Source organism: Draconibacterium halophilum (assembly GCF_010448835.1).
Classification (GTDB): domain Bacteria; phylum Bacteroidota; class Bacteroidia; order Bacteroidales; family Prolixibacteraceae; genus Draconibacterium; species Draconibacterium halophilum.
Window position 1 is genome coordinate 1310001 of the sequence record NZ_CP048409.1, and the last position, 57671, is coordinate 1367671.

General features: G+C 40.8%; 49 protein-coding genes and 1 pseudogene. 24 read left to right on the top strand and 26 right to left on the bottom strand.

Annotation, left to right across the window (positions count from 1 at the left end):
• The first annotated feature begins 26 nt into the window (after positions 1-26).
• Positions 27-1970, top strand: coding sequence for a putative porin (locus G0Q07_RS05315; protein ID WP_163345104.1), 1944 nt, complete (start codon positions 27-29; stop codon positions 1968-1970).
• Positions 1971-2141: 171 nt separating this feature from the next.
• On the opposite strand, the gene G0Q07_RS05320 is transcribed toward G0Q07_RS05315, so the two are convergent.
• Entirely contained in the window at positions 2142-2753 is a 612-nt protein-coding gene (locus G0Q07_RS05320) for an NUDIX hydrolase (protein WP_163345105.1), read from the bottom strand.
• A 135-nt stretch (positions 2754-2888) separates the two neighbouring features.
• Between G0Q07_RS05320 and G0Q07_RS05325 the strand changes: the two genes are divergently transcribed.
• Together G0Q07_RS05325 and G0Q07_RS05330 are read left to right on the top strand one after the other, a co-directional pair.
• Entirely contained in the window at positions 2889-4175 is a 1287-nt protein-coding gene (locus tag G0Q07_RS05325) for a Gfo/Idh/MocA family protein (protein ID WP_163345106.1), read from the top strand.
• Between the two features lie 111 nt (positions 4176-4286).
• Positions 4287-4739, top strand: coding sequence for a YybH family protein (locus tag G0Q07_RS05330; protein WP_163345107.1), 453 nt, complete (start codon positions 4287-4289; stop codon positions 4737-4739).
• Positions 4740-4793: 54 nt separating this feature from the next.
• Here the strand turns inward: G0Q07_RS05330 and G0Q07_RS05335 are convergent, their stop codons facing one another.
• Positions 4794-6047, bottom strand: a complete 1254-nt coding sequence (locus tag G0Q07_RS05335; protein ID WP_163345108.1) for an ABC transporter permease — start codon at positions 6045-6047, stop codon at positions 4794-4796.
• Between the two features lie 74 nt (positions 6048-6121).
• Positions 6122-7144: a lysylphosphatidylglycerol synthase transmembrane domain-containing protein gene (locus G0Q07_RS05340; protein ID WP_163345109.1), complete on the bottom strand. Its 1023-nt coding sequence runs from the start codon at positions 7142-7144 to the stop codon at positions 6122-6124.
• A 188-nt stretch (positions 7145-7332) separates the two neighbouring features.
• Here G0Q07_RS05340 and rsmA point away from each other — a divergent pair, with 188 nt between their 5' ends.
• Positions 7333-8100: a 16S rRNA (adenine(1518)-N(6)/adenine(1519)-N(6))-dimethyltransferase RsmA gene (gene rsmA / locus G0Q07_RS05345; RefSeq protein WP_163345110.1), complete on the top strand. Its 768-nt coding sequence runs from the start codon at positions 7333-7335 to the stop codon at positions 8098-8100.
• A gap of 3 nt (positions 8101-8103) precedes the next feature.
• Positions 8104-9462, top strand: coding sequence for a magnesium transporter (mgtE, locus tag G0Q07_RS05350; protein WP_163345111.1), 1359 nt, complete (start codon positions 8104-8106; stop codon positions 9460-9462).
• Here the strand turns inward: mgtE and G0Q07_RS05355 are convergent.
• Positions 9459-10715: an ABC transporter permease gene (locus tag G0Q07_RS05355; RefSeq protein ID WP_163345112.1), complete on the bottom strand. Its 1257-nt coding sequence runs from the start codon at positions 10713-10715 to the stop codon at positions 9459-9461. The genes mgtE and G0Q07_RS05355 overlap by 4 nt on opposite strands.
• 288 nt (positions 10716-11003) lie before the next feature.
• On the opposite strand from G0Q07_RS05355, the gene purH reads away from it, so the two are divergent.
• From purH to G0Q07_RS05390, 7 genes are all read left to right on the top strand, one after another.
• Positions 11004-12596 (top strand): bifunctional phosphoribosylaminoimidazolecarboxamide formyltransferase/IMP cyclohydrolase, encoded by a 1593-nt coding sequence (gene purH, locus G0Q07_RS05360; protein ID WP_163345113.1) that lies wholly within the window; start codon positions 11004-11006, stop codon positions 12594-12596.
• A 46-nt stretch (positions 12597-12642) separates the two neighbouring features.
• Positions 12643-13665 (top strand): rod shape-determining protein, encoded by a 1023-nt coding sequence (locus G0Q07_RS05365; RefSeq protein WP_163345114.1) that lies wholly within the window; start codon positions 12643-12645, stop codon positions 13663-13665.
• A 19-nt stretch (positions 13666-13684) separates the two neighbouring features.
• Positions 13685-14533, top strand: coding sequence for a rod shape-determining protein MreC (mreC, locus tag G0Q07_RS05370; protein WP_163345115.1), 849 nt, complete (start codon positions 13685-13687; stop codon positions 14531-14533).
• A gap of 10 nt (positions 14534-14543) precedes the next feature.
• A complete protein-coding gene (gene mreD, locus G0Q07_RS05375) occupies positions 14544-15017 on the top strand; it encodes a rod shape-determining protein MreD (RefSeq protein ID WP_163345116.1) in 474 nt (157 codons plus the stop codon).
• Positions 15018-15113: 96 nt separating this feature from the next.
• Positions 15114-16931 carry a penicillin-binding protein 2 gene (gene mrdA, locus G0Q07_RS05380; RefSeq protein ID WP_163345117.1) on the top strand — a complete coding sequence of 606 codons (1818 nt, stop codon included), beginning with the start codon at positions 15114-15116 and terminating at the stop codon, positions 16929-16931.
• Positions 16931-18340, top strand: a complete 1410-nt coding sequence (gene rodA / locus G0Q07_RS05385) for a rod shape-determining protein RodA (protein ID WP_246222991.1) — start codon at positions 16931-16933, stop codon at positions 18338-18340. Before mrdA ends, rodA begins: the two co-directional genes overlap by 1 nt.
• Before the next feature lie 276 nt (positions 18341-18616).
• Positions 18617-19912: a KamA family radical SAM protein gene (locus G0Q07_RS05390; protein ID WP_163345118.1), complete on the top strand. Its 1296-nt coding sequence runs from the start codon at positions 18617-18619 to the stop codon at positions 19910-19912.
• Between the two features lie 182 nt (positions 19913-20094).
• Here the strand turns inward: G0Q07_RS05390 and G0Q07_RS05395 are convergent, their stop codons facing one another.
• On the bottom strand, positions 20095-20706 hold the full coding sequence (locus G0Q07_RS05395) for an acyl carrier protein phosphodiesterase (RefSeq protein WP_163345119.1): 612 nt from the start codon (positions 20704-20706) through the stop codon (positions 20095-20097).
• 177 nt (positions 20707-20883) lie between these two features.
• Between G0Q07_RS05395 and G0Q07_RS05400 the strand changes: the two genes are divergently transcribed.
• Together G0Q07_RS05400 and G0Q07_RS20630 are read left to right on the top strand one after the other, a co-directional pair.
• Entirely contained in the window at positions 20884-21801 is a 918-nt protein-coding gene (locus G0Q07_RS05400; RefSeq protein ID WP_163345120.1) for a carbohydrate kinase family protein, read from the top strand.
• A gap of 143 nt (positions 21802-21944) precedes the next feature.
• Positions 21945-22813: pseudogene (locus tag G0Q07_RS20630) on the top strand (2-oxoadipate dioxygenase/decarboxylase family protein).
• A gap of 70 nt (positions 22814-22883) precedes the next feature.
• Here the strand turns inward: G0Q07_RS20630 and ppk2 are convergent.
• The 8 genes from ppk2 to G0Q07_RS05450 form a co-directional block, all read right to left on the bottom strand.
• Positions 22884-23693, bottom strand: a complete 810-nt coding sequence (gene ppk2 / locus G0Q07_RS05415; RefSeq protein WP_163345123.1) for a polyphosphate kinase 2 — start codon at positions 23691-23693, stop codon at positions 22884-22886.
• A gap of 64 nt (positions 23694-23757) precedes the next feature.
• Entirely contained in the window at positions 23758-24981 is a 1224-nt protein-coding gene (locus tag G0Q07_RS05420) for a hypothetical protein (protein WP_163345124.1), read from the bottom strand.
• A 68-nt stretch (positions 24982-25049) separates the two neighbouring features.
• Positions 25050-26285 (bottom strand): efflux RND transporter periplasmic adaptor subunit, encoded by a 1236-nt coding sequence (locus G0Q07_RS05425; protein ID WP_163345125.1) that lies wholly within the window; start codon positions 26283-26285, stop codon positions 25050-25052.
• A gap of 3 nt (positions 26286-26288) precedes the next feature.
• A complete protein-coding gene (locus tag G0Q07_RS05430) occupies positions 26289-27770 on the bottom strand; it encodes a TolC family protein (RefSeq protein ID WP_163345126.1) in 1482 nt (493 codons plus the stop codon).
• Between the two features lie 24 nt (positions 27771-27794).
• Positions 27795-29174 carry an ABC transporter permease gene (locus tag G0Q07_RS05435; RefSeq protein WP_163345127.1) on the bottom strand — a complete coding sequence of 460 codons (1380 nt, stop codon included), beginning with the start codon at positions 29172-29174 and terminating at the stop codon, positions 27795-27797.
• An 18-nt stretch (positions 29175-29192) separates the two neighbouring features.
• Positions 29193-30578: an efflux RND transporter periplasmic adaptor subunit gene (locus G0Q07_RS05440; RefSeq protein WP_163345128.1), complete on the bottom strand. Its 1386-nt coding sequence runs from the start codon at positions 30576-30578 to the stop codon at positions 29193-29195.
• A 244-nt stretch (positions 30579-30822) separates the two neighbouring features.
• Complete coding sequence (locus G0Q07_RS21005) at positions 30823-31467, bottom strand: DMT family transporter (RefSeq protein WP_317165141.1); 645 nt, start codon at positions 31465-31467, stop codon at positions 30823-30825.
• A complete protein-coding gene (locus tag G0Q07_RS05450; RefSeq protein WP_163345129.1) occupies positions 31458-31733 on the bottom strand; it encodes an EamA family transporter in 276 nt (91 codons plus the stop codon). Before G0Q07_RS05450 ends, G0Q07_RS21005 begins: the two co-directional genes overlap by 10 nt.
• 238 nt (positions 31734-31971) lie before the next feature.
• On the opposite strand from G0Q07_RS05450, the gene G0Q07_RS05455 reads away from it, so the two are divergent.
• The 3 genes from G0Q07_RS05455 (at position 31972) to pgi (ending at position 34175) form a co-directional block, all read left to right on the top strand.
• Positions 31972-32157 (top strand): hypothetical protein, encoded by a 186-nt coding sequence (locus G0Q07_RS05455; RefSeq protein ID WP_163345130.1) that lies wholly within the window; start codon positions 31972-31974, stop codon positions 32155-32157.
• A 1-nt stretch (position 32158) separates the two neighbouring features.
• A complete protein-coding gene (locus G0Q07_RS05460) occupies positions 32159-32353 on the top strand; it encodes a hypothetical protein (protein ID WP_163345131.1) in 195 nt (64 codons plus the stop codon).
• Between the two features lie 175 nt (positions 32354-32528).
• Entirely contained in the window at positions 32529-34175 is a 1647-nt protein-coding gene (pgi, locus tag G0Q07_RS05465) for a glucose-6-phosphate isomerase (RefSeq protein ID WP_163345132.1), read from the top strand.
• A gap of 164 nt (positions 34176-34339) precedes the next feature.
• Here the strand turns inward: pgi and G0Q07_RS05470 are convergent, their stop codons facing one another.
• Positions 34340-35335 (bottom strand): NAD(P)H-dependent glycerol-3-phosphate dehydrogenase, encoded by a 996-nt coding sequence (locus G0Q07_RS05470; protein WP_163345133.1) that lies wholly within the window; start codon positions 35333-35335, stop codon positions 34340-34342.
• A gap of 237 nt (positions 35336-35572) precedes the next feature.
• Here G0Q07_RS05470 and G0Q07_RS05475 point away from each other — a divergent pair, with 237 nt between their 5' ends.
• Both G0Q07_RS05475 and G0Q07_RS05480 read left to right on the top strand, forming a co-directional pair.
• Positions 35573-35776, top strand: coding sequence for a hypothetical protein (locus G0Q07_RS05475; RefSeq protein WP_163345134.1), 204 nt, complete (start codon positions 35573-35575; stop codon positions 35774-35776).
• 10 nt (positions 35777-35786) lie between these two features.
• A complete protein-coding gene (locus tag G0Q07_RS05480; protein WP_163345135.1) occupies positions 35787-37034 on the top strand; it encodes a M14 family metallopeptidase in 1248 nt (415 codons plus the stop codon).
• Positions 37035-37044: 10 nt separating this feature from the next.
• Here the strand turns inward: G0Q07_RS05480 and G0Q07_RS05485 are convergent, their stop codons facing one another.
• Both G0Q07_RS05485 and G0Q07_RS05490 read right to left on the bottom strand, forming a co-directional pair.
• On the bottom strand, positions 37045-38199 hold the full coding sequence (locus G0Q07_RS05485; protein ID WP_163345136.1) for a DUF819 family protein: 1155 nt from the start codon (positions 38197-38199) through the stop codon (positions 37045-37047).
• Positions 38200-38263: 64 nt separating this feature from the next.
• Positions 38264-38971 carry a hypothetical protein gene (locus tag G0Q07_RS05490; protein ID WP_163345137.1) on the bottom strand — a complete coding sequence of 236 codons (708 nt, stop codon included), beginning with the start codon at positions 38969-38971 and terminating at the stop codon, positions 38264-38266.
• Between the two features lie 261 nt (positions 38972-39232).
• Between G0Q07_RS05490 and G0Q07_RS05495 the strand changes: the two genes are divergently transcribed.
• On the top strand, positions 39233-40591 hold the full coding sequence (locus G0Q07_RS05495) for an ADP-ribosylglycohydrolase family protein (RefSeq protein ID WP_163345138.1): 1359 nt from the start codon (positions 39233-39235) through the stop codon (positions 40589-40591).
• Between the two features lie 70 nt (positions 40592-40661).
• Here G0Q07_RS05495 and G0Q07_RS05500 read toward each other — a convergent pair whose 3' ends face one another.
• From G0Q07_RS05500 to G0Q07_RS20635, 4 genes are read right to left on the bottom strand one after another with little or no spacing between them, the layout of a single operon-like run.
• Positions 40662-41147: a GNAT family N-acetyltransferase gene (locus tag G0Q07_RS05500; RefSeq protein WP_203532678.1), complete on the bottom strand. Its 486-nt coding sequence runs from the start codon at positions 41145-41147 to the stop codon at positions 40662-40664.
• 1 nt (position 41148) lies between these two features.
• Positions 41149-42552 carry an alpha/beta hydrolase family protein gene (locus G0Q07_RS05505; RefSeq protein ID WP_163345139.1) on the bottom strand — a complete coding sequence of 468 codons (1404 nt, stop codon included), beginning with the start codon at positions 42550-42552 and terminating at the stop codon, positions 41149-41151.
• Positions 42553-42562: 10 nt separating this feature from the next.
• Positions 42563-43183: an alpha/beta hydrolase gene (locus G0Q07_RS05510; RefSeq protein WP_317165142.1), complete on the bottom strand. Its 621-nt coding sequence runs from the start codon at positions 43181-43183 to the stop codon at positions 42563-42565.
• Entirely contained in the window at positions 43129-43371 is a 243-nt protein-coding gene (locus G0Q07_RS20635) for a hypothetical protein (RefSeq protein WP_246222993.1), read from the bottom strand. Before G0Q07_RS20635 ends, G0Q07_RS05510 begins: the two co-directional genes overlap by 55 nt.
• A 184-nt stretch (positions 43372-43555) precedes the next feature.
• Between G0Q07_RS20635 and G0Q07_RS05515 the strand changes: the two genes are divergently transcribed.
• Positions 43556-44059, top strand: a complete 504-nt coding sequence (locus G0Q07_RS05515; RefSeq protein WP_163345140.1) for a response regulator — start codon at positions 43556-43558, stop codon at positions 44057-44059.
• Positions 44060-44477: 418 nt separating this feature from the next.
• Here the strand turns inward: G0Q07_RS05515 and G0Q07_RS05520 are convergent, their stop codons facing one another.
• The gene (locus G0Q07_RS05520) at positions 44478-45740 is read right to left on the bottom strand and encodes a DUF819 family protein (RefSeq protein WP_163345141.1); all 1263 of its coding nucleotides are present in this window, start codon (positions 45738-45740) and stop codon (positions 44478-44480) included.
• Positions 45741-46073: 333 nt separating this feature from the next.
• On the opposite strand from G0Q07_RS05520, the gene G0Q07_RS05525 reads away from it, so the two are divergent.
• Positions 46074-47591: an NAD(P)H-hydrate dehydratase gene (locus tag G0Q07_RS05525; RefSeq protein ID WP_163345142.1), complete on the top strand. Its 1518-nt coding sequence runs from the start codon at positions 46074-46076 to the stop codon at positions 47589-47591.
• Between the two features lie 201 nt (positions 47592-47792).
• On the opposite strand, the gene aat is transcribed toward G0Q07_RS05525, so the two are convergent.
• The gene (gene aat, locus G0Q07_RS05530; protein WP_163345143.1) at positions 47793-48461 is read right to left on the bottom strand and encodes a leucyl/phenylalanyl-tRNA--protein transferase; all 669 of its coding nucleotides are present in this window, start codon (positions 48459-48461) and stop codon (positions 47793-47795) included.
• A 365-nt stretch (positions 48462-48826) separates the two neighbouring features.
• On the opposite strand from aat, the gene G0Q07_RS05535 reads away from it, so the two are divergent.
• The gene (locus G0Q07_RS05535) at positions 48827-49930 is read left to right on the top strand and encodes a DUF4831 family protein (protein ID WP_163345144.1); all 1104 of its coding nucleotides are present in this window, start codon (positions 48827-48829) and stop codon (positions 49928-49930) included.
• Positions 49931-50143: 213 nt separating this feature from the next.
• Here the strand turns inward: G0Q07_RS05535 and G0Q07_RS05540 are convergent, their stop codons facing one another.
• Positions 50144-51673 (bottom strand): peptide MFS transporter, encoded by a 1530-nt coding sequence (locus G0Q07_RS05540; protein ID WP_163345145.1) that lies wholly within the window; start codon positions 51671-51673, stop codon positions 50144-50146.
• A gap of 218 nt (positions 51674-51891) precedes the next feature.
• Between G0Q07_RS05540 and G0Q07_RS05545 the strand changes: the two genes are divergently transcribed.
• The gene (locus G0Q07_RS05545) at positions 51892-53355 is read left to right on the top strand and encodes an aminoacyl-histidine dipeptidase (RefSeq protein WP_163345146.1); all 1464 of its coding nucleotides are present in this window, start codon (positions 51892-51894) and stop codon (positions 53353-53355) included.
• 163 nt (positions 53356-53518) lie between these two features.
• Here G0Q07_RS05545 and G0Q07_RS05550 read toward each other — a convergent pair whose 3' ends face one another.
• The 3 genes from G0Q07_RS05550 to G0Q07_RS05560 form a co-directional block, all read right to left on the bottom strand.
• Positions 53519-54619 carry an alanine racemase gene (locus G0Q07_RS05550; RefSeq protein ID WP_163345147.1) on the bottom strand — a complete coding sequence of 367 codons (1101 nt, stop codon included), beginning with the start codon at positions 54617-54619 and terminating at the stop codon, positions 53519-53521.
• A gap of 9 nt (positions 54620-54628) precedes the next feature.
• Complete coding sequence (locus G0Q07_RS05555; RefSeq protein ID WP_163345148.1) at positions 54629-56056, bottom strand: nicotinate phosphoribosyltransferase; 1428 nt, start codon at positions 56054-56056, stop codon at positions 54629-54631.
• A gap of 255 nt (positions 56057-56311) precedes the next feature.
• Positions 56312-57589 (bottom strand): adenylosuccinate synthase, encoded by a 1278-nt coding sequence (locus tag G0Q07_RS05560; protein WP_163345149.1) that lies wholly within the window; start codon positions 57587-57589, stop codon positions 56312-56314.
• Positions 57590-57671: the final 82 nt, after the last annotated feature.

Sequence of the window (57671 nt, forward strand, 5' to 3'; positions counted from 1 at the left end):
TTTAGTTTTGTGCTAAAATTTTCTGTATGCTAAAGGCACGGTGTTTTTTATTCACGGTTCTCATTTTTATGGTGCTGCCAATATTTGTTATGGCACAACCACGTGGTATCGACATGGAGGGGGAGAATGAAGAACAGACAGCTGTTAAAGAGGTCGATTCAAAAGTAAAGCTGTGGTCTCTGACAGGCAATGGAGCCTTTAAAGATTCTACGGTATTAGATACTTTACACGATTACAATCATATTTATCATCCCGTTTTTAAAAATACCATATCAGCAACTTATACCGGTAACTACGGTAATCCCGGAATGACCAACAATTTTTTCCAGCGTGGCAATCAAACCAATTACTTTTTCCTTCAATCGAGACAGGATTATCTGCTCACACCTGGGAAAATAAAATACATAAACACAACTACTCCTTACACACGTTTTGATTATAGCCAAAGTGAAAATAAATCGAGGAATAACGAGACGCGTTTTAATGTCGTTCACTCACAAAATGTAACACCTTTTTGGAATTGGACATTTCGAACCAATCAGGAAAAATCGGATGGCCAATACACTGCACAGGATGCAAAAAATAACTTTGTGGCACTAAATACCAGTTATAATCGCGACCTGTGGAATATTTACGGAGGTTTCATCTCCAATTCTGTTAAGAACAGTGAGAATGGCGGATTAACCAGCGATACAGTACTTTTTTCGGGACTAAAAGCAGAATACTGGCCAGTACACTTGAGCGAAACAAGGAGTAAGTTTAACAGTATTAATTATTATACCACGGCCGAATATCGGATTGGAACATACGATTTTGACCCCGTGGACAGTGTCGACGTTTTCAGGCCAATACTGGGTATTATTTACAGTTTCGAGCACGATAGGTACATGCAACAATTTAGGGATGAAGAAGACTCTACAAACACTTTTTTTGAGAACACATATTACGGAGATGATTACACTACCGACGAAATTAAGTACCGTCGGATAAGTAATGTATTCCAATTAAAGCAATATGAAAATCCAACGCGAAAATACACTTTTGGCAAAAGAGCTTATCTTGGTTACGATCTTTACCGCGGTTCAACACCGGGAGTACAGGTAGATTCAGTTCACCGACGTTTTGATATTAAATACTCAAACCTGTATGTAGGCGGTGGAATATTTCGGGAACAAGGACGTTTTTGGCTGTGGAATTTCGATGGGAAAGTAAACCTTGCCGGACGAAATGCCGGAGAAATAGTGTTAAATGGAATGATAGCTAAACCGTTTAAATTTTGGGGTGATTCAACGGCGTCGATGACGTTTACCGGATCATTCGAAAACCGCGTGCCTGATTATTTTCAAGAGACATTCCGATCGAATCATTTTCAATGGGACAATAATTTTGATGCAGAACAACGCATAACACTCGGAGCAAAATTCAGGGTGCCGCAACGCAAGCTCGAGCTGGCCGCCAATTATGCGGCAATTAATAATTTCCTTTATACTAATACCGAGGCTATACCCGATCAAACATCCAATGAAATGCTGGTAATGTCGGTGTATGCCGATAAGGATTTTAACTACCGCCGCTTTCATTTCCGTACGCGAATTCTATGGCAAAAAGCTTCGGAAGAACGTTACCTGCATTTGCCCGAATGGTCGGCCTTTGTAAATACCTTCTATCAGTTCACAATTTCGAAAGTATTGTTTACGCAAATTGGCGCCGATGTGCGCTACAACACCAAATACTACGCCGATGCCTATTCTCCATCAACAGGATTATTCTATTTGCAAAACGAAGAGAAATATGGCGATTATCCATACATCGATATTTATGCGAATTTGCGCCTTAAACGAACGCGTGTTTTCTTTAAATGGATGAATATTGGAACGAATTTCCTCAATGGTACCTACATGACGACTCACAATTACCCGATGCCGCAGGCTACTTTCCGGTTAGGGGTTTCGTGGGCCTGGTATGATTAAACAGTTTTCTGAATGCTATTCTCTCATGTGCCTCATGGAATTAGTTCCAATGGTTCGTCGGGATGGGACACTGAACACTTTCAGCTCGTTTCACTGCTGAGAACTGAATTTTACTGAACCGATAGCTCCACTAATACCAGGTAGAGAATAAGGTCTAAGAATTTAATGCTTTCAATTTTTATGAATTAAGTCGTAAAACTCCGAAAGAATCATAGCTGTAGCACCCCAAATTATTTCGCCATCGAATTTTATGCAGGGCACTTCCAGTATTCCGGTTAAGGTTTTAAGCCGGGTTGTGGAGTAAGGAGGTTTAAATGCTTCAATGGGGAAAAGAATAGCTTTCTCAACTTCTGCAGCACAAAGTGTAAACTCAGGTTCTTGATCCATCCATCCCACAAATGGTGTGATCTGAAAACGACTCACCTCCACATAAAACGACGAAAGCGTTCCAAGCATCCTAATCTTATCTTGCGTAATCCCAATTTCTTCGTGCGTTTCGCGCAGGGCTGTTTCTTGTGCACTTTCGTTGGGTTCTATCCGTCCGCCCGGCAATGCAATCTGGCCGGCGTGGTGTTTCATATAGGTCGGGCGTTTTATCAGACAAACCTTTATTCCATCGACATCGGGGAAAAGCAACACCAGCACGCTACTTAATTTTACCCTGCTTTTATCTTCTGGCGCCGGTTTTAATACACGCCCGGGGGGCAGCATCTTGTAATGCGACTGCGAACCGGGAAGTTCCCCTTTTAATGCGGCGGCTATTTTATCAGGATGGGAAATCATGGCATAAAAATAAAAAATACATCTTGAATTGAACAAGCAAAACGCAGAAACAATCATCCTTTATGTTCACAACTTTACCGGACAATATTGATTTTTTTAGTAGCTTCAGCCATCAATACTTAAACCAATAACTAAATGGAAAGAAGAAAATTTATTAAACAAAGTGCTGCCAGTGCTGCAGCTTTTACAATTATTCCCGGCGCAGTTTTAGGCAGAAATAGTGCTACACCGGCTAACAGTAAAATAAATGTGGCTTTTATTGGCACCGGAAAACAAGGGTGCATCCTTCAAAACTTTTTCAAAACCCGAACCAGCGAAACGATAACGGTAGCGGCTTGCGATGTTGATTCGCAAAAGCTGAATAAGTTTATTGGAATTGCCAACGAAGCCAATAAGGAACATGGCAATAGTGTTAAAATTTTCGCTACAAAACATTACCGCGAAATTTTAGAACGCAGCGACGTAGATGCCGTTGTAATTGCCACACCCGACCACTGGCATGCACAAGTAGCCATTGATGCCTGCAAGGCCGGAAAAGATGTGTACTGCGAAAAACCAATGGCTTCTACCGTTGCCGAAGGACGTGCCATGGTAAATGCCACGCGCAAATACGACCGTGTATTCCAAACCGGAAACATGCAACGTTCAAGTTTTAATTTCCGCCAGGCCTGCGAGTTGGTTGCCGGTGGTTACATTGGCGAAATAAAAGAGGTAAATGCCGGATTGGGAGGACCTGTTGTGGCCTGCGACCTACCATCGATGGAAGCTCCGGCAAATCTCGACTGGAACCTTTGGGTAGGACCATCGCCCTATCGTGCTTTCCATCCCGAGCTTTCGCCTCCGGTTGAAAGAGACATTTACCCCAACTGGAGAAATTACAGGAATTTCGGAGGTGGCATGATTACCGACTGGGGAGCACACATGTTCGACATTGGCCAATGGGGTCTGCAAATGGACAACAGTGGACCAAGCGTTTACATTCCGCCTAAAGACCGGGCAACACACGGTTTAAAAATGATTTACGAAAATGGCGTGGTATTGAACCATGTGAAGTTGCCCTTTGGTAACGGGGTGGAGTTTATTGGCACCGAAGGAAAAATTGAAGTTAGCCGGGGACACTTAAAAACCATGCCCAACGAAAAGTTAGCAAAAATGGAAATTAAGCCCGAAGACCGTAAACTTTATTTTTGCGAAAACCATTACCAAAACTGGTTAGATGCCATTAAAGACCGCAGCAAGCCCATTTCGGATGTTGAGGTTGGCCACCGCACAAGTTCGTTATGTAATTTGGCCAATATTGCTTACGAGTTGGAACGATCGTTACAATGGGACCCCGAAAAAGAGGAGTTTATTGGCGACGCTTCGGCTAGCATGATGCTTTCGCGCCCCTACCGTGGCGAGTGGGATTTTATGGACTACTAGAAATTGACATTTGTGGCATAATAGAATGTTAGTTGCATTGTTATTAACATATACGTTAGGGCAAAATGCTGAAAACCAAAATTCTTTGGACATTTTAAATACAAATACCAGATGAAACAAACCAAATATATCCTTTTTGCAGTTTTATGTACTCTGATTTTTACATCGGAACTATTTTCTCAAACTAATGAAGAGCAAATATCAGCGATTAGAAATGCGTCAAATTCAGCGCTAAAATCTTACGACACCCAAGAAGTTCTTTCATATCTGACAGATGATGTATTAACTACTACAGGAAATGGAACTTTATTATGTGGAAAAGATGAATTGCAAAAATACATTATAGATGGCGGAAAAAGCAGGATGTATTGGATACGAGATACAAAGGAAATTATAGTTAATATTGAAAGAGGTTTGGCTTGGGAAAGTGGAGTATGGAATGGGTATGACCCAGAAAAAAGCAACAATTCTATAATCAACGGCAATTATTCAGCAATGTGGACCAAAGAGTCCGGAATATGGAAAATAAAATCACAACTTTTTGTAACGATAAATGAGAAATAAAGCATTGCCCTAACAATGTATAAGCGGCATTAAAACGACCGCTTATACTAACCGTTAATCAAACCGAATCACCTTATCGGGCGAAATTTTCGAAATAAAATAGCTTGGAATTATTAGTATCAGCGAGGTAATTACAATCGTTCCGAGGTTAAGCAGCAGCAGGTGGCTAAGCGAAAAGTTCATCGGCACATAATCAACGTAATACGATTCGGGATTTAGTTGAATGATGTGAAAAAACTTTTGCAGCAAAACAATAGCCACACCAATTACATTTCCCCATAACAGGCCGCGCCCGGTTAAAAACACCGAGAGGTACACAAAAACTTTGCGGATGCTCCAGTTGGGGCTTCCCATGGCTTTTAGTACGCCAATCATGGTGGCGCGTTCGAGTATCAGCACCAACAACCCCGAAACCATGTTAAAGGCCGCCACAATAACCATCAGCGCCAGAATAATCCACACGTTCATATCGAGAATCGACAACCAGTCGAAAATTTGCGGGTAAACGCGCGTTATACTTTGTGTGCGCAGTATTTCCGCATTCTCGTCGCGGTAACTGACAATAAGGTTGCGTATGTTTTGCTCAATGTTGTCGATATCGAAAAAGTCGGTAACAATTACCTCGAAACCGGTAATTTGGTCGGGGCGCCAGTCGTTAAGTCGCTGAATTTGTTTCAGATCGCCCACAATAAACAGCTGGTCGAACTCTTCGAAACCGGTGCGATAAATTCCGCTAATCTGCATTTGGAGCATACGTGGAATAATTTCATCGCCGGTAATAAAATAGAGAACTATGCGGTCGTTTAGTTTCAGGCGCAACAGTTTAGCCACCTGCGCCGATAGTAAAACCTGGTTTACGCGAGCCGTATCGTTAACCGCCGGCAATTCGCCCTCAACAAGGTGTTTATTGAAAAACTGCCAGTTGTACGCATCATCTACCCCTTTAAATACAATTCCCTGAATGTATTCGTCGGTTTTTATCATGCCCGGTTTGGTGGCATAAGGCTGCAAACGTTTTACGCCGGGAAGGGCTTTTACATCGGGCAGAAAAGGCTGATCGGCTGAAATAGGACTGGTTTCGTAGGAGCTGTTCGAGTCGTAATTTATAATCTGAATGTGCGAGCCAAAGCCGATTACTTTGTTGCGAATCTCTTTTTTAAATCCGGTAACCACTGCCATGGCAATAATCATTACCGTTAATCCCAGCGCAATGCCCGCCAATGCAATACGTATAATACGTTGCGACAATAGCTTTTTGTTTGCCTTATCGAAAAAAAGCCTGCGCGATATAAAGAGTTCGGTATTCAAATTTTCAAACAGTTTTATAAATCATTTCCTGGCATCCAAATGTACAAATTTCCCTGGCAAAGGATTGGTACAATTTATTTTGCTGTTTCTATTTGTAGTTCTGTCTCGGTAACATCTTTCCGGCGATTAATAAACGGAAGAACAAGTATAGATATTATGCCGATTATGATAATCATTCCGGTCATTGACGAATGGGCTACAAAAGCGAAGATAATTCCGTTTTCGTTGGCCACGCCATACAACGACAGGGCTTCTTTTGCCATAAAGTGCCAAGCCCCTATTCCGCCCTGCACCGGCGCCACCATACCAAAACTAGCCAAAACAAAAGTGGTCAATCCGGCAATAGGATTCAGGTCGCTGGTAAATTCAAAAGCAAAGAACACCGCATAAAGCATTACGTAATACATTCCCCAGATAAAAGCCGAATGGAAAAAGAACCAGCCTTTTTTCTTGATGTTGCGAATGGAAATAAATCCCTCTTTAAAATTGTAGATTACTTCCAGTATTTTTTTGAAAAAAGCGGTATGCTTAAAGGCGTTTCTAAATACGAATATCAAAATAGCCAATATTGCAATGCCCACTAATAGATAAGGAGATGTAGCGGCAGCATACAGTTTTGCCGAAATCTCCGGATTTTCTTTCATAAAATGAATCATCTCGCCGAACTGCGAGAATATAACGATAACCAACAGAATAAGCAACGATATGAGGTCGATCAGTCGCTCGGCAACAACGGTGCCCACCAGCTTGGTGAACGATATTTTTTCGTAACGTGCCAATACACCACATCGCGACACTTCGCCCATTCGCGGAAAAGCCATGTTCATCAAGTAGCCCACCATTACGGCTAAAAAGGTGTTAATAAAGCGTGGTTTGTGCCCAATTGGTTCAATCATTAACCCCCAGCGTAGCGTGCGGCTTACATGGCTCAGCAAGCCCATAAACAGCGATAGCCCTACCCACCAGTAGTTCACGTCGTTTTTAAGAACGGTTTTTATTCGTTCAATATCCTGATCTTTATAAATAAGCCAAAAAATAAAGATGCCAAGGGCAAAGAAACCAAGAAACTGTAAGATCTTAACGATTGTTTTTTTCAAAATCAAGGTTTTTTTAAAGCTTTCTTTTTCGCGGCGGACGTTATTTCCCTTAAATTTTACTACTTTCACGACACGAAAAATACCGTCAGGTATCGAGCAATTCTTTAATGGCAAAAATATAAATTTGTTTTGTTAATCGAACGAAAAAGAGAATTAAGTAAAATTGACAATGGACGAGGTTGAGTGTAATGAGCTATGTACGACCCAAAAAAAATCTTGGTCAGCATTTTTTAACCGATCAAAATATTGCGCGGAAAATTGTTGACAACCTGGGTGCCGATGTACCGGATGTACTGGAAATCGGCCCTGGAATGGGAGTACTTACTCAATACCTTTTGCAACGCCCCGAACTGAATGTCCATGTGGTTGAAATCGATACCGAATCAGTAGAATACCTCAGGCAAAATTTTCCAGCATTAAAACATATTTGGGGAGAAGATTTTCTGAAAGCAGATATACCTGCACGTTTTTCCGGCAATTTTAGTCTTATCGGTAATTTTCCATACAATATTTCATCGCAGATATTTTTTCGCGTGTTGCAATACCGTAACCGCATTCCTGAAACGGTTGGAATGATACAAAAAGAGGTTGCCGAACGTATAGCTGCACCGCACGGATCGAAAACCTATGGAATCCTTAGCGTTTTACTGCAGGCCTTTTTTGATATTGAATACCTGTTTACCGTGTCGGAAGGGGTGTTTAATCCACCGCCAAAAGTAAAATCGGCAGTGGTGCGGCTAAAACGAAACCAGCTAAAAGAACTTCCATGCAGCGAAGAGCTGTTTGTAAAAGTGGTGAAGGCAGCTTTTAACCTTCGTCGGAAAATGCTACGTAACTCATTAAAAGACATTTGTACAACTTTGCCCGAAGAGTATGCTATGAAACGTCCGGAACAAATCTCGGTGGATGCGTTTATTGATCTAACTTGTAAAATCGAAGAAATCGAAAAACAGTAAATCATGAGTTTTGAATTAACCAGAGAATATATAGAGCAGTTAAGAGAACTGATTGAGGAGGAGAGAAAAAAGGAAGTTACTGCTTTAGTGACGGATCTTCACCCGGCTGATATTGCCGAGATTATGGATGATTTGAATCTGGAGGAAGCAAAGTTTATTTATTTATTGCTGGATGGCGAAAAAGCGTCAGATGTTTTAATTGAAATTGATGAAGACGACCGCCGCCGGTTTCTGAAAATACTGCCACCCGAAATGATTGCCACCCGATTCATCGAATACATGGATTCGGATGATGCTGCCGACGTGGTTGCCAACCTGGATGAAGATGTTCAGAAAGAAGTGCTGAACGAGATTGAAGATCTTGAACAGGCCGGAGATATTATCGATTTGCTGGATTATGAAGAAGATTCGGCCGGTGGTATTATGGCAAAAGAGCTGGTCTCAGTAAACGAAAACTGGAATGTAGCAACCTGTTTGAAAGAAATAAGCCGCCAGGCAGAAGAGGTTGACGAGATATTCTATATTTATGTTACCGACAACAACGACAAACTAAAGGGAGTGCTATCGTTAAAAAAGCTGATTCTAAACCATACAAACACTAAAGTATCGAAAATTTACGACCCGGAAATACAAAAAGTTTATACCAATACCCGACAAGAAGAGGTGGCCGAACTGATGGATAAATACGACCTTGTAGCCATGCCTGTGGTTGATGAAATTGGTCGTTTGCAAGGGAGGATCACCTTTGATGATGTAATTGATTTTGTTCGTGATGAAGCTGAAAAAGACTACCAAATGGTTTCGGGTATTGCAGGCGATGTGGAGCCAGGCGATAACGTTTGGGAAGTTATGCGCGCCCGTTTCCCGTGGTTGCTTATTGGTTTGCTGGGAGGTATTCTTGGTGCTGTAGTTTTAGGTACCCACGAAGAGTCCTTGCAGAAAGTAACGGAGCTGGCATTTTTTATTCCGCTAATTGCGGCGATGGCCGGGAACGTTGGCGTACAATCGTCGTCAATTGTTGTACAAAGCATTGCCAGTGGTGTAAAAGATATTGAAACGCCGGCCCGAAAAATTATAAAAGAAATATCGATAGCGGTGTTAACGGCAAGTATTTTTGCCGTGCTTATATTTTGCTACAATTACTTTGTGTCGGGTAATATGAACCTAACCTACTCGGTGTCCATTTCGTTGTTTATTGTAATTCTTTTTGCTTCGTTATTTGGCACGGTAATTCCATTAATTCTTAACCGTTTTAAAATTGACCCTGCTTTGGCAACGGGGCCGTTCATTACTACTACAAACGATGTTTTGGGTATGATGATTTACCTGACAATCTCAGGGATGTTTTTTAACCTGGTTTAAACCGAATTTATAGCAATCACCGGATCGAGTTTTGCTGCTGCACGGGCAGGCATGAAACCGGCCATAAATCCGATAATTGAAGAAATCATCAGACCATTAATGATATTGCCGGAAGTAAGTACAATGGTAAAGTCGGTAGATTGATTAACTACTATTGTTCCTATGTAGATTAATATTAACCCAATCACACCACCAATTACCGAAAGTACAATCGACTCGAAAATAAACTGCAACAGGATGAAATAACGTTTTGCTCCAAGCGATTTCTGGACACCAATAATTTTAGTCCGTTCTTTCACCGAAACAAACATGATATTGGCAATTCCAAAGCCACCCACCAAAATAGAAAATCCACCAATAATGGCTCCGGCCAAATTAAAAACGGCAAAAAACTGATCGAATTGATTAGCAACAATGCTTACTTCGTTAAGGGCAAAGTCGTTTTCTTCCATTGGTTTTAGCTGGCGAATAGTACGCATTATTCCTTCCAGTTCGGCCATAAATTTTTCGCTGTCGATATTTTCTTTTGCTTTTATACAAATGGTTTGCCCACGGTCGCGGTTGCGCACATCAATCATGTAATAGGATTTGATTACGCTGACATGAATGTAGCGATCCATGCTATTTCCTCCAATAACATTCTGCCCCATTTTTGTATAAACGCCAATAATATTGAATTTCTGCCCTTGAATTTTTATGGTGCGGCCAACGGGGTCTAGTCCGTCGAATAGCTGGTTGGCAATTTCGTGCCCGATAACTGCAGCCGGCGTTCCACGGCGCATTTCCGATTGAGTAAAATAACGGCCTTTTGCAATTTCCAGGTTCCACACATCCAATAGTCCTTCAGAGCTTGCCATTATTATTGCATTGTCGAGCGAGGTGCTGCCGTACTGAACTTTGCGGCCAAAACCGTATAAAAAAGCAGCGTTGTCAACGGTTTGTGCACGCCTAACAATCTCTTCTGTTTCTTCAAGAGTTGGTACAGGACGACTCTGATACTTCCAAAACGGATATTCGGTTTCGCCTTCGGGAGGAGTCCATGGCATCTTTTGTACGTAAACCATGTTGTTGCCCATCGAGTTCAGGCTGTCGCGGATATAGCCTTCCAAAGAATCGATAACCGTAAAAACCGAAATTATAGCAAAAATACCAATTGTGATGCCCAGCAACGAGAGAATGGTACGTAGCTTATTAGCCGCAAGCGAAGTTGCAGCAAACGAAAAAGACTCGTATATCAATCGAAGCAGTAACATTTTATAGTTTTTAATTTAAAGTAAAAGTAGTACTTGTTTTCTATTTCGCTTATTGATTGGGCGCCTATTTCTTGAAAAAGGTTCATTCAATCATTCCTTAGTTTCTCGAAAAGTGGGCGTTCGTTTTCTGCAAAACCAATCTGTTGTATTAGTGCTCAATTGTGGAAAATATTACAATGAATTCATAAATAGTTTAGTATGCAAATAATATTTTAATTAGCGCTTGGTTTATAATATTAAATTATCTGTTTTTTTTATCTTTGCATTCGAATTTGAAAAATCCAATAAATGGCTGATAATAAAAAAATTAAGACTGCCTTGGTTTCGGTCTTTCACAAAGAAAACTTAGATAAGATTGTTGCGAAACTAAACGACTTGGGTGTTACTATTTTAAGTACAGGTGGTACAAAAAGTTTTATCGAGTCGTTGGGCGTTGAAGTTACCGCTGTTGAAAGTTTAACCGGATACCCATCAATTTTGGGTGGGCGTGTAAAAACTTTACATCCAAAAGTGTTTGGCGGAATTTTATCTCGCCGCGACAATCAAGGTGATGTGAGCCAGTTAACCGAATACGAAATCCCGGAAATTGACCTTGTTATTGTTGATTTGTATCCGTTTGAAGATACCGTGGCTTCGGGAGCCGATGAACAAGATATTATTGAAAAAATTGATATAGGTGGAATTTCACTAATTCGTGCCGCAGCCAAGAACTTTAAGGATGTTGTGATCGTTCCTTCGCAAAACGAATATCAACCACTTTTGGAAAAGCTGGAAGAAAACGATGGCGAATTTAGTTTGGAAGATCGTAAATGGTTTGCCGGAAAAGCATTTGGCGTTTCGTCGCATTACGATGCCGCAATATTTAGCTATTTCAACGAAGGTGGCGATGCCGGAACACAACGTATTAGCCTAAACGAAGGCGACGTTTTACGTTACGGCGAGAATCCACACCAGGCAGCAACATTCTTTAAATTCGATAACGTTGCTGAAGGTGCTGGTCTAGCCAATGCTCAGGTGCTTCAGGGCAAAGCCTTGTCATACAACAATATGTTGGATGCCGATGCGGCCTGGAAATCAGCCAGCGATGCATATCATTCGGTAACTCACATCGAAAACAAAGTTGCTGTTTCGGTTATTAAACACTTAAACCCATGTGGGTTGGCGGTAACCGATAACATCATGGAATCGTTGGAACTGGCTTGGGCCGGTGACCCGATCAGTGCATTTGGAGGCATTATTTGCTTTACTGAAACGGTTACCAAAGAAGCTGCTGAGTGGTTCAGTAAAAAATTCATTGAGATTATTATTGCACCGGAATTTACCGCTGAAGCACTTGAAGTACTCGCTAAAAAGAAAAACCTTCGAGTGCTGGTAACACCGGTTCGCCCAATGGTGGCAAAAGAAAAGTTATACCGTTCGATAAGTGGTGGAATGTTGGTGCAGGATGAAGATGAAGGTTTGGATACTGAATTAAAAACAGTTACCAAAAAAGAATTTGAGGCTTCAAAAATGAATCTTGCCAAATTCGGATCAATCGCTTGTAAACATTTGAAAAGTAATGCCATTGCCGTTGTAACCGAAACTGAAAAAGGAGCATTCTGGTTAACAGGAGCAGGAATGGGACAGCCAAACCGTTTGGATAGTTTACGTTACCTTACAATGCCGCGTTTCGAACTGAAAGGTGGTTTGGATATTGAAAATTCGGTATTGATTTCCGACGCTTTCTTCCCGTTCCGCGACAGTATTGAGGCAGCCAACGAATACGGGGTAAAATACATTATCGAGCCGGGTGGTAGTATTCGCGACGAGGAAGTGATTGACGCTTGTAACGAATTTGGCATTGCCATGGCATTTACCGGCCGCAGACATTTCAGACATTAAGAAATAAAATTATCTTTATAGCACTAGATACATAGCAAATTAATTTATGGGTTTATTTTCATTTTTAACGCAGGAGATAGCAATTGACCTTGGAACGGCCAATACCATTATCATCCACAATGATAAAATTGTAGTGGACGAGCCTTCGATAGTCGCCATTGATATGAAAACAGAAAAGATGGTTGCCATTGGAGAAAAAGCGAGGCAAATGCAAGGGAAGACGCACGCAAACTTAAAGACGATCAGGCCATTGAGAGATGGTGTAATTGCCGACTTTAATGCCGCGGAGCAAATGATTAGAGGGATGATTAAAATGATTAACCCGAAGTCGAGGATGTTTTCTCCGGCTTTAAAAATGGTAATTTGTATCCCCTCAGGAAGTACCGAAGTTGAAATTCGAGCGGTTCGCGACTCGTCGGAACATGCAGGTGGACGTGAGGTTTACATGGTTTACGAACCACTGGCCGCTGCAATTGGTATCGGTTTGGATGTAGAAGCTCCTGAAGGAAACATGGTTGTAGATATAGGTGGTGGTACTACCGAGATTGCTGTAATCTCTTTGGGTGGTATTGTTACCAACAAATCAATCCGTATTGCCGGCGACGATCTTACTGCCGACATTATGGAATATATGCGTCATCAGCACAATATTAAAATTGGTGAGCGTACTGCTGAGGAAATAAAAATTCATGTAGGTTCGGCCCTGTCGCAATTAAAAGAACCACCACCAGATTATGTGGTGCAGGGGCCAAACCAAATGACAGCACTGCCAATTGAGGTGCCGGTTTCGTATCAGGAAATTGCACATTGCCTGGAGAAATCGATCTCGAAAATTGAAACGGCAGTATTGAGTGCGCTGGAGCAGACTCCTCCCGAGTTGTATGCTGATATTGTAGTGAAAGGAATATGGCTGGCAGGTGGTGGAGCCTTGTTAAAAGGTTTGGACAAACGATTGACCGACAAAATTGGTATTCCGTTTCATATTGCAGAAGATCCGTTACGCGCGGTTGTAAGAGGTACGGGAATTGCCCTGAAAAATGTAGAAGGCTTCTCATTCCTTATCCGATAATAGAAAGTTAAAAACATAAATGCGCAGTCTCCTTCGATTCCTTGTAAGAAATTATGCGTTTCTACTGTTTCTTTTATTAGAAGCGGTTTCGTTGGTGATGGTATTTAACTACAATAGTTTTCAGCGGTCGCGTTTTCTGAATTCAGCAAATTTAATTTCGGCTGGTTTGTACAACACCACAAGTTCGGTGTTACAATACTTCGAACTGGCAAGGGTTAATGAGGAGTTGGCAAAGGAGAATGCCAATCTCCGATCGATACTTGACGGAGGAACTTTGAACGATATAACAATTTCTGATTCCACATACCTGGCATACGAAATGCCTGATACAAACTTTGTTTTCAGGGCTGCACGTATTATTAACAATTCGGCTAATAAACAACAGAATTATATTACCCTCGACAAGGGGATTGAAGACGGAATAAAAGCTGATCAGGGAATTCTGGCTCCCGAAGGAGTGGTTGGTGTAGTTACAAGTGTTTCCGATTCGTATGCTTCCGGTTTGTCGTTGCTTAATCCGCGATGGAGCATTTCTGCCAAATTAAAGAAATCGGGATACTATGGTTCGTTGCGCTGGAATGGTAAAAACTACCGTCAGGCCGATTTGCTTGAAATACCAATTCATGTAAATCTGGCAACAGGAGATACGGTGGTTACAAGTGGTTATTCATCAATTTTCCCTGAAGGATTGCTGATTGGTACCATTTTGACGTTTGATCGTCCGCAGGGCGAAAACTACTACAATATTAAGGTACAGCTGGCTGTCGATTTTAAATCGATCCGTTATGTGCACGTCATCGAGAATGTAAAAAAAGAGGAGTTAACAGATTTGGAGAATAAAGTAATAAATGGCGCGGGAACTAATTAAATATGCAATAATGTTTATTGTGCTTGTGCTTACACAAGTGCTGTTTTTAAACCAGGTGCAGATGAGCGGATTTGTTAATCCATACATTTACATTTTGTTTATTATGCTGCTTCCCGTAAATGCACCGCGATATGTACTTCTTTTGGGTGGATTTTTTATTGGTTTGAGTATCGATATTTTTTCCAACACTTTGGGCGTTCATGCATTTGCGTCGGTTTTTATTGCTTTTCTACGTCCACTCATAATCCGGGCTATCACTAACAGAGAAGAAGATATGGAATACTACCCCGGATTAGTACAAAACGGTATGGGCTGGTTTCTTTATTACACGGCAATAATGGTGTTCCTGCATCATTCGGTACTTTTCTTTATTGAGGTGTTTACTTTTACAGATATTTTGGGAACTTTATATCGTATAGTTTTAAGTTCGTTGTTTTCTATTTTTGTTATAGTTTTAAGCCAGTTTATTGTATTTCGCGATTAACAGAAGTTAAAAAAAGGGAACTTAAGCTTGAGTATTAGAAACGAAATGCAGCTTTTAGTTGTTGGTAATCAGAACAAATAAGAAGCAAGGTATTACATGAACAATTTGTCGAAACGAAGTTATATTGTTGCAGCTGTTTTTGCTGTGGTAGGATTGATTTATTCGGTCGATCTGTTTCAGCTTCAAGTGCTTGATTCAGACTACAAACAGTATGCTACCAATAACGTTTTGCGTGAAGTTGTGCAGTACCCGGCCCGCGGGCTGATTTACGACCGGAACGGGGAGTTGCTGGTCTACAACAGAACGGCCTATGATCTGATGATCACACCACGCGAAGTGGAAGCGTTTGATACACTATTGCTTTGTAACCTTTTAAATATAAGCCGCACTGATGTGGATGAAGGAATTGCCAAAGCAAAAAAATATTCGAGGTATAAACCTTCTGTCCTGGTCAAACAGATATCACCTGAAAATTTTGCTTTATTACAGGAGCAGTTGTACAAATTCAAAGGATTCCATTCGCAAACCAGAACTTTACGCGAATATACACATCCGGTTGCAGCCCATGTTTTAGGATATGTTGGCGAGGTTTCGGCAAACGATATCAAACGCGACGAATATTACAAATCGGGTGACTACATTGGGCAAAGTGGGATAGAAAGAACTTACGAAAAGCAGCTTCGAGGCGTTAAAGGTGTAAAAAAATATATGGTTGATGTACATAACCGTATTCAGGGGGTGTACCTGGGCGGCGCAGAAAACAAGCCCGCCGAAATCGGAAAAAACCTGATGTCGACACTCGATATCGACTTGCAACTTTACGCCGAAAAACTTTTTCAGAATAAAAAAGGAGCTGTAGTTGCTATTGAACCAAAAACAGGCGAAATCCTTGCTATGCTTAGTGCTCCAACTTACGACCCCGGATTGCTGGTGGGAAGAGTTCGTGGCAAGAATTTTAATCATTTGCAAAACGATTCGTTAATGCCACTGTTTAATCGATCGTTACAGGCGCGTTATCCACCGGGTTCAACATTTAAACCATTTAATATTTTAATTGGCTTGCAGGAAGGAGCTATTACTACCTCAACACGCATTGTTTGTAACGGCAGGTCATCCAGGCCTATCAGATGTACACACAACCACATATCGCCGGCCGGTGTTATCGATGCTGTGCGGGAGTCGTGTAATCCCTTTCTGTGGAATACCTTCCGAAATACGATTAATAAATATCCCACTACTGCTGAAGGGTTTCATGTGTGGAGTGAGTATGTAAAACGCTTCGGACTTGGACATAAAGTAAGTACCGAATTTTACAATGAAAATCCAGGATTACGGCCAACAGTAGAATATTACAACAGAGTGCACAATGGTGATTGGTGGCGTGCATTAACTGTGCGTTCGTTGGCAATTGGCCAGGGAGAGTTGGGAACAACACCCTTGCAGATGGCTAATTCTGTAGCTATTCTGGCCAATAAAGGGTATTATTATCAACCGCATACTATTAAAAAAGTTGAGAATGATACAATACGTGGCAATATAAATATTAAACACGAAACAGGAATTGATGAAAGACATTTTGAACCTGTTTTTGAAGGAATGCGACAAGTTACCATTGGACGTTTAAATCGTTTTGTTCCCGGAATAAGTTACTGTGGAAAAACCGGAACTATTGAAAATAACCAGGGAATTGATCATGGAGCGTATATGGCTTTTGCACCCCTGGAAGACCCAAAGATTGCGATTTGTGTTTATGTGGAGCACAGTAAATGGGGGGCAAGTTATGCAGCACCAATTGCAAGTTTGCTGATTGAAAAATACCTGAATGATACCATTGCTGATAACAGAATTAGATATGAAAAACAAATGATGGAGGCTGTTTTAACAGATCCGCACAATCCGGAATTAGCAAATTAATGCCAAGAAGAAATAACATATTAGCAAACATTGATTGGTTAACCGTTGGCCTGTATGCCTTAATGTTGTTTTTGGGCTGGTTTAATATTTATGCCGCCTTATACAGCGACGAGCACCAAAGTATTTTCGATATCTCGCAACAATACGGCAAACAGCTGATGTGGATCGGTGCGGCAGCGGTTATTGCATTGGTTATCATGTTGCTGGAGGTTAATTTCTATGTTTTCTTCTCCTATATTATTTATGGTGTATTAATCTTTTTGCTTATGCTGGTGCCAATTATCGGGAAGGAAATAAATGGTGCCCGATCATGGTTCGAAATTGGACCGATATTGTTTCAACCTGCAGAATTTACAAAGTCGGCAACCGCTTTGGCTCTGGCACGTTATATGAGTACGCATGGGTTTAAACTTCAGAATACAAGGTCTTTACTAACCATTGCAGCAATAATTTTGGGGCCGGTTGTTCTTATTCTCTTGCAAAATGATACCGGTTCAGCATTGGTTTACTTTTCATTTGTTTTGGTTTTGTATCGCGAAGGATTATCAGGAGTAGTCCTTTTCTTCGGAACGCTGGTTGCTATTCTTTTTATTTTGGCATTGGTACTAGCCAATTTCACTTTGGCATTAATACTGGTTGGAGCAGCGTTATTAATGTTTCTGGTTTTTAATCCAAAGCTTAAGCAGTTTTTTAATGTTACAATTATTTATGCATTGTCGATAGGCTTTTTTATTCTTTTAAGCTATGTGATCAGTACAAAATTCGAGTTGGCACATTTTATTCTTGCCGGAGCAGTGGCAGGCTCATTCGTTGTATTGTATAACAGCATTAGAAATAAGATACCGAATTATACAAAAATTGCAATCGTATTCATCGGCTCAATATTATTTACTATTTCGGTTGATTATGGTTTTGAGAACTTTCTGGAGCCTCACCACCAAGTGCGAATAAACGAATTACTTGGTATCGAATCGAATCCGCACGGAGCTGGTTACCACGTAAATCAAAGCAAAATTGCCATTGGTTCGGGTGGTTTCTGGGGTAAAGGATATCTTGAAGGTACACAAACTAAATTTGACTTTGTACCTGAACAAAGTACCGATTTTATATTCTGTACCGTTGGCGAAGAGTGGGGATTTGTAGGAACACTGACCATAATTCTACTGTTTATGTTTTTGTTTATGCGCCTCATTTGGCTTGCCGAACGACAACGATCTACTTTTTCGCGAATTTATGGTTATTCGGTAGCGGTCATCCTCTTTTTTCACTTCATGGTAAACATTGGAATGACCATTGGCATGATGCCGGTAATTGGAATACCACTTCCGTTTTTTAGTTACGGGGGTCATCCTTGTGGTCGTTTACGATATTGTTGTTTATATTTATTCGTCTCGATGCCAGTCGTTTAGAGAAACTTTCGGGTTGATTTCAGCCAAGCTTCCTAAGGTTTTTTAAAACATTTTTTTACTATCCCCATTTTTATACCTTTGTGGGGCTTTAAAAAATCGGAGGAATTCTTGATTGGAATTCATCAGATAAGGGAAAAACAGATAAAAAATATACATAGTTCTTTAATATCCTATGGGAGGAAGAACCACTGATTTATTCGAGTAGCGAATACTTAGGATTGAGCCTTCAATTTCGTAGATTGATTTGCATACGATCCCATTAAAAATTTTAATGAGATGAATTATAAACCTTATTCTCTTCATAACTTTAGGCAGATTCCGCAGATGGAGTTTCTTTCGGAAGAACAGAAACTGGAAATTGAGGTGGTTGGAACGATTTTGCCATTTAAAACTGATAATTATGTAGTTGATGAGTTGATCGACTGGAATAATTTTGAACGCGATCCATTTTTTATTCTCAATTTTCCACAACGAGAAATGATTGACAAAGCCAGTTTTAACAAAATGGCTTCGTTAATTACAAGCAATGCTCCTCGAAAAATCATTCAGGGGGAAGTTAATAAAATCAGGTTAAAGCTTAATCCGAATCCTGCCGGACAGGAAAGTAATGTGCCGGTATTCAACGGAAAAAAGCTAAGCGGTATTCAGCACAAATACCGCGAAACCATGTTGTTTTTCCCTACCCAGGGACAAACCTGCCATGCTTATTGTACATTTTGTTTTCGTTGGTCGCAGTTTGCGCTAAACGATTTTAAATTTGCTATGAAAGAGGCAGATACATTGGTGGAATACCTTAAAGCCAACCCGCACGTAAGCGATGTATTGTTTACCGGAGGAGATCCGGCAGTGATGAAAACAAAGTTCTTCGAGACGTATTTTAACGCTCTGCTAGAAGCCGATATTCCAAACCTGCGAAACATTCGTATCGGAACAAAATCGTTGGCTTACTGGCCATACCGTTTTACTACCGACGACGATGCAGATGATTTGATGCGTTTATTTGAGAAAGTAAAAAAGAGCGGAATCAATATTGCACTGATGGCGCACTTTAACCATCCCGGAGAATTAAAAACAAAGGCTGTACAAAAAGCCGTACAGAGATTGATTAGTGCCGGTGTGCAGATTCGTTCGCAATCGCCATTGTTACATCATATTAACGACCATAGCGACATTTGGGCAGAAAACTGGAGAGAGCAAGTAAAACTTGGAATTATTCCATATTACATGTTTATTGCCCGCGATACGGGTGCACAGGATTATTTTGCCGTAACACTTGACAGGGCGTGGAAAATTTTCCGAAATGCCTATAGCCAGGTTAGCGGCGTATGTCGCACTGTAAAAGGGCCAAGTATGTCGTGTAACCCAGGGAAAGTACAAATTGTTGGCGTGAGCGAAATAGCGGGCGAAAAAGTGTTCGTCTTGAACTTTTTGCAAGGTCGCGATCCGAATTGGGTTGGTCGGCCATTTTTTGCAAAATTCGATCCTAATGCGATTTGGCTCGACGATCTGAAACCTGCTCTCGGCGAATCGAATTTCTTTTACGAACAGGCATTTCTTGAAATGCTTGCATAAAAAAATAGATCAATATTCAGAGCCCGGTCACTAGTAACTGTTAGCAATTTGTTTTTTAGAATTATTATGAAGTAATTTTTACTTAGACAAGGTAGAATTGACGCGAATAGCCAACGCTATTTAAGGAAATTTTACAGCAGAATAAGTAAAAAAGACGAGTAATAAAATGAAAGGATAAATTGCTAACAGTTACTTAGATCGGGCTTTTTTATTTCTACCCCTTGCTTACCTGATATAAAATCAATAAGCTCGGTAAAAAATGCAGCAAAATTTGTTTCCAATTCGGTGTAATTCTCCAGAAGGATCGTTTCAACTTCTTCCGATTTTGATGGAAGACTGGAATGCTTTCCCATTATTTTTAACGACTGAATAATACCATCAACTGAAGCATAAGAAAGCAAGCGTTTATGCTGAATAAGAAACGGCAAGAATCCCTGAACTCTTAAAGGCAAGGTATTAAAGTGGCTGAGCAAAATAGCATGAACACGTTTAGCAAATACTGGTAAGCGAATGGTGGAATATTGGTCCCAGTTTTTCGCCAAAAAATGATCGTAAATAAAATCAACCACAATACCCGAATAAAGGCCAAATTCGTGTCGGAACATTAGTCTGGCCTCCCTTTGCAGCGGGTGAAAATCGGTAAACGAATCAATCTGCCGATGAAGCAAAATGCCCTTGGCAATTTCCTCGTCGTACTGCAGGTATTTATTGCCTTTTATGTAATCGCCAATAAAATTACCAACCAGCATTTTTTCCGATTCACCCGAAAGATGGAGATGTGCTAAATAGTTCATAGTAATAAAACAAACGCCTTAAGGCAAAATTTGTTTCTTCGACTTATTTTTTTTGCAATAAAAATTCACTAATAATCAGGTTGTTACTTGATAATCCTTTTTTTATTATGAAACAGATGCTTATGGTCTATTGTTAGCTTTTTATTAATTTTTACATTTGCATGCGAAAGTAAAATTATGGCTAAAAAAATAGTTGCATTTGGCGAGGTTGTTTGGGATATTTTACCAACAGGTAAAGTATTGGGAGGAACTCCTTCTAATTTCGTTTTTCGGTGTAATTCACTGGGCGAAAAAGGCCATTTACTTTCGCGCGTTGGCGATGATGAATTAGGGGCAGAAGCAATTGAAACACTTATAGAACTTGGAATTTCTGATAAAAATGTTCAGCTTGATCCGGTATTTAAAACCGGAACGGTTGAAGTAAGTTTTGACGAAAACGAAGAGGCTGTTTACAAAGTGGCACACGATGTTGCTTTCGATCATATTGAATTTTCGGCAGAAGCATTAAAACTGGTTCGTAAAGCCGATTGTTTGGTATTTGGATTATTGCCGCAACGTTTTGGACTCTCGAAAAATACATTACGTGAGTTGATTAAAGAATCGCCCGACTCGCTTCACTTTTTCGATCTTAAATTATTCGAACACTTTTTCAGCAAAAAGGTAGTAAAACGTTTATTGAAAGCTGCCAATGTTGTTCGCATTAAAGAGAAAGAGATTGAATTTCTGGCCGAAAAACTGGAGATTGAATACACTAAAATTGAAGATTTTGCGCAGACCCTATCCGAAAAGTATAAAATTGATATTGTAATTATTACACGCGGAAGCATCGGTGTTCTGGCACTTCATGCCACCGAAGGTTTGTTTTTTGAACCGGGTTACGACTTGAAGCCGGTTGATAATGTAGGATCGGGAATGGCATTTGCTGCCGGGTTTTTACATTATTATTTGAATGGGAAACCGGTTGATGAATCCCTGAAATTCGGCAATGCTGTAGGTGCATTAAATACCACAAAAATGGGTGCCACCAGTTCCTTTACCAAAGACGACGTGCTGGTATTCATGCAAAATAACAAACAGTACAAGCCTGTGTTATAGTTTTTTATTCAATTATCCTATATTCTTAAACATCTGTTTTTTAGTAACCAAAGCCCTGCTTTTTATGTTTAAAAGAGAAAAGCTACAGGATGAAAGTTACAGCAAAAGAAATTACCAAAGCGTTGCTCGCTCAACTTTGGGCAATGTATCTTGAGCGGGTTTTATATGCTCGGGAATACCAGCGATTGGTTATCAGCAAGGGAGGTAGCGTAGTAAATGATCACATTGCCTTCCGAACATTTAACACACACACCGGAGAACAACCAGAGGGAATAAGGGCACTGAGGCATATTATTTCCTGTTTAGACTATTTTCCGGTAGAAAAATATGATTTTAAGAAGAAAAAGCTGAAAGCTGTTCATTTTGAACATCCCGACCCCATGTTGCCTAAAATATTTGTTAGTCAGTTAGAGGTCGATCAATTGCCTGACTGGGCGCAGCAAGTGATAAAAAATGCAGTAAAAGATACGCCTTACTTACTCTCGGATGGGAGTATTGAACTATTGGCCACCTTAAAAGAAAAGGGGAGTTGCCTCGTGTTGCAGGCGAAGCTCTTGTAAAAGATCTGGCACAATATTTCAGAAGACCATGGAGTATTCCGCAAAAAAGCGATGTGTTGAAAATAAACGATATCTCGCAATATGCAGCATGGGTGCTTTTGCATGGCAACGCGGTAAATCACTTTACAGCATTTGTTAATTATCAGAATGTAAGTGAGTGGCCCGACCTGGCTTCTACCTGTCAGGGAATGGCCGATGCAGGGATACCAATGAAAGAAAATCTTGAAGGAGAAAAAGGAAGTAAATTACGGCAATCGGCAACCTTGGCGGTAAAAGAAGAATTAGAGGTAAAGGGTGATGATGGAATAGAAAAAATGCCCTGGACCTACGCATATTACGAATTGGCAGAAAGAGGATTAGTGATTGAAAATGGAGAGGAGAAGTTATTCTCGGGATTCCTTGGAGAGCAGGCAAGGCACCTGTTTGATATGACCACGACAAGGGAAAACTAAAATGATGGAAGAGAAAATGGAACGGGAAGCGAGTAGCTTCCCGTTTTTATTTTACGCTGAGAAAAGTATTTTAATAAACTTCCGGAACATATGTCATTTCATCGAGTGGCGGGCGTATATATCCTTTTCGTTCCTGTCGATCAGGAAGCACAATTTCTTTTTGTTCCAGTTCCTGGTAGGGGATTGATGATAATAAGTGATGGATGCAATTTAATCGTGCGCGTTTTTTGTCATCGGCATCAACCATTAACCAGGGGCTTATTTTTGTGTCGGTGTAAGCAAACATTTCATCTTTGGCTTTTGAATAATCCTCAAATTTTTCCATTGATTTGATATCCATTGGGCTCAGTTTCCAGCGTTTTGTAGGTTCATTTAATCGAGCTCTGAAACGTTTTTCCTGCTCATCCTGACTCACCGAAAACCAATACTTTATTAGAATAATGCCAGAGCGGATTAACATGCGCTCAAAGTTCGGACAAGCACGTAGGAACTCCCAATATTCTTCGTTGGTGCAAAAGCCCATAACTTTTTCAACACCAGCTCTGTTGTACCAACTGCGGTCGAATAATACCATCTCGCCGGCAGCCGGAAGATGTGGAGCGTAACGTTGAAAATACCATTGTGTTTTTTCGCGTTCGGTGGGAGTACCCAGAGCAACAACCTTACAAATTCGCGGATTTAGTGTTTGTATTATGCGTTTTATTGTACCTCCCTTTCCTGCAGCATCGCGCCCTTCAAAGATCACAACAACTTTTAATCCTTTAAATTTTATCCATTCCTGCAGGCGAACCAGTTCAACCTGAAGCCTGTTAAGCTCATTTTCGTAAAATTTCTTCGAGAGCTTTCCTTTTTTGTTATATTTTTTTTCTTGATTTTCCATATCCTTACAGATGATTAGTTCATTTAAAGGTAAAAAAAATGAGACTAAAATCAAGGCGGTTCAATTAAACCAGAAGATAGGCGCCAAACTCAGTGTTGGCGGAATAAGCTGTTAACGGGAAAAATCCGGAAACAATTTTTTGGTTTTCTAAAACAAGAGGGTAGTCGTGGCTCATTTGTCGACAGAAATCTGCAAAACATGTTTTGGGATTGTAAAACATACGGAAACGGCCTTTTTTTGTTGGCAAAACAAATTTTTCGAGATAGAGCGAAAGCAACCCCATATTGTGACGAACGTTTATTTCGAGACAAGGATTTATCTTAAGTGCCCCGGTTTTGTCTTTGAAAATTAGTGTATCGACACCAAAATAGCCTTCGTAATTTTTTGCTAGTTCGCTTTTGCCAATTTCTTCTTTCAGTGCGGGAATTACTAGTTCCGACATTTCCTTTGCAAAGTCTTTAACATCCTCGTCCAATTCATCGGGTAATCCGTTGAGGCTGTTTCCCAGGTACTGACCCTTTTTGTCGGCTGAAAAATTACTGGTGCCCCGAAAGTGAATTTCACCAGCCTTCAATTCAAACTGAAAAGCCAAATCAAGCTCTTTGTTCTGAAAAGCTTCTACTATGGCGTATCCCTGATCTTTTACAATCCCGAGTAATTTCTCCCAAACTTTATCGTGGACAGGCTGTTTGGTGATTGGCTGCAATCCTCGTCCTGAGCTGCTCCACGGGGCTTTAACCATAAGTTTCTCCCATTTTGAAAGAAGTATTTCAATTTGATCCCGGGTCTCACAAACTTCGGTAATTTCGTTTCTGTCAATAAAATGAGCCGACGGATGTTTGTCAATTAATTGATTTAAAATCTGCAGGGCAAATTTCTTTGAATACAACTCCCTGTATTGGGACTTCCAAATAAATACAGGCGCCATTTTAAATTCGGGTGAGCAGTGCGGTTTAACGTTCTCCAGTCGTTTATGTATCGCCGGGCTCCATCCCCAGGGGTGTAGTTTGCCAATCTGTTCCGGCGGATTTTTTTGCAGCTCTTTTTCGGTGACAAAATGAGGAGGGGTAATTCCGATGCTTTTCAGATGGTCGTAAAATGTAGATTTGGGAAGTTTGGGAACGATTATTATATCGTCTTTTGCTGCAAAATAGAGCGGGAGTGTGGCCAGATCGGCTTCCATTTTTTGTAAAATCTTATTCGGGTGCCACGAAGCATTGCCATTAGCCACTGCATATTCGCAGGTGGGATTAAACAGGAAAATAGAAGGATTTGCAGATTTATGCATGGCGCGAATTTAAATAAAAACGGACTGATTTTTCAGTCCGTTTTTATAATTTAATATGTTGGGTTATTCTAATTTTCTTCCAGTAAAGGATTTAAAATTACTTTATCACCTTCCTGAAGTCCGCTTTTTATAAGCACAAATGCTTCATTCTCAACACCGGTAGTTACAGGCGTTTTTTGTTTGTTGCTATGGTTGGAAAGGTAAACAAAATCTTCGCCATTTTCGCTTACCACAGCATTTATGGGAACAAACAAAGCTTGCTCTTCGCTGGCTAAAATTATGTCATTGTTGCTCGACATTGCCGGCTTTAGTCCATCGTTCGACTCATCAAGATGAATGATAACTTTAAACACTTTCATATCAAAATCTTTATGGTCTTCACCAACCCGGGCAATCGACTTTATGTCGCCGTTAATCACAACACCTTCCAGTGCATCAAACGAAACATTAACTTTATCTCCCACATTTATCTTCGAAATATCAATTTCTTTAACATAGGTTTCCGAAAGCACTTCCGACATATCGGGTAAAGTGGCAATTGGAGGTCCGTTCGACCAGGTTGAAATGTTGCCATCTTTACTGTATTTGGTACCATCCCAGCTTTCCCCAAAAATTACAATTCCATCTTCAGGAGCTGTTATGCGCGCCGCTTGCATGGCCTGTTGAAATTTGTCAATCTTTTCTTTGCTTCGCTTAACGCGCTCTTCCGATCGGCCAACACGCATTTTAAGTTTGTTTTGCTCAAGCTGGTAGTCGCGCTGCTTTTTCGCAATTAAATTTTCTGCTTTTTGGTATGTCATCTGAGCTTTGCGCTGATAGGCTGCCGATTCGTAAACAGACTGTTCTAAATCGATTTTATTGTATTCCAGATCAAGTTTGGCATTTTTTATATCTTCCCGAAGTTCGGTTAGCCTCACTGTACTGTCGATCTTTGCGTTCTTCAAGTCTGCTTCTTCCGTTTCCAGTTTTTGCCGTTCTTCGCGCATACCTGAAATAATCTGGCTGGCATCGAGCTGAATTATAAAATCACCTTTTTTAACGTATTTTCCATCCTGAGTAAGGTCGAGTATTTTTAGTTGCCAAATCCTCAATTCTCTGTCGCCAAGTATTTTTGGCATTGGAATGGGCGTGGCCACCAAACCGTTAATTTCTCCTTTGCAGTTTAACGAAGCCTCAAAAGGACCTTTTTCAACTACAAAAAATTTCTCCGACTTTTTTGTCGAAAAAGAACCGGCAAAAGCTGCAATGGCAATAATGCAAAGTACAACTGCGGTTATTATTATATATTTTCTTTTTATGGCCATAAACTAGTTTCCTAAAAGTTTGTCGTAATCAGCTTTAAGCGGTTGCTTTTTCTCAAAATCAAAAAGCGTTAAACTACGTAGCCTGTAATAAGCTGACCAATAATCACGTAGTCGCGAAAGGTAAGACATACGTGCTGTTTCCTGGTCGTTACTGGCAATGTTAAGGCGTGTTACATCAATCTTGCCGATGAGGAAGCGCTGAAATGTAACCTTGTATCCCATTTGAGCAACAGTATCGGCCTTGGCAGCGGTATTAACCTGCCCGGCCTGAAGATTGAACTCGAGTACACTTTGGTAAATATCCTGTTCAAAATCAATGCGCTCCTGTCTGATTGTTGCCAGGGCAACTTCCCGGTTCGATTGGGCCATTGAGTAGCGGCCTTTTCCACGTCCCCAATCAATAATGGGAATGTTTAAGCCCAAACTAAAAACCTGGCTTTTGTCGGGTTCGGAATAAACGTCATCAAAATTCTCGGCACTTTTGTTTAAACCATACATGGCATAAAGTGTGGTGTTTAGCCCTCGTTCCGATTTGGCGATCGCTACATTTTCGTCTTGCTGCAGTCGTTGTTGTTGATGACCAATGATTTCCGGATTGTTTTCGATTGCCTCGTTTATGGCTTTATCCGGATCAATTTGTAATTCTGGTATATCGCTGGGAACAATACATTTAATAATTGTTTCTTTCGGAAGACCCAGGAATGAGTTAAGCATCGCCTGAGCTCTTTTTTCACCAAGCTGGGCAATGTTCAAAGCTTGTTCGCTGTTCAATAGCCTGAGTTCCAGCTCCAATAATTCATCCTGTGTAACTGTTCCCACCTGAAAACGTCCTTTCCCGATTTTATAAAGGGTATCGGCGTTGGCGTAATTCATTTCAGCAATGTTTTTCTGAATCTGGGCATTAATTAACCCAAAAAAGCGTGAAGTGGATCTTACACGCAAATCTTCCATATCTTGAATAAATTCTTTTTTTGCTTTTTCGAATTTTAAAGGTTCGATTTTTGATTGCCATTTTAGACGATTGTAGCCGTTCAATTCCTGCGAAAAACCAATACTAATAGGCGTGGCATTGAACGATGTGTTTTTGTCGCCACCAAGGTTTTTAATCATGCCCAATTCCGAGCGTAAAAATACTTGGCCGCCAGTTAACGAAACATTTTGAACCGCCGAAACCGTAACCTCAGAGTTAAAATATTCGCGCAGGCGAAATTCATCTTCATTGGTTTCAAAGTTGTACTCTTTGTTATTGAAGCGGTTAAAATCCGCGGGGTTGGCACTTAACGAAATACTTGGCAAACGCTCGGCTTTATAAAAGCGGTGTTCCCAGTAACTTGCCAAATACATGTTTTTGTTTCGGAAAGCATCGATTGATTGTTCAGAAGCGATGTCGATCACTTCGGGCAATGTTAATACCAGTTCTTCCTGGGCAAAGGCAAATCCATTAAGGCCCAGAATTAAAATAAATGACAGAACTATTTTTTTCATTTTTGTTTGTTTTCAGGTTAATTTTTATGAACGAAGACTTACTACCGGATCGTTGGAAGCTGCACGTTTGGCGGGCAGATAACCAAAAATAATTCCTACACCAACCGATACGCCAAAAGCAATAACAATGCTAAAGGCGGAAACAATAGTTTTAATATCGAACACGGCTGTAATTATTTTCGAGAGCACAACCCCCAGAATAATTCCAATAATTCCTCCTGTTAAACTGATTAATGTAGACTCGGAAAGAAACTGTGCGATAATGTCTTTTTGTTTGGCTCCAAGAGCCTGGCGAACACCAATTTCGCGAATACGTTCCAATACCGATGCCAGCATGATGTTCATAATACCTATACCTCCAACTACAAGCGAAATACCTGCAATTACACCTAAAACGATGTTGAATATTTTCTTTGTTTTTTGCTGCTGTTTGAGCAGAAGTTCGGGGATGGTAACTTCAAAATCATAAAGTTCAGAATGTCTGCGCAGCATCATGCGTTTTATTAATGTTGCCGAGTTGTTCAGCTGTTCCGTTTCTTTTATCTGAACAATGATTTTATCGAGTTGATTCAGATTGTTGTCGGTATCAACCGGTTCTTCTGTTTGTTCCTGTCCGCCGTAAATAACAACCATTCCGTCGCCGCCACCACCTTTATTGGCACTTAAAACTTCGTCGGCCCGAATTAGCGAACGGTTTTTAAACCGAAGCAACATGGTTTGTACGGGTATAAAAATTTTATTGTCGGAGCTGCTAATTCCCAGTTCGTCGGATGCCGAGGCCGTATAATCGCGTCGTTCTACAACACCAATAATTTTCAGCCAGATTTGTCCGCATTTAATGTATTTCCCAATGGGATCTTGCTGGCGAAAAAACTGTTCTTTAATATTATTGCCAACAACACAAACGGGTAATCCTTTTTCAATCTGTGCAGAATTAAAACGCTTTCCTTCGGCCAGTTGCATATTAAACAGATCGAAGTAGTGATTTTCAATCCCTTCGAGCACAACCGGTTTGCTGATGCCATTCAAAAGCGCCGAGTAGTTAAACGAAATAACAGGCGTGATTCTCTCAACAGTAGGGACAATCTTTTTAATTGCCTCTACATCTAAAAGCGTAAGTCCTTTTGAAAAATTTTTGGCTGTGGGCTGACCACTGCCATTGCTTTCTCCGCCGTTTCCATCTGATAACGAATAACTGCTTGGTGTTATAACAATATTGTTTACTCCAACAAGTTTAATCTGTTCCAGAATTTCCTGTTCGGCACCATTCCCAATGGCCATCATACTTATTACTGCAGCAACACCAAAGATGATACCGAGTGCAGTAAGAATCGATTTCAAGCGGTTGGCAATAATGGCTTCAACCGCTATCAGAATATCGTGTAAATATCTTTTAATAAACATTTTGTTTGCTTTGAGTGGTTAACTGGCTGACGTAATTGTAACGCCCGGAGGCAATGTCATTCCCTCTGGAAGTTCAGGTGCTTTTTCCTGTTGCTTTTCTTTCTTTTTCGCTGCTTCTTCAGCCTTTTTTTCTGCGGCTTTACGTTTCATATCCGCATAAATTTCAAAACCCGAAAGTTTATATTCGGCTGCATCCTCAGGTTTCATCAACTGTACTTCTTGCCCTTCTTCAAGGCCTTGGTTAACAACCACATAGTTTTCGTTTGCTTCTCCGGGTTCAATAATTTGCCTGGTTTCCGAATCGCTGAGGTAAACAAACGACAAGCTATCGTTTGCAAACACTGCCTCAATGGGAATATAGGTAGCATCTTCAATATAACTGGCCTGGATGGTGTTACTGGTGGTCATTGCCGGCTTCAGATCGGGATCGGAGCCGTCGACCTTAATTTTTACCTCAAAAACCTTTGCATCACTTTTAGGCATTAGCTGGCCCATGTTGGCTACAGTGGCCACTTCGCCGGTTAAAGTTTTGTCGGGAAAAGCATCTATTCCAATCCTTACTTTCTGCCCGGGTTTTATAAGAGCAATGTCAATTTCGTTAATAAATGTTTTGGTAACCAGGTTATTCATATTCGGGAAAGTAGCGATTATGGGGCTCCACTGCGAAACGCGCGAACCTGTTTCAACTGTGCCTCCCCATTCGTACTGATGGTAGGAAATCATACCCGCTTTTGGCGAATAAATAATCAGCTGATCCATTAATTCTTCCAGCGCATCAACACGCTCTTTTACTTGTTTGTAGGTGATGAATTTACGGTTAACCTTATTGATTTCCTGTTGCGTTTTTAAGGTATAAGCTTGTTTCGATTGCTCCAGTTTCCGTAAAGCTTTGTCGTAATCCATTCTTACCTTTTTTTGTTCCGACGGCGATTCATAAATCGATTCGTCAACCGCTATTTTTCGCTCTTCCACATCCAGTCTCGCATTAATAATCTGATCGCGTTCGTTGCTGAGGGTAAGGTTCGAATCGATCTTACTGTCGTTGTATTCCGACAAGGTTTTTTCCAGTTCGTCCTGAGCATCTTTTAACTGTTCCTGAACGGCCTGATGGTCGAGTGTGGCGACGTAATCTCCCGAATCGACATAAGTTCCTTCCTCTACAATATCCGTAATGGTAAGGTTAGAAATGCGGGTTTGGCGATCCTTCATTTTTTCCGGAATATAAACATGATCCGAATTTTCTGATTCAAGCTGCCCGCTGGAATAAACCAGCACTTCAAAAGGGCCTTTCATAACTTTGGTGGTAATTTGTGTGGTTTCGCTTTTCGAACCTGAAATAATAATGATGACCACGAACAGTACAATTACTGCCATGGCGGCAAACAGCCAGTTTTTTTTCTTCATTTTGGTATGCTTTAAGTTTTCAATTGTAACAGGTTTATTGGGCATGAGGGCATGCTGTTTCTAAGTAGAATTTTGAGGACTTTGTTTCATAATTTTAGCTTTCGTTTCTAATTGAATAATTGTTTTTTCTGTTTAACAAAAATTGTGCCTTGGCTAAATTTTAGCGAAAGAAACAAAAAATAAGTATGAAATTTTGTTAAATAAACCTCAAATAAACTAAAAAGCTAGTTTTTTAACTGAAAATTCAGTTTGGAAGTTTGGGGCGTGATTTAAAAATACCAGCTTGTGCCAGCGTCATTATCAGAACACCGATTACTGTCACCATTCCTCCCATAAACTGATGCAACAACGGGAAGGTCTGAAAAACGAGGTAGGCACCGATTAACACAAAAATCCCTTTCAGTGTTTGCACCACTGCCGACCGCGAAGCATCAATAAATTGATAGGAGTAATAAACCGTTAAAATGGCAATGAATTCGAGGAAAACCCCAATTGAAATATTGGCAAAAGCTTTAGTTGGGATAGTTGCTGGCGGACTGTAAATATAAAAAGCAATGACTGAAAAGGTTAACAGCCAGGTGTAGCGGTTCAGGTTAAACAGCTCGGGGCTGATGTTTTTTACATGCACTTTTACAATAAGTGTTGCCGTGGTGGCAAAAAGAGCGTTAATAACAACAACTCCTGTTCCGGCAATAAACAGCGTTTTTAAACTTGTTCCGCCGGTATAACTAATAATAAAAGTACCGATTAGCGCCAGTGCGGCACCAACGATTTCAATCCATCCAAACTTTTCTTTCAACAAAACAATACCACCTAAAGTAACCATTACCGGAAAAAGGTTGCCGATAAACGATGTGATGGAAGGATCGGGAATAATATTTACGGAAATAAAAAAGTACTGGTAGTCAGGATTTCAAGAACACCAAGTAGCAGGAGAATGCGACGTTGTTTTCTATCCAGAATTTTTAGCTGACCCAATTTTTTGTTTTTCAGGGCGAAAAGAAAACTAAACAACACCCCAAAACCACACCAGTAAATACCAAATTGTGTTAAATGAATTTCATTTAACGCCGCCTTACTAAATATGTATACGTTTGAGAAAGCAATTGTGGCAACCAGTGCCAGCAGGTATCCCTTAAATGTGGCTGTTTTCATTCACTATTATTCAATTATTCTTCGGTCTCAGCATTTCAAAACTCAGCGTCTCCGGAAATTGCGGTAAAGATAGAAAATCAATGCAAAGAGTAAACTGATATTTTTTGACTGAAAATTCTGATTTATAAGCATTTTAATATAAAGGAAACATTTGGTTTTCATTTTCTTAAAATTGAAATTTTAGGAAAAGTAGTTAATGATGCTAGTTTTGTAGCACATAATGTTAGAAACCGGCACTATGACAAAGACCAGAAAAACATTGTTGATAGCATTTTTAGCACTTTCATTTATTTTAGTAGGCATTGGTTCGTATGCAAAACTGGAGCATTGGGGAAACATGGTGTGCTGTGGTTTTGTATTCAGCGGATTAATTTTTGCTACTGCAGCTCTGGTTATTGCTATGTGGCGACCTAAAGTGAAATAAAATGGAAATCACAAAAACCGGGAAGATTCTCTTTATCACTGCGATAATACTTGCCTGTACACTCGTAATTTTTGGAAGCCTCATTGATATTGAAAAAATGTCGGATCAAACTGCCAAAATATTGTCTTCAGCTGGTTACGGTATCATTGTTCTGGTTTTGGTTTGGGCATCTTTCAAAACCAGTAAGCAGAAATAACCTCCGAGAGCTAACTATTTTATTAACCCAACATTAACCTTCCTAAAACTTTCCGCTGCAATCTTCAGAATCGATTATCTTTGTGTAATTATTCATTGATTATTAACTATCGGACGACTGCAGCATTTCCATTTAGAAAGCTTTTGGCTTCGGTCTTCCTGCTTAAAACAAAAATATGTTACCTAAAATCAATCCTATTGAAACTAAAGCCTGGCAAAAACTTGAAGAGATGTATTTTGAGTTTGAAGGCACGCATATGAAAGATCTTTTTGCAGCCGATGCAGATCGGTTTGAAAAGTACTCCCTGAAATTTGAAGATATCCTGCTCGATTTTTCAAAAAACATTGTAAGCGATGAGGTTAAAACAACCTTGTTTGAATTGGCTGAAGAGTGTGGTTTAAAAGATGCCATTTCGGCTATGTTCTCGGGCAAGAAAATTAATGCTACCGAAGATCGCGCGGTGCTTCATGTGGCTTTGCGTAACCGCAGCAATACTCCAATTATAGTTGACGGCGAAGATGTAATGCCTGAAGTAAATGCGGTACTTGAACAGATGAAAGGTTTTACAGGGAAAGTGATTTCGGGCGAGTGGAAAGGATACTCTGGAAAAGCAATTACCGACGTGGTAAACATTGGAATTGGAGGATCGGATTTAGGGCCGCTAATGGTTACCGAGGCTTTAAAACCTTATAAAAACCATTTGAAACTGCATTTTGTTTCGAACGTTGACGGAACGCACATTGCCGAAACACTAAAAGAAGTTGATCCGGAAACAACCATGTTTATCGTAGCTTCTAAAACGTTTACTACGCAGGAAACCATGACCAACGCCAACACGGCTAAAGACTGGTTTTTGGAGTCGGCAAAAGATTTGGAGAACGTTGCCAAACACTTTGTTGCCGTTTCTACCAACGCTGAAGCTGTCTCTGCTTTTGGTATCGATACCGATAACATGTTCCGTTTCTGGAACTGGGTGGGTGGTCGTTATTCGTTGTGGTCGGCCATTGGTTTAAGCATTATGCTGGGCATTGGTTACGACAATTACATTGATTTGCTTGATGGTGCTCACACCATGGACAAGCATTTCAGCGAAACCGATTTTGATAAAAATATCCCGGTAATTCTGGCTTTGATTGGCCTTTGGTACAATAATTTCTACGGAGCCGAGAGTGAAGCCATTCTTCCATACGACCAGTACATGCACCGTTTTGCAGCTTATTTCCAGCAAGGAAATATGGAAAGTAACGGTAAATATGTTGACCGTAACGGTGAACAAGTAGATTACCAAACCGGCCCGATAATTTGGGGAGAGCCCGGAACAAATGGGCAACACGCTTTTTATCAGCTGATTCACCAGGGTACAAAACTTATTCCTTGCGACTTTATCGCCTCGGCAATTAACCACAATAAAGTTGGCGACCATCATCCGAAATTACTGGCTAACTTTTTTGCCCAAACCGAAGCCATGATGGTGGGTAAAACCGAAGAGCAGGTTGTTGCCGAGTTAAAAGCTGCAAGTAAATCAGAAACGGAGATTAAAGAATTGACACCGTTTAAAATATTTATGGGTAACATTCCAACCAACTCCATTTTGGTAAAACAATTAACACCTCGTGTTTTGGGATCGTTGATAGCCATGTACGAACACAAAATTTTTGTACAGGGAATTATCTGGAACATTTACAGTTTCGATCAGTGGGGAGTTGAGCTGGGTAAACAACTGGCCAATGCTATTCTGCCGGAATTGAATAATGACAAAAAAGTAACAGGTCACGATGCATCAACCAATGGTTTGATTAATGCCTGGAAAGAAATGAGATAAGAAGATACTCTTCATAATTTTCTAAATGCCATTCGTTTTACGGATGGCATTTTTTTGGATTTTGTTTATTCTTCGAAGTTGAATCGACCTGAATATCGTGAATTGGTAGACGGTTAAAACAGATTTCTCACTGTGTTCGAAATGACAGAAAAATGGAATGAATTTTAACAGAGTTTTTTAGTCAACTCTGCAAACACTTTATGAGGAGGAACTTTATTGTAAAGAATATTGTAAACCGCTTCGCAAATGGGCATGTCAACCTTGTAATGCTGGTTAATTTCGTGAATCGATTTTGTGGCATAATAACCCTCTGCAACCATATTCAATTCAAGTTGAGCTGTTTTTACCGAATAGCCTTTTCCTATCATTGAGCCAAAAGTACGGTTCCGGCTAAATTGCGAGTAGGCTGTTACCATAAGGTCGCCCAGGTAGGCGGGAGCTTTAATGTCACGGTCAATCGGATGAACCTGGTCGACAAAACGTTTTATCTCCTGAATGGCCCGCGAGATGAGTACTGCATGGAAGTTGTCGCCAAAACGCTGGCCGTGAGCAATACCGGCCGCAACAGCTACAACATTTTTTAGTACCGCAGCATATTCGGTCCCCCAAATATCATCCGATGGCGTGGTGTAAATATAATCGCATTCAAGAAGTTGTGTAAATGTAATCGCCTTTTCTTCGGTGGTGCAAGCTACGGTAAGGTACGACAGCTTTTCGCGGGCAACTTCTTCAGCATGGCACGGACCCGCCAAAACACCAATCCTGCCATGATCAACATTAAAATACTTTTGCAAATATTCGGCCACCAAAAGGTTTTCTTCGGTAACAATTCCCTTAACACCTGATAAAATATATTTACCTGAAAGATCTGTTACATCAGCCAGAACAGATGGGAGAAATGCCGAAGGAACGGCTATAATTAGAATATCGGAATTGGAAACAATGCAGTTTATATCTTCACAAAAATTAATTTTAGAAGTATCAAACTCCACCTCGTGCAAATAACGTGGATTGTGCTTATTCTGTTTAAAAGTTTCAATAGTGGCCTTTTTTCTAAAAAACCAGTTTATCTCGTTTACATTTTCAAGAAGAATTTTTGCCAGAGCCGTTGCCCAGCTGCCACTTCCGATAATGCCAACTTTATTTGTTTTTATATTCATTTACGTATTTAATAACGCGCAAAGGTACAATTTGTAAGAGCTTATTGAAGAAAAAAGTAAGAATTTAATGGTTTCGAAGAATTCAATTCTTGACCGAAAAATGTTTTATCGTCTTGTGAATGAGAGCAATAAGAGTTGTGTGTCTGATGTTTGTAGATCATAAGATGAATGTCTACATTTAGAAAATAGGTTCAACAAGAATAGAATTGGTAAATAATTGTACAAAATAACACTCTGATGAAAGAAGAAGTAAGTGAAAGTTCGATCCGCTTAAAGGCAATGATTGAAAAAGCGATTGCAGATCATACGATTACACACGATGATTACGACAAGATTATACATATTGCAACAGAAGATGGCCACATTGATAAGCACGAAAAGGCTTTGCTCGGCCAGTTGCAGCAAATGATTGAAGATAGGTTGGTGAAGTTTGTTAGCTAAATTTGTTTCCATGAAAAAGTTTCTCAAGTACACCGGATTGGTGTTGGCAATAGTAATTATTACTTTATTGGGCTATACTTACTCCAGTTTAAATTATTATTCACCCGAAGATCCGGAAGTTGAAACCGACAAGACAAAGCTGGCATATTTCCAGGACACATGGGAGGAATGTCGCGATGCGTTCAGGGCACAGGCCCGCTCGATGGAAATGCGTTTTGACAGTGTGGTTATCTTTTCACGGTTGGTGGAAAGTAAAACAGATACAGACCTGACGATCGATTTCTGCTACATTCCGGCAAGCGATACAACGGAAAAACTAGTGATGATATGCTCGGGCACACATGGCATTGAAGGCTATGTTGGCAGTGCCGTTCAGCAACAACTAATGGACGAATTTTTTCAGCCTGAAATGGTTAAGAATACCGGTGTGTTGCTGGTACACGGACTAAACGCATGGGGTTTTAAGAACCAGCGCCGTTTTACTGAGAATAACGTTGATTTAAACCGGAATTACAGTACTGATATATCGCTTTTTGAAACTAAAAATGATGGTTTTGTTGCACTTTACGATATGCTAACACCTGCCGGAGAGTTGAATGTGAACAGCATTGGCAACAAGTTTTTTATGGTAACGGCCATCAATCAAATTGCCCGAAAGGGCATGCCGGCGTTATTACAGGCATTTGCACAGGGGCAGTACGAATTTCAGGAGGGGATTTATTTTGGCGGATACGATTTTGAACAGCAGGTGGCAATAATGTCGGAGGTTCTGACAGACATTGCAGCGCCGTATTCTACTTTATTAAACCTTGATTTACATACCGGATTCGGGGAAAGGGGAAAACTACATCTGTTTCCGAATCCTATTGATGATGAAGAATTAAAAGCCAAGACAGAAACCGTTTTTGATGGCTACCAAATTGATTGGGGCGACTCGGATAATTTTTATACCGTGCATGGTCAGTTTGTGGAGTTTATAGGTGAATTATTTCCCGATAAAACATCAATTCCGATGGTGTTGGAGTTTGGTACTTTAAATACCGGCACTACGGTTGGTGCAGTAAAATCGGCACATATTTCAATTGTCGAAAATCAGGGATTTCATTATGGTTATAAATCAGAAAAGGACAGTTTGAACGCTTTAGCCGGTTATTACGAAATGTTTTATCCACCATCGGAAAAATGGCGTAGCAATGCGCTTACTGTTTCGCAGGAAATGATGGGGAATATTTGGGAGAATTTTCAAAAGTTAGAGTAGAAACGATATCCTATTTAAGCAAATAAGCAACAATTACCCCCAAATAATTTCCAACGGCATAACCGGCAATTCCCACAACCAAACCGGTTAAAATAACCTGGCGGTTTTTTAATGCGCCTGCAACCACCGGAACAAAAGGTGGCGAGCAAATTAGCGCACTGGTTGAAATAATTACCGTATCGGCATCAATTTTAAAAATGCGGGCCAGTGCGATATGGATAATGTGCGAGCCGTAAACCGCCAAAGCTACATAATAGAATAACGAAAACGAGATGTTTGATAATTTGCTGATGTCGGCCATGGAGGCAACCGTTAAACAAAAAATGAGAATGAGGTACATGCCCAGTTGAAAGGTCTTTTTTATGGCTTTTATTTTTGGCACAAACGAAAACGCAATGCCGAAAGAAGTAATTAACAGAATAACTACTGCCGTTTGGTAGTACTTAGGTAAAAGCAGACTGATGCCGTAACTCACACCAAGAATAGCCACTGAAATTCCAAACGCACCGATTAATGGGAAAAAGGTTTTTTTCTTCAACATCCCGTCGTACGACTCGAATTCTTCTTCAGTATTCATTTCTGCAACGGCAGTGTCTTCTGTTTTAACCGGTTTAAAAGGCGGTAAAAACCAAAGAAATACTTTCTGCCCGATGGAAAGAATAAAAACCAGGTAAATGGCACCCAGTGTCAGGTCGTAAGTATGGGTCATAATATACAACTCCTGCGACACATTTAGGGCAGTTTTCATGGCGGCCATGTTCGGTGTGCCTCCGGTGTAAACACCAACCAGCATACCGGCCACCTGCCAGATATTTTCAATGTCGTTGCGGAAAATAAAAAAGCCGATGATAACAATTATCAAAACCGAAATTAATCCGGTTGCCAGCGCCAGAAATGCCGAACGCGCCATTTTAAACCACGATCGCACATCAACCGAAAAAAGAATCAATGGTAACGACAAAGGAATGGTAATCTCGGTGAGCATGTTTTGGTATTTTCCGGCACCATCGGGTAATACGCCCATGTTGCCAATAATTAAACCAACACCATAACAAATAAGTACAGCGCCAATTTTCTTTAAAATCGAAAATTTACCTTCAAGATAAATAACCAAAACAGGAGTGATAACAAAAAGAATAATCAACGCCAGAAACGGTGTATCCATATTTTAATAATTCCCTTATCGGGCGGTAAAGATATCAGAATGAGGAGAAACTGCAAACTGGTAATTATTCGGTGCTAATGTTTCCTGATTTATTACCTAGTCCTATGCTCACAGAAATTTGTAACATACTTTTCTTTTCCTCAGCATTTAAATAATACGAGTTGATGGTGGCAAACGAAGGATAAAATGCCAATTCTATATTAGGCTGAATAAAACTTTTTGTATCTCCCAATGGACGAATCCCTGCTAATATCCCAAGGTAGTTTGAATGAAAAAAGTCTTCACCACTTTCGTCAATTTCTTTATGATTTGAGTAATGTCCGTGATCAGAATCATAATCAACCTGCCACCATGATTTTGATCCTGTAGTTTTTGAATTGATATAATAACCTACCTGAATGCCAAAATAATAATCGCTTACCACGTGCGGCTCTCTGTTAATTTCGTAAATAAATTTTAAATAGGTACTCATCGCCCTGTGTTTATAATTTCCTTTTCCGCCACCTCCTAAACCTTCACTTTTAAATGTTTCTTTAATTACTGAAGAAGATAATCCGGGGGTCAAACGCAGCTGAGGAATTTTTTTTAGCAGTTTTATTTCTTTTTCTACAAACAGGATGCTATTGCCTTTATTAATGCTGTAGTCGTAGTCAATATTATTTGTTCCAATAATTATGGGGTATCCAATACCAATGTTTAAGAAAGAATTTTCCTGTGCGTTTAAGCCAAAAGTTACAAGGCAAAGCAGAAATGATAACAGAAAGCGTGTCATAGCAAAGGTTGATTTTTGTGTTCTAACGGCACTAATTTATGAAAATTGATCAAAAGAAGAGAAACCTAAGACTTTTATATTGAGTGTTCCCTTTCTATCGTTCAGATGTGTTTACTGTTCAAAACAGGATAGGGAGATTTATTTAAAGTTTATAGTTAGTTTTAAGGAAAATTATTGGCGTATCAGGTTATGCTTTTTTAGCATAATGGTGGTGTAGGAAGGCAATTAATACAGTAACAATACTTTAAACAACGCAGAATCATGAAAATCAACTTTTTTCTGTCATATCTTTTATTTCTAATCGTTTTTGGAATTATCACAAGTTGTACAAAAACATCAGAAATTGCTCCAAATCCAAATCTCGAATACAAAAACTACACTCCCAAAAGCACTGATAAAACAATAAACAGGAACGACTATTATAAAAAGCTTCAGGGGTTTTGGCTGGGCACCTGCATTGCCAACTGGACGGGTTTAGTTACCGAAATGGACAAAATCGGGAATATTGGCGAAATAAAAACCGGAGATTTCTATACCCGAAACGACTGGGGAAAACCAGATCAGCCAAGTATTTGGGGAGAAGGTATTCCGAGTGATCTTTCACAAAACATAGATTTTGTATTTGCCGATGTTGACAGCATTTGGGGAGCTGACGATGATACGGATATCGAGTACATTTACCAGGAACTTTTATTAAAATATAAAACTTCATTTTTAACGGGCGCACAAATTCGCGAAGGCTGGCTGGAACATATCAGGCACGAAGAAGAAAACTATTTGTGGGTATCGAACCAAATGGCTTTCGATTTAATGAAAGAAGGATTGATGCCGCCTGCAACCGGCGATCCGGAAAATAATCCCGAATTTGAAATGATTGATGCGCAGCTAACCACCGAAATTTTTGGTTTGTTTGCTCCGGCTCAGCCTGATATGGCAATAAGATTGGCTAAATTGCCTATTCAGAATACGGCACGCGAAAACAGTCAATGGATTTCGGAATTTTACGTGACAATGTTTTCACTGGCATCGGCAGTTGACGAATCCTTGCCTCTTAAAGAGCAACTGTTTTGGATGGCCGAACAGGCTAAAGATCGACTTCCTGAAACTTCATACTCACGAAAAATGTATGAGTATGTAAAATCAAAATACAATGAAGATATTTCGTGGGAGCAGGCAAGGGATTCGGTTTATTCACGTTACCAGGTAAACGAGGCCGACGGTTACGATATGACATCGCGGAATTTGTATTGTAATGCCTGTTTTGCTGCCGGAATTAATTTTGCCGCAAGTCTGGTTAGTTTGTTTTATGGTGAGGGGGATATCGTTGAGACAATTAAAATAGGAACACTCTGTGGTTGGGATTCGGACAATCCAACAGCAACATGGGGCGGTTTAATCGGTTTTATGATTGGCAAAGAAGGCATTGAAAAGGCTTTTGGCAGAAAATTCTCCAACCGTTTTAACATTCAGCGAACAAGGGTGGGTTTTGAAAATAATGGAGTGGATACAGTTGAAAATATGGCACTAAAAGGAATTTGGATCATCGATAGAGTGGTTCAGGAAGAAATGAATGGTGGAGTGGATTTAAAAAACAATAGGTGGTATGTGCCTGAATTCTAAAATGGAGTGTAACCGAGAAATTCAGTCTATTGGTTTCCACTCCCGCGCCAGCAGCGCATAAATCACATCATCAACCCATTGGCCATTTATCAAAAGGCTTTCTTTGAAATGTGCTTCTTTTCCAAAAACCTAGTTTTTCAAGTACCGCAAAGGATGCGATATTCCGCGGATCAACCGAGGCTGTAATCCTGTGTTTTTTGATATAGCGAAAGAGATAGTCGATTACCGCTTTTACTGCTTCGGTAGCCATCCCCAGGCCCTGCCAATCTTTTGAAATCGTGTAACCCAATTCTACCTGGTGTTCATCGATAAAATGGATGCCAATGTCGCCAATTATCTGCATGTTGGTTTTCTCAACCACAGCCAATTGAAACCAGGTGTCGGGCACATTTAATTTGGCTGAAAGTTTACGAATGAATACTTCAATATCTTCAAGCGATTGCGGAATCCATCCCTGGTATTTGTTTGCTTCGGCATCGGAGCGATAGGCTAAAATGGCGTGTTTATCGTTTATTGTTATTGGATTAAGTATCAGGCGTTTTGTGTTTAGCTGCATTTTATTTGGCTGAAGTTTGTTCCAGAATCCAGTCTTTTATAACCGTTAAAACTTCCGGATCGATGGTTTCTTCAATTTGGGCATATTCGGCAACGGCACCCGTTTCGCAGTTTTGGAAAAGGTGATTGTGATTGGCAAAACGAACCGTATCAACATTCATATTGTTTCCTGAATTTACTGCTTTTATTATCGCTTCGAGGTTCGATACCTGAACCTGCAAGTCCTTTGATCCATTAAGTGCCAGTACCGGACATTTTACTTTTGCCAATGTTGGTTTCGGGTCGTAAGTGAGGAAATAGCGAAACCAATTAGAATTTACACTTGATATTTGGGCATCAATGGCTTTTTTCATATCCTCATTCATCCCGGTATACATCCCTTGCGTGATTGCCTCGCGCAGTTTCTCCCTTGCTTTTGCTGTGTCGGGTTCGCTTTTTACGACCTCAAATATTCTCTGCTGTGACCGTTTATTTTGTTCAACGGAATAGTCGGGCAAACCCGCAGCTTTTGCTATTAAAGCCGCCTGCTCGTAAAGAATTTGCTCGCCAGCTGTTCCCGGGCCGGCCAGCATTACAATAAAAGCAATGTTGTGCGATTTGGTCGCTACCAGTGGTGCGATCAATCCTCCTTCGCTATGTCCGATCAATCCAATTTTTCTTGGATCAATTTCTTTTCGCTTTTTCAGAAAGTTAACTCCAGCCAGTACATCGTCAGCAAAATCAAGGCTTGTTGATGTGGAAACATTTCCTTCCGAGTCCCCCACGCCACGATCATCAACGCGTAAAACAGTAATTCCGTTTTGGGTCAGGAAATCAGCAATTACTGCAAAAGGTTTGTGCCCGAATATATTTTCATCACGGTTCTGTGCTCCCGAACCGGTAATCATAACTACTGCCGGACATGCATCCACATCCTTGGGAATAGTAATTGTTCCGGCCAGTTTTAATCCCGATTCCGGATTGATGTATTCCACTTCCTCAGAAAGATAGGGGAACGGTGGCTCCGGCGTTTGCGGACGCAGCAATGGAGCTACTTCGTCAATTCGTACAAGATTTACATCGAACGTCATTCCGCTTTGTTTCCATTTTCCGGAAACAGAGTCGGGCGATGAGAAATGCCCCGAATAATTTCCGAGAATAACGGGCACTGCAATTGATACACTATCGTCAATCACCAACACATCGCCAACAGGTAGGTCGCTGGCACCTTGTTTAGGTACATCCATTTTTGCCTCGTATTTTCCATCGTTTTGGGTGATCTTAAAGATGATCTCCAGCTCGCCGGTGGGGAGTTTAATTTTTCCCGACCAGTTGCCTGCTAAGTCAGGTTTCTGAGCAATTGCTGTTTCAACAATTAGAAAACTAAGGAGAAGGGTGGTGAAAAGGCCAATTGTGTATCGTTTCATGGCTTTCTTTTTATTTATCAAGTACGCTGATTTCCTTAAGCAGCACCTCCAATGCCGGCGAGGCCATTTCGCCGTGGTTAAATCCGTCGAGTTCCATTATTCGGGTGTTTGTGTGACCGGCAACTTTCATCATACGGTACATATAGGCATTTTCTTCGTAACGGCCCAGCATTTCCAGTTCGCGGTCGCCGGTAATTAATAATAGCGGAGGAGCATCGGGGCGTACAAAATACAACGGCGCATATTCGTCGATAATGGCTTGAGTGCCCGGAATACCACGTTCTTTGCGAACCGTAAAATGTGTTATGGTATGTCCGCTAAACGGAATAAGCATGGCAATGTTGTTGGCATCAATAGCGTATTTCGCCAGGTAATGTTTGTCCAGTCCAAGCATGCTGGTAAGGTAACCACCGGCCGAATGTCCGCTAACAACTATTTTTTCTTTGCTGCCACCGTATTTTTCAATGTTGTTAAAGGTCCAGGCCACGGCTGCCGCTGCATCTTCAATATAAACCGGGCATTTTACTTTTGGCGATAAGCGGTAATTCACCGTTACCACTGCAATTCCCTGTTCCTTTAGTTTCTCAGGAATAAATTTGTTTCCGCCTGTAATTCCGCCCCGTGAAACCAGACCACAGTGGTAAAATCAGTCTTATTTTCCGGGTAATAAATATCGAGTTTACAACGCTCCTGCGCATATTCCGAAGCATCGGTGCTATACGAAATGTTGTCTTCTGAAGCATAGCTGGTTTCTTGAGCAACAGCAGTTTGTGTGCCAATTAAAAACAGTAAGATGGAAAGAAAAATAGTGTTCTTCATGATTAAGGTTTTGAGCTTGGGCTAAAGTACGAAAGAATTTCATAATAGCAGTACGGATGGTTGAATGCACACGAGGGAAAAACGCTGTTTTATGTGTCATAAAATTGAATGGAATTGATTTCTACTGCTTTTAAATCCCAATTTATATTGTATTTTAGATGTTATATACAGAAAAAATACCAGGATGAATAAAAATCTACTAATCTACGTTGTTGAGGATAACAAATTATACCACAAATTGGTGGTTGATTTTCTTCAGAGACAAGGAATGAAAAACGTGAAATCTTTTTACAACGGAAAGGATTGTTTGGATGCGATTAAACAAGGAGAACGTCCTGACATTGTAGTGCAGGATTATCATTTGGAAGACTCAACCGGAATTGCTGTTTTACAAGCCGTTAAAAAGCGAAGTAAAAGTTCGGAATTTATTTTCTTAACCGCCCACGAAGATATGGAAGTGGCTGTAAATTCGATAAAATACGGTGCCTACGACTACATAATCAAAAACAACGATATTGCGTTGAAAAAGGTTTATAGCAAGATTGGTAAGATAGATAAGATGTTGGAGTTGGAGAAACGAAACCGATTTATAAGAAATGCCATGATAGTAACCTTTATTGTTCTGGTGGCTATTGTAACTTTTGTGGCCCTTCACGAGTTTTTCGATTTGTTCGGCTTGCAACGATAGAATTACAGCAGCCGAAATTTGTATCCCACAGATCCGGTTTTATCGAACAGCCTCAAATTCTTACTCTACATCAGGCAGTAGTTTTATGGGATCACATAGAATTACCACTGGATATAATTTTTGTACAGCCCTATAATTCATGATATACGCCTTACCCCTCGCCCTGCCGGGAGCTCCCCTCGCGAGGGGAGCAGGTTGCTTGCGACTATAGCAGCTCGAATCAAATCTTCTTCCAAACTTACTAAAAAAGCTGTTTTCCCTTCGTAAGGGAAAATGTCGATAGACAAAAGGGTCGGGAGAGTTAAGAATTTCTATGAATGCTTTATATTAACCTTGTGGCGAGTTTATTTTTCGAAAAAAATATAAAGCCAAGCTGAGATTTTTACTCCAACGGAAATTTTAACTGATCTGTTTTATGCTATGAATGAGCTGCTACCTGCATTAACAATCCGCACATCCACGCTCCGTAAGTTCCAAGAGCATAACCTAAAACGGCCAGTAAAACGCCAACGGGCGCCAACGACGGGTGAAATGCTGCCGCCACAACCGGTGCGCTTGCCGCACCTCCAATGTTCGCCTTACTACCTACTGCAAGAAAGAAATAGGGGGCTCTGATCAGTTTTCCAACAATCAGTAGCAGAACAACGTGAATAGCCATCCAGATGCCACCAACCAAAAACAGTCCCAGGTTATCGAAGATCTTGCCAACATCCATTTTCATACCAATGGTTGCCACCAAAATGTAAATAAAAATAGTACCGATTTTTGATGCGCCGGCTCCTTCGTAATTTCTGAGTTTTGTAAATGATAATGCAATACCAATGGAGGTAGACAAGATAATTAACCAGAAGAATTTAGACGTTAAGCTGAACTTGTTTAATGCCGGTGCATGAACCTCAATGTATGGAGCAATCCAATCGGAAACCAAATGTGCAAAACCGGTAACACCAAGTCCGATAGCTGCAATAACCATAATGTCGGTAGTACTTGGTATCCGTGCTATTTTCTGGCTAAATTCGTGCATGTGATCTTTAAGTTGGGTAACACTGCTGGCATCGGCTTTAAAATATTTGTCGATTTGTTTCGACTTGCCAACACCAATTAACAGCGCGGCCATCCAAACTTCAGCAACCAACACGTCAACAGTAATCATTATCGAGTATAAATGATCCGACGGTTTAAAAATTTCGTACATAGCGGCCTGGTTGGCACCTCCACCAATCCAACTACCTGCAATGGTTGTCATTCCGCGCCAAACAGCATCGGGGCCTGCACCTCCAACAAGATCAGGGTTAATACTTGATGCAAGCAGAATGGCGATGGGGCCTCCAATAATAACACCCACCGTACCGGTAATAAACATGATTAGCGCCTTACTTCCCAACTTAAAAACTTCCTTAAGGTTAATACTTAGTGTTAGCAACACCAAACTTGCCGGTAGCAAGTAGCGCGATGCCATATAATACAGCTGCGAATGTTCTCCATCAACAATATTAAAAGTGGTTAACAAGCTGGGTAAAAAATAACAAAGCAACAGCATGGGAATAACACTGTAGAATTTCTTAAAAACCGGTTTCGACGAATTGCTGGTATAGAAAATAGCCGCCAGTAAAGCCAGTAAAATTCCTAAAACTACCGCATCGTTTTTAATAAGTGCTTCTACTTGTTCTGTTTCCTGCATACCAATCTTTTTTTACCTCAAAATTATATGAAGGGGCAAATATAAAAATCTTTTCAGGTTAAACAACTTGATATTGGTCAGGTTCAATGCTTTATAATTTATAAGCGGTATCTGTTGCTATATATTGAAGAACTGGTCTTTTTAAGCAATAAACAGGCTGCAGGATGACCAGTTTGCAATAATGGCCCAATTCCCGGGGAAGAATTCTACCTACAATTCTTAAAATCATTCATGTTTTTATAATTTCGGGAAAACAATGTTTCCGGAATGAAAAAGAGGATTGCTATTACCTTTAGGTTCTGTAATTTTTAAATTGTCTTTTTATTAGCGTTTATGAAAATATTTACCACAAAACAAATAGCAGCTATCGATAAGTACACCATCGAAAACGAACCCATTGCCGATATTGATTTAATGGAACGTGCCTCGCTGCAAATAACCAACTGGATTGTACAACAGTTTACTACCGAAGAACGGCTATTGTTTTTTGCCGGCCCCGGAAATAATGGCGGCGATGCTTTGGCAATTGCCCGCCAGCTGGCAGAGCTCAGTTACCAGTGCGAAGTTTACCTCCTGGATTTTGGAAAAGCATTAAAAGGATCGCCGGAGATCAACTTCAACAGGTTAGAGGAACAAGGAAAAGTAAAGCTGGTTAAACTACGTTCTGAAGCTGATTTTCCGCATGTTGATGATACGGATGTACTTATCGACGGGCTTTTTGGCTCCGGCTTGTCGCGCCCCTTGGAAGGATTGCCGGCACAGTTGGTGCAAAAAATCAACCAACTGCTGAATGTGGTAGTAGCGGTTGATATTCCCAGTGGACTGATGGGGGAGGATAATTCCAAAAACAACCTGGAGAATATTATCCGGGCAGATTATACGCTGACACTGCAATTTCCAAAAATAAGTTTCCTGTTCCCCGAGAACGAACAGTTTGTAGGGCAGTGGGAAGTGTTATCCATAGGTTTGCATCCCGATGGTATTTGGGAAACACCATCGCCGTATGCTTTGGCCGATGCTGAAGAAATTACAACGCGGTTGCCTGTACGCTCTAAGTTCGATCATAAAGGAACCTTCGGCCATGCGCTGCTTATTGCCGGGAGTTACGGAAAAATGGGAGCGGCAGTGCTCGCATCAAAAGCCTGTATGCGTGCCGGAGCAGGTTTGTTAACTACTCATGTTCCGCACATGGGATTCCCCATCATTCAAACGGCAGTGCCCGAAGCAATGGCCAGCATCGATCAGCACGATTCAATGTTTACCACATTACCCGATTTAGTGCCTTATGCGGCCATTGGTATTGGCCCGGGTATGGGTAAAAAACATAATTCGTGCCGTGCCTTATGCAACTTGTTAGAACAAGCAAAAGTGCCGCTTGTTATCGATGCCGATGCCTTGAATATTTTGGCTGAAAATAAAGCATGGCTGGAGAAATTACCCGAAGGTTCGGTGCTGACACCCCATCCGGGCGAGTTCAGCCGTTTGGTGGGCGAAACCACCGATTCGTACGATGCTGTTCAGAAACAAATGGCTTTCGCCCAAAAATACAATTGTGTGGTGGTGCTAAAAGGCGCACACACTTCAGTTGCAGCACCCAACGGAAGGCTCAGTTGGAATTCAACCGGTAACTCAGGAATGGGAACCGCCGGAAGTGGCGATGTGCTTACCGGGATTATCCTGGGTTTGCTGGTACAAGGTATGGCACCGGTTGATGCGGCGCTGGCGGGCGTGTACCTGCATGGTCTGGCCGGAGATATAGCTGCAAAAAAACGATCGGAGTTTTCGTTAATGGCCGGCGATATTATCGATTACCTGGGAAAAGCATTTCTTGAAATGCAGAAAAGGGATTAACACCTTTTAGAATATAAAATTTTTCATATTTGAAGAATTAGGCATCATGGTTTCTGTAATTTAGACGTTTTGGCGAACTTGTTTCTTTTTAGCCTCCTTTTCTACGTAAGCCCCGGGGCAAGTTTCAGAAACCTAAAATAATGCTACATTTAATGGACGAAAATGAAATCTCAGAATCTGTTAAATGACTAGATAGATAAACTATCGTTCCAATAGTCCCGTCCACTTCCCCTGCAAAGTATCTCCCTGCAACGCTTTTTCCAGCATTTCCAAAAAGTCTTTTCGCGGAATAGGTTTGGCACCCAAACTGGCCAGGTGGTCGGTAGGTTGCTGGGCATCGATAAAAGCGAAGTTGTTTTTTAGTGCAAACTGCACCAGGTGGTAAAAGGCAAATTTGCTGGCATCGGATTTCGTAAAAAACATCGACTCACCAAAAAAACAATTCCCCAGCGAAAGGCCGTACAGTCCGCCAACCAACTCGCCTTCAAAATACGTTTCGAAGGAGTGGGCGTAACCCAGTTTGTGCAGTTGTACGTAACCATCGATAATGTCGTTGGTAATCCACGTTTCATCTTCACGACTTCGTTTAACCTTGCTGCAATGGTTTATTACTTTGCGGAATGCCGTGTCGATACGCAATTCAAAAATCCCTTTGTTGAGCACCTGCCGCAGGCTTTTCTTTAGTTTAAAGTCTTCAGGCAGCAACACCATCCGGGGGTTCGGCGACCACCACAAAATGGGTTCACCTTCGCAAAACCACGGGAATACGCCCTGGCAATATGCCGACAGTAAAAACTCGGGCGTAAGCTCGCCACCCTGGGCAAGCAACCCTTCATCGTCGGCCTGGTTCGGATCGGGAAATTGTATCATGAATGCAAAGATAAGAAGTCGCGGATTCCTTAAAAATCAAAACACGAAGACTCGAAGCTACAAAGAAGAGAGAAAAGAAGTGAAATGCTTAAATGAACAAAAAGCTTGGTGTTGAATAAAGGAAAAACCCGGCACCTCAGCAGTAAAAAAAACTTCGTGTCTTAGCGTCTTCGTGTTAAAAAATTATACCACAGAGAGGAAGGTAGTAGAATGCTTTAATGCGTGAATGCTAAAATGCTTTAAAGAATAGGCACTTTGAGTCTTGGTGTCTTTGTGTTCAAAACACTTTTGTCTTCGTGTTTTATTAAATATCATTCAAAATAATTTTAATACTTTTGGGTTTTACAAAGAAACAATTTGAAACAATGAGGTATTTAGTTTTGATAATTGCTGTATTATTGGTGATTCCAACCTTTGGACAGCGCAAGAAAAGAGACGATGATGAAGTGATTCCGGCCTATGTGGAGGGTATTGCATACGCTTTGCCGCGCACCGGAATAAAAGTCCACGTTGAAGCCATCCGTGAGAAATTTGAACCGGGACCATATGCTGCTTATGCCGAACAGCTACTGGGGATAAAAGATGCACGTACCGGTGCTTCGGTAAAGTGGTCGGTTTCTGCCGTTAGTATCGAAACTTTCTCGGAGCCCGATCCGCAGCAGGTATACAAAGCAATGGGCGGTGTTGCGGCAACAATCAGTTTGGCACCCAATGGTTGTCTGGCAGGAATAAATACAGCAGTTGCAACAACGCTGCCGCTGCAAGTTCAATCGAATAAAACATTTCAGCAACCGGATATTGACGATGGTTTTTCCTTCGATTATTTCTCGGATACACCGTTTGTTATTGCCGGAGACTCGAGCAATAATTTCAGGCCTACAAAGGTAAGTGTGGAGCAAAAAGCTGCAGAAGCGGCTCAGCGTGTACTTGATTGCCGAATGAACCAGTACGATTTGGCAGCTCTCCGTATCGATGGCGAGTACCCCGACGGGAAAGCGTATGAGGTAAGCCTGGAAGAATTAAAGCGCACCGAGCAGAATTACATCAAGCTATTTGTTGGCAGAACGACTTATAAAACCGAACGATACAGTTTTGATTATGTTCCGGCAGCTAACGAAAAGAATGCAGTCATCTTCCGTATTTCTGATGCCAACGGTATTGTTCCCGCCAGCGATCTTTCAGGGAAACCGGTTATGGCGGAGTTTGAGCAGGTTGCCGGGTTGTTGGCTAAATTCGATGCCGAAGCAGTATCAGATAATCCGAACGCTGGTTATGATGGTGTTTATTACCGAATGCCGGGAGTTGCCAATATTAAAATTATATACGAGCTAAATAGTCTGGCTTCGGCGCGAGCAACTATTGCACAGTTTGGAAAAGTTGCTCCGGTACCGGAGGAATTGCTGGGTGGCGATTATTCCATCGAATTTCATCCGCAAACAGGAGCCATTAAATCCGTTCAAATGAAATAATATTCTAAAAATTATACCCTTGAGAAGCCCGGTTGTTTAGCCGGGCTTTTTTATTGATCTTTTGGGGCATATTTCACTTGTATGTATTGTCTGTTTCTTGTTAGAGACCAACTGTGTTTGATTTATAAATACCTTTTAGCCTGCATCTTTGGCAAAAAAATACCCGACCTTTAAAAAGCCGGGTACTTTTTTATATTTCTATAATGAGTTATTTTATTTGATTCCGTGCATCATCTTTTTCAGCCATGGCGAAAGAGCAATTGCAACAAGGGCAATAATTGCCGTCTGAATGGCGATTAACCAGAATACCTGAATTTCAGTTCCAAGTACTTTTTCCAGTTGTATTGATATGGCTTTCATTTGCGAGGCCACAAAGTTTCCGGCAGCAATAGAACCAAACCATACCCCCATCATTGTTGAAACAAGTTTTGGTGGCGATAATTTAGTTACCATTGATAGTCCGATTGGCGACAGGCAAAGTTCTCCAAACGTATGAAACAGATAAACCACAATTAACCACAAGGGGCTAACTAAATGAACTGAGTCGCCTCCGGTAGATCTGCTAAAAGCAATGGCCATAATCACAAAACCAAGAGAAAGCATAATTAAACCCCATGCAAATTTCATTGGTGTATTGGGATTCAAATTTATTTTATCCAGCTTTAACCACAGTACACTGAATAATGGCGCACAAGCTACAATCCAAATAGCGTTTATACTTTGAAACCAGGTAGCCGGAATCTCCCAGTTACCGATCATTCGTTGTGTATTGTCGCGGGCAAAAATATTAAAGGTTGTTCCTGCTTGCTCAAAACCACTCCAGAATAAGATGTTGAAGACGGCCAAAACAAGTATTACTCCAACACGCGACCATTCGGCTTTACCGTTGGTTCCCTTAAATATTGTCGTAGTAAGTATAATTACTCCACCAACACCAAGTATCCAAATAAGTGCTGTACTTACTGCTGATGGTATAGCTCCCCATCCTATAATTATTCCAAAAATTAGTCCAACAATGCCAATAACATATAGTAAGATGCTAAACCAGTCTTTAAGAATTAGGCGTACTCTTTCTGTTTTTACTTTCGGTGGCATTCCTATATGCCCAAGAGTATGGCTGCGTAGAAAAAACCATAATGTACCTAATAACATTCCCACACCGGCTGCCAGGAATCCATATTGCCAGGCAACTTGTTCGCCTAATTTCCCGGCTACCAAAGGAGAAAAGAAAGCTCCGATATTGATACCCATATAGAAGATGGTAAAACCACCATCTTTTCGTGGGTCGTTGTTATCGTACAATTCGCCCACCATGGTTGAAATATTGGGTTTAAAGAAACCATTACCCAATATCAATATACCTAAACCGGCATAAAAAATGGTTTGACGGAATTCCATACTTGCATCGGTACCGTATAACCATGCACTACCGGCTAGCAGAAATTGCCCAATGGCCATGGTTAAACCACCAATGTAGATCGTTTTTCGCTGTCCCAGTACTTTATCGGCCAGCATACCGCCAAGAATCGGGGTTACATACACTAACCCGGTGAAAATACCATAAATGGTAAAGGCATCGAGTTCTGCCATTTCAAATCCGCCTGAAGCAAAAGTTGCTGTAAGGAAAAGAACCAGCAAGGCTCGCATTCCATAGTAACTAAAGCGCTCCCACATTTCACTGGCAAACAGTGTTGAAAGCCCGATTGGGTGACCAAAGAAGGCTCTACTTGCATCTCTACTCATAATATCTTTATCTTTTATTTTCTAAAGCTCGCTAAAATATCAATTATCTGGAAAGAATTCCGTGAAACATATCAGCTTTTCCATTCTTCGGCCTAATTTTATCGACTTTTAAAAACTTTTAAGCCAAAATTGCACAAAATGGTTTTTCATTTGTTGCTTAATTTGTTCGTTTAAAAAAATAAAGGGTAATTTATCTGAAGAATAAAAAGTATGATATTATGAGTGAAGAAATAAAGAATCTCGAGCCACAAAACGTGTGGGAGATATTTTCTGAAATGACACAAATTCCACGTCCTTCAAACCACGAAGAGCAAATTCAGAACTGGGCTGTAAATTTTGGTAAGAAACTGGGATTGGAAACCATTAAAGACGAAGCCGGGAATGTGATTATAAAAAAGCCGGCAACACCCGGTATGGAAAACCGTAAAACGGTTGTTCTGCAAGGCCATCTCGATATGGTTCCGCAAAAGAACAGCAATAAAGTTCACGATTTTCAAAAAGATCCGATCGAAACATTTGTAGATGGCGATTGGGTAACTGCCAACGGCACAACACTTGGTGCTGATAATGGTATTGGGTCGTCGGCGGCAATGGCGGTTTTGGCTTCAAAAACCTTAAAACACGGGCCGGTTGAAGTGCTGCTCACTGCCACCGAAGAAACCGGAATGGATGGAGCCAACGGTTTAAAAGCCGGATTGCTTGATGCTGAAATCCTGATTAATACCGACTCGGAAGATGAAGGCGAGTTGTATGTTGGTTGTGCCGGTGGAGAAGATGCAAACATTACTTTTAATTACACAGGGGAAGAAGTTCCGCTCGGTTTTGTGGCCTTGCAATTAAGCGTTACCGGAATGAAAGGTGGTCACTCGGGAATGGATATTATTCTGGGACGCGGAAATTCCATAAAAACGTTTTTCCGAATTCTTAATGCAGCCGAAGAACTTGGCGTTCGCCTGGCGAGTATTGATGGAGGTAGTTTAAGAAATGCCATTCCGCGCGAAGCGTTTGGTGTGGTTGTGGTTGAAGAGGCAAAAGTGGCGGATTTTATCGCTTTGGTTGATGAAATCTCTGATGCCGTAAAAGCCGAACTTTCGGTTACTGAACCCGATATGGATATTGCCGTTGAGCAAACAGAATTACCAACGACTTTAATTGATGCGACTACGCAGAAAAACGTAACAAAAGCTGTAGTTGCGTGCCCCAACGGTGTTATCCGAATGAGCGACAGCATGAAAGGTTTGGTTGAAACTTCTACTAACCTGGCTATTCTGAAGTCGGATGCAGCAAGCAAAACAATTAATGGCGGCTGTTTGATGCGCAGCTCTGTAGACACGGCAAAAACAGAATTGGCATCGCGATTAAAAGCTGTTTTTGAACTGGCAGGCGCCGAGGTAATTTTCTCAGGTGCTTATCCGGGGTGGAAGCCAAATATGAAATCGCCCATTTTGAAAACCATGCAAAACGTGTACAACGACAAATGGGGGAAAGTGCCAAAGATTATGGGTATTCATGCCGGTTTGGAGTGTGGTATTCTGGCGCAAAACTATCCGCACTGGGATATGATTTCGTTTGGACCGACCATTCGTTTTCCGCATTCGCCGGATGAAAAGGTGAATATTGAAACCGTTAAAAAGTTCTGGGAATTTTTGGTGGCCACACTGGAAGTAATTCCTGAAAAATAGAATGAAATAGAAACGATATAAAAAGGATGTCATCACAATTTGTGGTGACATTTTTTATTCCATAATGAGGCTGTCCTGATCGTCACACCTCTCCAATTCAGTTCTTCTTAATAACAGTGGGAATCGGCAAAATATGTGTTATCAGTGTTGCAATGTTTCCCGCTTAATATTTAGGCATCATTTCAATAAACTCACCCTCGGTAGTTATCATGTGCCCCATCATATTCGCTGTAAGGCACGAATGTACGGGAATTACTTCCACCAGGTCGCCAACTTTTATTTGTTTAAAATTGGCAGGTGTAACTTTTATTATTCCATGTTCCTGCGAAAGTCTCGACAGGTAATTTTTGGTGTCGAGTAAAACCTTTTCGTTTCCTTTTTTTATAATAACACGGCCGTATAACTCTTTTCCATCAGTATTTTGTACGGTTTCTTTGGAGAAATGAATGGCTCCTCCGTAAATCACTATTTCATTTCTTGAAACATGCTTTGCTATCACAGGGCACACAACTTTTACGGCAATATCTGCTATGTCGCAAACGCCAAGATTGTGTTGCATCAGGTCGTAAAAAACAAAATTCCCCGGACGAATTTCATCAATCCCGTCAAAATTGCCGCAAATAGTTGCAGATGGCGTATCCCCCATGCTCAATTCCATTCCGGGATAGTTTTTCTTATAGTTGTTTTTAAGTTTTTTCAGCTTTAGCAATGCATCAAAATGGCTGCTAAATATTTCGTTTGTCGACAGCGCATTATAAGTATGACCGGTGTGTGTCAGAAAACCTTTAAAAGTAAGTTTGCTGTTTTTACTCAAAACATCGAGAATTGAATCTATGCGGCCAGTTCGTCCGGCAGGTATTCCAGTTCGGTTGTAGCCGGTGTCAATTTTTAAATACACACCAACTTTATTGGTAGCCTGAAGGGCAAGAACTTCTGCTGCCTCTTTGTTCTCCACCAGTACATTCAGTTTTATTGAATCTGCCAATCGGTTTATTCGGTTTATCTCCAGAATATTCAACGAAAAAGCGAGCGTGATATCGTTCCATCCGTTCGATGCAAAATATTCGGCCATCAGAACTGACGAAACGGTAATCTGGCTGATCCCAAAAAGTTTAAACCACTCACCAATCTTTGCAGCCTGGTGTGTTTTGAAATGGGGCCTCAGCCGAAGTTGATACTTCTCTGCTTTTTTAGCCATCCGTTCAATGTTTTGCAGGCAAACTGCTTTGTCAATAATAAGTGTAGGTCGTGTAATTTCTGTCATAAAAAAAAATTAATGTAACGTTCTTAACTTCTGAGTTAGAGCATTGCGGGAGGCCATTAATTTGTTTGAAATGCCAACTTTATACAAGTGTGGACTGATAAAACGTTTATGTTCGTCGGGTAATAAAGCTGCACGGCTTTTAAGGTATTCGTGTATATCTACCGGATTTTTATGTTGAAGTAAAATGTTTCCCTGTTCAACTACTTTTTCGCGAATCAGTTCGAATTTTAATTTTGAGACCCTGGTATTTTTTTCCGGGTAAATTCGGTCATTAATTGTATCAACTTCTTCGGGTTGTTCCTGTTGAAGTAAAATTCCATCGCGGTAAAAATTACCTTCTTCATCAAAATACCTTAGCAGTTGTTTTTTTCCGGGTAAGGTAATTTTTTCGATATTTTCAGAAAATTTCATTTTTGCTTTCCCGTCAATTTCGCATAGTTTATAAACCCCATCCAGGGCAGCATCGCTTTTTCCGGTTATCATTTCGGTGCCAATTCCAAAACCGTCAATAGCCGCATTTTGGTCCAGCAGCAGGGTTTTTATAACGTACTCGTTCAACTGGTTCGACGCAAGTATCTGAATATCTTTTAATCCGGCCTCATCCAACATCTTTCGGGCTTTTTTGCTTAAGTAAGCCAGGTCGCCACTATCTAATCGGATTGCCTTTAGTTTTTGCCCTTTAGCAGCCATTTCATGACCCATGGTAATGGCATTCGGCACGCCCGATTTTAAGGTGTTGTAGGTGTCGACCAGCAAAATGGTATTATTGGGATTCGTTTCTGCAAAGGCTCTGAAAGCTTCCAGCTCTGAATCGAAACTTTGCACCCAGCTGTGTGCCATGGTGCCACTAACGGGAATATTATAAATTTTCCCGGCAAGCGTGTTTGATGTAGATGAAGCGCCACCGATACAGGCTGCCCGGCTGGCATGAATGGCACTGAACCCCTGAGCGCGGCGGAGACCAAAATCGGCAAATAACTTTTGCCCCGAAATATGTTTGATGCGGAACGCCTTTGTGGCAATCAGCGATTGGAAGTTGAGTATATTAAGCAGAATACTTTCCAGCAGTTGACATTCAATTATATTGCCTTCAACCGATAAGATGGGCTCGTTCGGGAAAACAATCTCGCCTTCTTTTACGCTGTAAATATTTCCTGAGAATTTAAAGTCGCGTAGGTAGTCCAGAAACTCATCTTTAAACCCGTTTGCTTTTAGAAATTCCAGATCCGAGTTGGAATAAGTGAAATTTTGCAGGGCATCAATAAAATCCTGCAAGCCAGCAAAAACGGTATAACCACCTTTGTACGGATTGGTTCTGAAATAGTAATCGAAAGAAGTTTGCTGGTCTTTTTTATGGCAAAAAAAGTAACCCTGAGCCATTGTTAACTCATAAAAATCGGTATATAATCCTAATGTTTCCTTTACTATTGATGCCATTTTGCCCCTGCTGTGAAGCTTAAAGATAATTAAGAATTAGAACTATTTATAGGATCATTGGAATATTTAACTGAACCTTTATGTTTAGAAGGGGGATTCGGATTGTAAATCAGCCTGATTGCGATAGTTGTGTATCTGCAAATGGCTGTTAAAGTATTGTGGGAAAAGCCTGAGTTCCTCATGGGAAATCACCTAAAACAAAAAAAACGCTGCTCATACCTAATGAACAGCGTTTGCTATATATAATATGTTTGTTTACTCTTTGTTGAGCAAAATTGTTTGCTCCCTGTTTGGCCCAACAGAAGCAACTGTAATAGGTATACCCATTTCGTCCTCAATAAAGTTGATGTAGTTGTTCAGTTCTTCCGGAAACTCATTCTGATTTTTAATTTTCGTAAGATCGGTTTTCCATCCCGGCAGTTCAACATAAACCGGTTTAACATGGTCGTCCAATTCAAAAGGGAAGTGCTCAACCACTTCGCCATCTATTTCATAGCCTACACAAACTTTTATGGTGTCAAAATCGTCCAGCACATCGGCTTTCATCATAATTAGTTCTGATGCACCATTTAACATGCAAGTGTATTTTAGTGCTACTAAATCGAGCCATCCGCAACGTCTCGGACGACCTGTTGTTGATCCGAATTCATTACCAGCTGAACGCAGTTTTTCTCCTGTTTCATCAAAAAGCTCGGTAGGGAATGGACCCATTCCCACGCGGGTGCAGTATGCTTTAAAAATTCCGAAAACTTTGCCAATGGCATTTGGCGCAAGTCCCAAGCCGGTACAAGCACCGGCACAAATTGTATTCGAGCTGGTTACAAAAGGATACGAACCAAAATCGACATCGAGCAAAGTTCCCTGGGCTCCTTCAGCAAGTACTGATTTGCCCTCTTTTAATGCATCGTTGATCAGGTGCTCACTATCTACAAATTGGAAAGATTTTAGCACTTCAACACCTTCGAACCACTCTTTTTCACATTCGTTCAGCAAAGCTTCGTAGTCGTACTTGAAGAACTCGCTTAACATTACTTTGTGGTTGTTAATTCGTGTGGTGTATTTATCCTCAAAACCGTGAATCAGATCGCCAACACGAAGACCATCGCGGCCGATTTTATCTTTATAAGTAGGACCGATTCCTTTTAAGGTTGAACCAATTTTTGTATCGCCTTTTCTCTGTTCCGAAGCGGCATCCAGAATTTTGTGCGTGGGCAAAATCATGTGTGCTTTTTTCGAGATGAAAAGGTTTTTCGAAATATCGACACCAATTTTACTTAAGGATTCAATTTCTTTTTTGAAAACCATTGGATCGATAACAACACCATTTCCAATTACGTTAATCTTATTTTCGCGGAAAATACCTGAAGGGATAGTATGTAAAACGTGTTTTATATTGTTGAACTCAAGGGTGTGGCCGGCATTTGGCCCTCCCTGAAAACGAGCTATTACATCATATTCCGGAGTAAATACGTCAACAATTTTTCCTTTTCCCTCGTCGCCCCATTGCAGGCCCAACAATACATCTACCTTCATTTTGAGTTTTGATTTTTATTTTACATACAAAACCGCGAAAACTTAATCGTTCAAGATTAACCTTTCACGGCCTTCAAATTAA

Excerpts from the sequence above, each read along its gene's own strand:
- G0Q07_RS05315 (WP_163345104.1), top strand. The coding sequence starts at position 27 with ATGCTAAAGGCACGGTGTTTTTTATTCACGGTTCTCATTTTTATGGTG.
- G0Q07_RS05320 (WP_163345105.1), bottom strand. The coding sequence starts at position 2,753 with ATGATTTCCCATCCTGATAAAATAGCCGCCGCATTAAAAGGGGAACTT.
- G0Q07_RS05325 (WP_163345106.1), top strand. The coding sequence starts at position 2,889 with ATGGAAAGAAGAAAATTTATTAAACAAAGTGCTGCCAGTGCTGCAGCT.
- G0Q07_RS05330 (WP_163345107.1), top strand. The coding sequence starts at position 4,287 with ATGAAACAAACCAAATATATCCTTTTTGCAGTTTTATGTACTCTGATT.
- rsmA (WP_163345110.1), top strand. The coding sequence starts at position 7,333 with ATGAGCTATGTACGACCCAAAAAAAATCTTGGTCAGCATTTTTTAACC.
- mgtE (WP_163345111.1), top strand. The coding sequence starts at position 8,104 with ATGAGTTTTGAATTAACCAGAGAATATATAGAGCAGTTAAGAGAACTG.
- G0Q07_RS05355 (WP_163345112.1), bottom strand. The coding sequence starts at position 10,715 with ATGTTACTGCTTCGATTGATATACGAGTCTTTTTCGTTTGCTGCAACT.
- purH (WP_163345113.1), top strand. The coding sequence starts at position 11,004 with ATGGCTGATAATAAAAAAATTAAGACTGCCTTGGTTTCGGTCTTTCAC.
- G0Q07_RS05365 (WP_163345114.1), top strand. The coding sequence starts at position 12,643 with ATGGGTTTATTTTCATTTTTAACGCAGGAGATAGCAATTGACCTTGGA.
- mreC (WP_163345115.1), top strand. The coding sequence starts at position 13,685 with ATGCGCAGTCTCCTTCGATTCCTTGTAAGAAATTATGCGTTTCTACTG.
- mreD (WP_163345116.1), top strand. The coding sequence starts at position 14,544 with ATGTTTATTGTGCTTGTGCTTACACAAGTGCTGTTTTTAAACCAGGTG.
- mrdA (WP_163345117.1), top strand. The coding sequence starts at position 15,114 with ATGAACAATTTGTCGAAACGAAGTTATATTGTTGCAGCTGTTTTTGCT.
- rodA (WP_246222991.1), top strand. The coding sequence starts at position 16,931 with ATGCCAAGAAGAAATAACATATTAGCAAACATTGATTGGTTAACCGTT.
- G0Q07_RS05390 (WP_163345118.1), top strand. The coding sequence starts at position 18,617 with ATGAATTATAAACCTTATTCTCTTCATAACTTTAGGCAGATTCCGCAG.
- G0Q07_RS05395 (WP_163345119.1), bottom strand. The coding sequence starts at position 20,706 with ATGAACTATTTAGCACATCTCCATCTTTCGGGTGAATCGGAAAAAATG.
- G0Q07_RS05400 (WP_163345120.1), top strand. The coding sequence starts at position 20,884 with ATGGCTAAAAAAATAGTTGCATTTGGCGAGGTTGTTTGGGATATTTTA.
- ppk2 (WP_163345123.1), bottom strand. The coding sequence starts at position 23,693 with ATGGAAAATCAAGAAAAAAAATATAACAAAAAAGGAAAGCTCTCGAAG.
- G0Q07_RS05420 (WP_163345124.1), bottom strand. The coding sequence starts at position 24,981 with ATGCATAAATCTGCAAATCCTTCTATTTTCCTGTTTAATCCCACCTGC.
- G0Q07_RS05425 (WP_163345125.1), bottom strand. The coding sequence starts at position 26,285 with ATGGCCATAAAAAGAAAATATATAATAATAACCGCAGTTGTACTTTGC.
- G0Q07_RS05430 (WP_163345126.1), bottom strand. The coding sequence starts at position 27,770 with ATGAAAAAAATAGTTCTGTCATTTATTTTAATTCTGGGCCTTAATGGA.
- G0Q07_RS05435 (WP_163345127.1), bottom strand. The coding sequence starts at position 29,174 with ATGTTTATTAAAAGATATTTACACGATATTCTGATAGCGGTTGAAGCC.
- G0Q07_RS05440 (WP_163345128.1), bottom strand. The coding sequence starts at position 30,578 with ATGAAGAAAAAAAACTGGCTGTTTGCCGCCATGGCAGTAATTGTACTG.
- G0Q07_RS05450 (WP_163345129.1), bottom strand. The coding sequence starts at position 31,733 with ATGAAAACAGCCACATTTAAGGGATACCTGCTGGCACTGGTTGCCACA.
- G0Q07_RS05455 (WP_163345130.1), top strand. The coding sequence starts at position 31,972 with ATGACAAAGACCAGAAAAACATTGTTGATAGCATTTTTAGCACTTTCA.
- G0Q07_RS05460 (WP_163345131.1), top strand. The coding sequence starts at position 32,159 with ATGGAAATCACAAAAACCGGGAAGATTCTCTTTATCACTGCGATAATA.
- pgi (WP_163345132.1), top strand. The coding sequence starts at position 32,529 with ATGTTACCTAAAATCAATCCTATTGAAACTAAAGCCTGGCAAAAACTT.
- G0Q07_RS05470 (WP_163345133.1), bottom strand. The coding sequence starts at position 35,335 with ATGAATATAAAAACAAATAAAGTTGGCATTATCGGAAGTGGCAGCTGG.
- G0Q07_RS05475 (WP_163345134.1), top strand. The coding sequence starts at position 35,573 with ATGAAAGAAGAAGTAAGTGAAAGTTCGATCCGCTTAAAGGCAATGATT.
- G0Q07_RS05480 (WP_163345135.1), top strand. The coding sequence starts at position 35,787 with ATGAAAAAGTTTCTCAAGTACACCGGATTGGTGTTGGCAATAGTAATT.
- G0Q07_RS05485 (WP_163345136.1), bottom strand. The coding sequence starts at position 38,199 with ATGGATACACCGTTTCTGGCGTTGATTATTCTTTTTGTTATCACTCCT.
- G0Q07_RS05490 (WP_163345137.1), bottom strand. The coding sequence starts at position 38,971 with ATGACACGCTTTCTGTTATCATTTCTGCTTTGCCTTGTAACTTTTGGC.
- G0Q07_RS05495 (WP_163345138.1), top strand. The coding sequence starts at position 39,233 with ATGAAAATCAACTTTTTTCTGTCATATCTTTTATTTCTAATCGTTTTT.
- G0Q07_RS05500 (WP_203532678.1), bottom strand. The coding sequence starts at position 41,147 with ATGCAGCTAAACACAAAACGCCTGATACTTAATCCAATAACAATAAAC.
- G0Q07_RS05505 (WP_163345139.1), bottom strand. The coding sequence starts at position 42,552 with ATGAAACGATACACAATTGGCCTTTTCACCACCCTTCTCCTTAGTTTT.
- G0Q07_RS20635 (WP_246222993.1), bottom strand. The coding sequence starts at position 43,371 with ATGAAGAACACTATTTTTCTTTCCATCTTACTGTTTTTAATTGGCACA.
- G0Q07_RS05515 (WP_163345140.1), top strand. The coding sequence starts at position 43,556 with ATGAATAAAAATCTACTAATCTACGTTGTTGAGGATAACAAATTATAC.
- G0Q07_RS05520 (WP_163345141.1), bottom strand. The coding sequence starts at position 45,740 with ATGCAGGAAACAGAACAAGTAGAAGCACTTATTAAAAACGATGCGGTA.
- G0Q07_RS05525 (WP_163345142.1), top strand. The coding sequence starts at position 46,074 with ATGAAAATATTTACCACAAAACAAATAGCAGCTATCGATAAGTACACC.
- aat (WP_163345143.1), bottom strand. The coding sequence starts at position 48,461 with ATGATACAATTTCCCGATCCGAACCAGGCCGACGATGAAGGGTTGCTT.
- G0Q07_RS05535 (WP_163345144.1), top strand. The coding sequence starts at position 48,827 with ATGAGGTATTTAGTTTTGATAATTGCTGTATTATTGGTGATTCCAACC.
- G0Q07_RS05540 (WP_163345145.1), bottom strand. The coding sequence starts at position 51,673 with ATGAGTAGAGATGCAAGTAGAGCCTTCTTTGGTCACCCAATCGGGCTT.
- G0Q07_RS05545 (WP_163345146.1), top strand. The coding sequence starts at position 51,892 with ATGAGTGAAGAAATAAAGAATCTCGAGCCACAAAACGTGTGGGAGATA.
- G0Q07_RS05550 (WP_163345147.1), bottom strand. The coding sequence starts at position 54,619 with ATGACAGAAATTACACGACCTACACTTATTATTGACAAAGCAGTTTGC.
- G0Q07_RS05555 (WP_163345148.1), bottom strand. The coding sequence starts at position 56,056 with ATGGCATCAATAGTAAAGGAAACATTAGGATTATATACCGATTTTTAT.
- G0Q07_RS05560 (WP_163345149.1), bottom strand. The coding sequence starts at position 57,589 with ATGAAGGTAGATGTATTGTTGGGCCTGCAATGGGGCGACGAGGGAAAA.